The sequence below is a fragment of the Syntrophales bacterium genome, assembly GCA_035363115.1.
Classification (GTDB): Bacteria; Desulfobacterota; Syntrophia; order Syntrophales; family PHBD01; genus PHBD01.
The window spans coordinates 342,247-399,375 of the sequence record DAOSEM010000003.1 but is presented as its reverse complement, the minus strand read 5'-3'; the positions used below and the strand labels follow the sequence as shown (position 1 = coordinate 399,375).

The following is a 57,129-nucleotide window of genomic DNA, read 5'->3' as shown; positions in this document are numbered from 1 at the left end:
CGTCTGCGCGCCGACCCCACAGCCGGCCTCCAGTACGCGGCTTCCCGCCGGGTAGGCGGTGTCGGAATGGAGCAGGTGGACCAGCGTGGACGCCTGGTCCTGGAGCCGGGTGTTTTCCAGTGGATCGTAGCCGTGCACGTACCCGTGACTCATGGTTCCTCCGTCATCTCGGAATCGCGGCGGCAGCGGCAAAGACTATGCACCGGCCGCCGCGGGACTTGTATCAAAAGCTCCGGGAAACCGCCAGCCCTGCGACCCGGGCCGCGGGTTCAGCACTCCCGGCCCCGGTTCAGCAGCATCCCGGCCATCCAGACCAGCGCCCCGGTGGTGATGGCAACGTCGGCGAAATTGAAGAAGCCCGTGTGAAGGGAGCCGGCGCTGATGCGGACGAAGTCCACCACGGAGCCGTCGTACAGGACGCGGTCCAGGAGGTTGCCGGTGCCGCCGGCGAAAAAAAGCGAAACGGCCAGCAATTCTGTGAGACGCACGGATCTGGATGAAAGCGCAAAGACCAGGATTGCGAGGAGCAGCCCTCCAACCCCGATCAGGAAGAATCCCAGCCGCCAGGGCTCCGTGAGAGAGGCTCCCAGGCTCAGAAACCCGCCCGGATTGTAAACGAGCTGAACGCGGACCGCGTCACCAAGAAAGGACAGCGTTCCCGTCTCCGGGAGAATCCAGAGGGCGGCCTGCTTCGTGACTTGATCGCAGCCGATGCAGGGCAGCGAGACCAGGCAGATCACCATCAATCGTTTCCAGACACTCATTTTCAGAACCCCGAAGATGTTTTTCTACGAAGGCCCGGCTATGCCCTTCTCCGCATAAATCGGCCGGACAATGGAACGGAGCATGGGAAGCTTGCCGGCAAAGAAGACGGCACCGGCGATGCAGAAGACCCCTCCGATCGCCATGGTGGCGGTGATGCCGATTGCCTGGGCCACGGAACCCGCCATCAGGCTGCCCAGGGGCGCCATCCCCAGGAACGCGACGGCGAAAAAGCTCATCACCCGCCCGCGCTTGCCGTCCTCCACGAGTGTCTGCAGCATCGTGTTGCAGGATGCCACGTGGATCATGATGCCGATGCCGACGACGAGCATCAGAAGGAGAGAAATCCAGAGGGTGCGGGAAAAGGCGAAGGCGATCAGGCCCAGGCCGAAGATGCCCGACGACAGCGGAATGATCCGGCCCAGCCCGAGAACCGACGTCCTGGACGCCAGGTACATGGCTCCCATAAAAGCCCCCACGCCGGCCGCGGACATCAGGAAGCCCAGGGTATGGGGGCCACCGTGCAGGACATCCCGGGCAAAGGCGGGCATCAGGACCGCATAGGGAACCCCCATGAAGCTCGTCAGGGCCAGGAGCAGGAGAATGAACCGGATCGGCTTGAACTCATAGGCGTACCGGAGCCCTTCCGCGAGCTCCTGGAGGATGTTGGTGCTTTTTTTCGCCGGGGTCGCCGGGGACAGCTTCATGGCAAGAAGCGCCGCGATGACGGCGAGATAGCTCAGGCCGTTCAGGAGAAAACAGATCCCCTCTCCGACCAGGGCGATGAGGACGCCCGCCACGGAGGGTCCGAGAAATCTCGCCCCGTTGAACATGGCGGAGTTCAGGGCGATGGCATTGCCCAGGTCCCTCTTGTCGTCGATCATGTGAATGACAAAGGACTGCCGCGTCGGGATGTCCAGGGCATTGACGCAGCCCAGGAACAGGCTCAGCACGATGATGTGCCAGACCGCCACGGTACCCGTCAGGACGAGCACCGCCAGCGTCAGGGCCTGCGCCATGGACAGCGCCTGGGTCAGGATCAGGGTCCGGTGGCGGTTCCAGCGGTCCGACAGGACCCCCGCGAAGGGAGAGATGACAAACGTGGGAAACTGGCCCGCAAAACCGACCACCCCCAGCAGGAAGACCGAATCGGTCAGGCGGTAGACCAGCCAGCTCAGCGCGACCTGCTGCATCCAGGTGCCGATCAGGGAAACGCCCTGGCCCGCGAAGAACAGTCTGTAATTCCGGGACTTGAGCGTTCGAAAGATCACCCCGAAGGGTCCGGATTGTTCGGAAGCCATTCCTCTCGTCGCCATGGGCGGATCACCATCCTCCGGGCCGGCCGGCGATCCATCCGTGTTCATGACGGGGGTCGTCCCCTTTCGAAATCTCAGCTGATGTCGGTGATCCGATAGAACACGCCGTCCCGGAACTCGAACTCGGACCGACCGCTGAGGCAAAGCGTTTCGCCGGCCTTTGGACCGCCCGGCACGTCCACGGCCAGGATGCCCTTGAAATCGATGCTTGCCGACGCCCGGTCGCCCTCGATCGACAGGTTCACGATCTCCTGGCGGCGGGAGGCAAACAGCCCTTTCGACTGGACCGCCAACACGCGGAGCGCCCCGATTCCATCCGCCTCGGCGGTGACCTTCCCGCCGGCTATGTTTCTGAACAGCACCTCCGGATGCATCAGGGCCAGCATACCCTCCACGTCGAGGGCATTGTAGGCCCCTATGTACCGTTCGATGAGCACCTGAATGTCCTTTGCAGTCACCGGCAACGAGCCTCCTCGGGATACGAATGCGCCGTGAATCATCTACCCCCGGGCGCCCAGAATGGCCATTACTTCGTCTGCCGTCCGGACGTCTCCGAAGAACAGCATCGTGTTCCTGAGGGCGTTCTCCATGAGAGCGTCCGACGTGGCGGTCGTGCCGTCCGCAACCAGGATCACCTCGTAATCCATCTGCATGGCGTCCCGGACCGTCGATTCGACGCAGACGTTGGCGGCCACTCCGACCACGATCAGCTGCGTCCGCTTCAGGGCGTGGAGCTTTTCCTTCAACTCCGGCGGTCGCGACAGGAACGCGCTGTAGCGGTTCTTGAACACGACATGATCGCGGTCGGAATCGAAATGCATCTCCGGGAAGATCTCCGTTCCCGGGCCCATGTTGGCCTCGTTCTTCCAGTGCTTCTCGTCGTGGAAGGCCGGATACAGGCCCCCGTCGTGCCTGCCCGGCTTCTCCGTGATGTTCTGCCGCACCCAGATCACGGGTACACCCGCCTTGCGGCAGAAATCGGCGAGCCGGTTGATCCGCTCGATTACCAGGCCGATCCGCGGCATGGTTTCATGGGACACGGGGGCGCAGGAGAAGTTCTGCATGTCGATGACCACAAGGGCGGCCTTCGCGACGCTCGGGGAAAACAGGCATTCCGGTCGTCCCCACTGCCGGAACAGGGGGTACAGCTCGGTGCGAAGCCCGCGGAGCATCCCCTCGGCGGTCGCCGCGTCCCGTTCGATGTTTCCGTTCTTCATCGTCCACTCCGTCCTTATGGGAATTGCCGGCGGCGACGAATCATGCCCGGCAGCCGGCCCCGGCAAGGTGTCAGACTGCACCGGGGAATCCGTCGTGTCAAATTGAAAGTCACACGTTCAATCGGATGGAAGTACAGCAGGCGGGGTTATTTCGCTCTGTTTCGCGGCTTTCGCTTCACCGCCAGGAGTCGCTCCACGTCGGCCGCGATCTCGTCCGCATCGACGGTGAGAAGCAGCCATTTCCCGTCGTGGTAGGTCGCGGCCCCGTCGTAGCCTCTCCGGGTCCGCTCCGAAAGCTCCTGCCGGATCATTTCCACCTTCGCCCGCTCCTCTGCGCCGAAGACGATCAGCAGGGCGAAGCGGTTCCTCTCCGGTATCAGCGTGCAGAAGGACTTCCCCTTTTTATAGCGGCGCGACCAGCCGTGCTTCTTTCCTCCGAAGAGCCACTCCGGCGCGAAGACGCCCGGGTAGTTGCGCTCGATCATGGACTCGACGCGCAGCCAGTATTCCCAAGCCTCGCCGCCGATCCAGGCCTCGACTTCCCCTGGGGCGGGAGGCCCCGCCGGGTCCGTCATGCGAAGACTGTTTTGTGCCATGGAATCCTCTCCTGACGGGATTTGAAACCCGCGGCGCTCCATCGCTTCCCGCCGCGTACGTCACCCGCTTTCCGCAAGGTCAAGAGACAGGAAGGCCACACGAAACGGCAGGTGGGGATATTCATTCGTGTCCCCCTCGACGAAACCGAACCCCTTGTACCATGCCTTGAGCTCTTCCTGCTCCGCGATCATGGCGATGCCCACGCGGCGGAGTCCGAGACGTCGGGCCTCGGCAAAGACATGCTCCACCAGCACCTTTCCCAGGCCCTGCCGCCGGTGTCCCGGCAATACCGACAGGCGCTCCAGGTAGCAGCCCCCCTCGTCGGCCCGCTCGAGGGCGACGCACCCGGCGACACGACCCCCGATCTCCAGGGCGTAATACACGACGCCCCGTTCCATGTCTTTCCGGACCCAGTCCTCCTCGCAGTTGGAGGGATGCCGGGCCGCGTTCTCCTTCGTCAGGCCGAACCGTTCCGCCACCGTGCGGAAAGACGTCCGGATCGTTACGGCCAGCATGACGCAGTCTTCCATCGTGCAGGTGCGAATCAGAAAATTCATATCCTAATCCAGCCGCTTCCGGAACCGCACCGTCGCCCCGGCGAAGACGGCGGTTCCCAGGATGACGAGGGCGACATACTGGGGCCAGAGGACGCCCAGGCCCACGCCCTTCAGGAAGATCCCCCGGATGATGACGAGGAAATAGCGCAGCGGGTTCAGGAAGGTCAGCCACTGGACCGGCTCGGGCATGTTGGCGATGGGAAAGACGAACCCCGAGAGCAGGAAGATGGGCAGGATGACGAAGAAGGTCGCCATCATGGCCTGCTGCTGCGTCGAGGACACCGTGGAGATGAAGAGTCCCATGCCGAGGGTGGAGAGAAGAAAGAGGCAGGTGGCCACGGCCAGGAGGCCGATCGAGCCCTCCAGGGGGATCTCGAACCAGAAGACCGCCAGGACCGTCACCACGATCATCTGGACAAATGAAATGATGATGTAGGGGATGGTCTTGCCGATGATCAGCTCCACCGGCTTCAGCGGCGTGACGATGAGCTGCTCCATCGTACCGGCCTCCTTTTCCTTGATGATGGCGATGGAGGTGAGGAGCAGCGAGATCAGCATCACGATGAAGGCGACGATCCCCGGAACGAAGAAGTGGGGGCTGTCCAGGTTCGCGTTGTACCAGGTGCGAATCCGGGCGTCCACCCGGGCGTAGTCCATGTGCATCGGGTTGAGCTCCCGGATCAGGGTCCGGTTGTACCGGTCCAGGACGGTCATGGTGTAGGCGATCCGGACCGAGGCCATGTTGCTCATGGTGCCGTCGGCCAGGATCTGGACCTCCGACGTGTCGCCCCGGCGGATCTGCCGGCTCATGTCCGGGGCCACCTTGACCGCCAGGTCCACCTTCCCCTTGAGGAGAAGGTCTTCCAGCGCCCGGGAATCCCGGACGGGGTGGGTGATGTCGAAGATGCCGTTCCCCACGAAATGCTCCGCCAGGAGGCGGCTCTCCCGGGTCTGCGCCTGGTCCAGCCAGGCGACCCGGATGTGGCGGATGTCGTAGTTCACCACGTAGCCGAAGACGAGGATCTGGATGATGGGCGCAATGACGAGGATGCGCCGGTTCTTCGGGTCCCGGAAGAGGCTGAGGAACTCCTTGCGGACGAGTTCGCGGATGCGGAGCCGGTTCATCCTACAGGCCCTCCTTTTTCAGGAGCACGCCGCTGATCGCCGCCAGGACCAGGAACATGATCCCCAGGACCGCGAAGTTCGACCACATCTGGAGGAATCCGAGGTTTTTCAGATAGATGCCGCTCAGGATCTCGATGTAGTAGTTCGCCGGCACGATGTACGTCAGAAGCTGGAGCGCCTTCGGCATGTTGGCGATGGGGAAGACGAAGTTCGAAAGCAACAGCGACGGCAGGTAGGTGAGGAGAATCGCCCCCTGGTTGGCCACGAGCTGGTTCTTGGTGACCGTGGAGATGAGGAGTCCCAGGGCCAGGGCCACCGCCAGGTAGAGCGACGAGGCCAGGATCATGACCCAGAAGCCCGCTTTCATGACGATGCCGAAGAGGACCTGCCCCATGAAGACGGCGATCAGCACGTCGATCAGGCCGATGAAAAAGTAGGGCACCGCCTTGCCCACCAGGAGCTCCATCCCCGTGACGGGGAGGGATTTCAGCGTCTCCATGGTCCCGCTCTCGTACTCCCGGGCGATGACCAGGGAGGTCAGGATCGCCCCGACGATCATGATGATGAGGGCGATGATCCCCGGGACGATGAAATTCCGGCTTTCCAGGTCCTCGTTGAACCAGATCCGGATCCGACCCTCCACGGGGACCCGGATCGGCTCGACCCCCTGGCGGCTGAGGAAATCCGCCAGGAGCTTGCCGTTGTATCGCTCGACGAAGGCGTTGACGTAGCCCCGGGCGATGTTGGCGAAGTTCGGGTCGCTGCCGTCCAGGAGGATCTGCAGCGGCGCCTCCCGGTCGCTCCGGAGCTTCTCCGTCCAGTCCGGGGGAATAACAACCGCCACGGTCGCCCGGTCCCGGTCGAGCCAGTCGGCGACGAGGCGCGTGTCCCCCAAGTGGGCCTTCACGTGGAAATAGGGCGAGGCGTCGAGGCGCCGGATGAAGTCCCGGCTCAAGTCGGTCCGGTCCTGGTCCACCACCACCGTCTCAATGTTGTCCACGTCGAGGCTCAGAGCGTAGCCGAACAGGAGGATCAGAAGAAGCGGGATCGCGAAGGCCAGGTAGAGGCTCCGGTAATCCCGGATCAGGTGATAGGACTCCTTGCGGATGATGGCCTGGACGCGGACGAGGTTCATGCTTGTTCCTCAGGCAATTGCTTTGCCGAAAGCCGGGACGGTGCGGCGGCTGCGAGCTTTCCCCCGCTGTTTCCCGACGGATTGAACCGGGGAGCCGGCGGGCAACAGGGCAGCGCAACCTCGCGGCGCCCCGCTCAGCAGCTTCACTTCACGTTGACCTTGAAGACCGCCGTCCGGGCGGGCTCGACGCCCTTTTCCCAGGAACGGACGTACACCATCCGGATCTGCGCCGTTCCCGGCTTCACGGCCTGGAACCGCCAGACCTCCTGTCCGCCGGCCCCGGGACGATTCACCCTCGGCGCCCGGTAGCGGTTGTGGACCTTCTTCACCACGGCCTCGTCGGGCGTCTCCGCGAGCTGCCACCCGTAGCCCGTCGTCGGATTCGAGTCGAGAACGATACGGAAGGTGTCTCCAGCCACCACTTCAACGGGCAGGTTCGGATCGGTGAAGACCGGCCCGATTCCCCCGATCCGGCCCGCCCCCGCCCGGCCGTCCGCCGGCATCGGCTGGTTTGAATCGGTCAGGATCGGCCCGGCACTCCCGCGGCCCACCCCCACCCGGCCGTCTCCCGGCGCAGCCTGAAGGGCCGGAGCCAGAACCACCACAACAGCCAGGACCACAAACAGCAGCCATCCCTTCCTCATGCCTCGATCCTCCTTTCTTTCTTTCGCACTCATCAGCAGGGCTTCCGGGCCATCAGGCTGATGAAGGCGTCATTGAGGTCCGCATTCTCCCGGTCCGGGCAGGCCATGCCGACGATCTCCCCGGGGCTTCCCTGGGCCACGATGGCGCCCTGGTCGATGAGGACCAGGCGCTCGCAGTTCTTTGCCTCGTCCATGTAGTGGGTCGTGACGAACACCGTGATGCCCTCGTCCGCCAGTTGCCGGATGAAGTCCCAGAAGTGGCGGCGCGTCACCGGATCGACTCCGGACGTCGGCTCGTCCAGGAACAGGATCTCCGGCCGGTGCAGGAGGGCGCACCCCAGGGCCAGCCGCTGCTTCCAGCCCTGCGGCAGGTCCCCCGTGGGGCGGTCCTTCACCGCCTCCAGCCGCGCCATGGAGAGGACCCAGCGGGTCCGCTCCCTCCAGAGCTCCGGCGGGACGGCGTAGATCCCCAGGTAGAAGCGGAGGTTCTCCGCGGGCGTCAGGTCTTCGTAGAGAGAGAACTTCTGGGACATGTAGCCGATCACGCTTTTGACCCGCTCGGGCTCCCGGAAAATGTCGATCCCCGCCACCTCGCCGCGGCCGGAGGTCGGGCTCAGGATGCCGCAGAGCATGCGGATCGTCGTGGACTTGCCCGAGCCGTTGGAGCCGAGGAAGCCGAAGATCTCGCCCCGCTTCACCGAGAAGGTGATCCGGTCCACAGCGATGAAGTCGCCGAAGCGCTTCTCCAGCTCCCGGACGGTGATGGCGTCACCGCTGAAAGGCTTCATTTGCCAGCTCCTCGTCCACATCACGGATCCGGGCGATCATGGCATCCTCCAGGGAAGGGAAATCCGCCCGGATGTCCGCCGGGGCGGCCGTCTCGATCAGGCCCGCCTTGTGCATCAGGGCCAGGCGGTCGCACTTCTCCCCCTCGTCCAGGTAGGCCGTCGAGACCAGGATCGTCATGCCCTCCTGCCGCATCTGCTTCAGGATGTCCCAGAACTCCTGCCTCGAGACGGGATCGACGCCGTTGGTCGGCTCGTCGAGGATCAGGGCCCGGGGCTCATGGACCAGCACGCAGGCCAGCCCCAGCTTCTGCTTCATCCCGCCGGAGAGGTTTCCCGCCGGACGGTCGGCAAAGGGAAGAAGGTTGGAGAACCCGAGGTACTTCTCCCGGCGGCGGATCCGCTCTCCCCGGGGGATGTTGAAGACATCCATGAAGAAGCGCAGGTTCTCGTCCACCGTCAGGTCCGCGTAGAGGCCGAAGCGCTGGGGCATGTAGCCGATGAGGGGCTTCACCTTCTTCCGGTCCTTCACGACGTCGAACCCGCCGATGGCGATCCGCCCGGCCAGGGGCGCGATCATGGTGGCGGCCATGCGCAGCAGGGTCGATTTCCCCGCCCCGTCGGAGCCCACCAGGCCGAAGAGGGTCCCCTCCTCCACGGCGAGGGACACGTCCCGGACGGCCTCGACGGCTCCGAACCGCATGGACACATTCTCCACGGAGACGAAGGGCGCCACGTCTCTCCTCATTTCAGCCAGGCGTCCGCCGGCATGCCCGATTTCAGCTCCAGGTCCGGGTTCGGCACGCTCACCTTCACCAGGTAGACCAGCTTTACCCGCTCCTTCTTCGTCTGGATAATCTTGGGCGTGAACTCCCCCTCGGGGGAAATGAAGGTCACCCGCCCCTCGAAGGCCTTCTTCGGGAAGGTGTCCACCCTGACCTCCACCCTCTGTCCCGGCTTTACCTTGCCGATCTCCGTCTCGCCGACGAAGATCTTCAGGTCCACCGTGGAGAGGTCGGTAACCGTCAGGACCTCCCGCCCCGCCGTCACGACCTCGCCGGGCTCGACGTTCCGGCTGGTGACGATCCCCGCAAACGGGGCTGAGAGCTTCGCGTAGCCCGACTGGATCACGGCCTGCTCCAGGGTCGCCCGGGCGGCCTCCGCGGCGGAGCGGGCGCTCTCCAGATCCTTTTTGGATGCCTCGATCTTCCTCAGGTTCGACCTGGCTTGGACGAGGACCGCCTCGGCCTCGGCCAGCCGCTCCCGGTCGGTATCGGCCCGGAGACGGACGGTGTCCCGCTCTTTCTCCGTCACGACCCCTCGGGAGAAGAGCTGCTCGTACCGGGCGGCGTTCTTCCGGCTGTCCTCCGCGGTACTCCGGAGGGCCTTGAGGTTCGCCTCGGCCCGGAGCACGTCCGCCGGCAGGGTCTCCCGGTAGAGGCTCTGCATCGTTCCCGCCTGCTCCTGGACGCGCTGGGCCCGCTCCAGGTTCGCCTTCGCCTGGTCCTGCCGGGCCTTCAACTCCGAAGGATCCAGCTCCGCCAGGACCTGGTCCTTCGCCACGGCCTCCCCTTCCTTTACGGCGACCCGCACGATCCGCCCGGGTGCCTGGAAGGCCAGGTTGGCGTTCGTGGCCTCGATGGTTCCCGAATAGGATAGCTCCTGCCGCTGGTTTCTCCACTGGCCCCAGTAGACCAGGGCGCCCACACCTATCAGAAGGACCAGGAAAACCGCGATGACGATCCGTTTCTTCTTCATAATGCTGCTCCCCGCCTATCGGCGGCCCGTGGCCCGCTCCAGCCGGGCCAGGCTGATGTGGTAATCCGCCAGGGCGCCGGCATGGTCGGACCGGGCCCGGGTCAGGAGCGTCTGAGCATCCAGCACCTCCGTGGCCGTCCCGACCTGTTCGCGATAGCGCTCCTGGCTCATGCGGAAGTTCTCCTCCGCCTGCTCGATGGCCTTCTTCGTCACCCCCACCTGCTTCCGCGCCTCTTCGAGCTGGAGCCAGGCGTTCTTGACCTCCAGGGTGACCTGGTCTTTCAGGCCCTCCAGGGCGTTCTGCGCCTGGTTCCGGCGGCTCTTCACGGCATCCACCCGGTACTTCGTGCGGCCCCATTCCCAGAAGTTCCAGCTCAGCATTCCCCCGACATACCAGCTTTCGGCATCCTGGTAGGGGCTCCCGGACACCCCCGGGGTATCGCCGAAGCGCTCGTAGTGGCCGACGGCACTGATGGTGGGAAAGAATTCGCTCCGGGCCGCGTCCACGTACCGGTCTGCCTGCTCGGTCTTCATGGCGTAGGACTTGATTTCCGGACGCCCTTCCAGGGCCTGCTTCCGGACGTCCGCCAGGGATCCGTCGACGGGCCGGAGATCCGGAACATCCTCCAGGACGACCGGCTCATTGACGTCCCGGCGCAGGACGGTGTTGAAGTTCGCCCGGGTCATCTCGAGAGCGTTCTCCACCTTCGTCAGGTTGTACGTCCCGTTGGCCAGCTCCACCTCGGCCCGGAGGACGTCGTTCTTGGGAACCATGCCCACGTCGAAGAAGTCCTTTGCCATGTTCCGGTGGGCCTGCAGCAGCTCCACCGCCTGCCGGGCCGCCTCCACGAGGCGCTGCGCCTTGAGGACGTTGAAGTAGGCCGTCTTGACGTCCAGGACGAGGTCATTGACGGCGGCCTGCTCGTCCGAGCGGGCGATCTCCGCGCCGAGCCTGCCGGCGCGCCAGTTCGCCACGATCCCTCCGCCGGCGAAGAGGGGCTGCCGGACCTCCGTGGCCCAGGTGTAGTTGTCCCGGGTCCCCGTCGTGAAGGAGCCGAGGCCAGTGACGGTCATGCCGGGGTCCTCGTTGAGGCGGGTGTAGCCGTAAGACGTCGAGAACTTCGGCAGGAATCCCGTGAAGGCCTCCCGCTCCTGGGCCCGGGCACCGGCTACACCCTCCCGGGCCGAATGGACGATCAGGCTCTGCTTCAGGGCGATGTCGATGCTCTCCTGAAGCGTCATCTTCTCCGCCGCAAGGCAGGACGGGCCTCCCGAAAGCAGGAGCAGCCCGGACAGGATCGTGGACAAAAGGATTGATTCTCTTCTCATGGTACACCCTCCTTATTTCCTGATGGCCCTCAAAACCATTTCCTCGACGTCTCCGAGAACGGAGCCGGTAATCTCCGGCGGCATCCGGCGGACCTCCTCGGGGATGAATTCCGCCCGCTCCCGGACCGGCGCCGCCACCTTGTAGACAATAAAGGCCCCCGCCACCATCATGTGGACGAGAAAGGGGTTGATGGGCCGGAAGGCCCCCTTCGCGACCCCCTCGTCCAGGATGCCGCCGATGAGCGTTATCACCCGTGCCACGCCTTCCAGCGCCGACGGGGGCAGCGTATTCCCGCCCGACGCGAGCTCCCGCATCATGATGGGCGGCATGAGGGGATTCCGGTCCAGGGTGTCGGCGAACCGGCGCATGTAGATCCGCATCTTGTCTTCCGGGCTTTGGGCCTGCCGGATCTCCTCCTCGAGACGCGCCGCCGTTTCGACGATGATGCTCCGGATGACCGCCTCGTAGAGGTCCTTCTTGTCGCCCACGTGATAATACAACATGGCCTTGTTAACGCCGGCGCGCCGGGCGATCTCGTCGACCCGGGCCCCGGGGAATCCCGATTCAGCAAAGACCTCGGCGGCGGCGCGCAGGATCCGTTCCACCGTGTCTCCCGACTTGTCGCTGCGGGTCGCTTCCTCCATGGTTCACCTCCGTCAATCTTCCTGGGAACCCCGAGACAACCGAACGTTAAAACTAACCGGTTGGTTAAACTGTTTGGTTGGATACTCTTTCCCCTTTTCCCTGTCAAGAGATTTTTTCCGGCCGTTGCGCCACATCCGGAGGTAGGCTATAGAGAGCCTTCGTGAAATCCATGCAATTCGGGAGGCAGCCATGTCCGATCAAAACAGCAGTCCCGCGCCGGTCCTTGCAACGGGCGACATTCACGAAGGATTCCGCGTGCACCGCGTGGAGCCCGTCGAGGACATCCGCGTCACCGCCTACCTGATGGAGCACGAGAAGACGGGGGCCCGGGTCCTACACCTCCACAGCCGGGACCGGGAAAACCTCATCGCCGTCGCCTTCCCCACACCTCCGGCGGACTCGACGGGCCTCCCGCACATCCTGGAGCACTCCGTCCTGGCAGGCTCGCGGACCTATCCCGTGAAGGACGCCTTCAACGAGCTGATGAAGGGCTCGCTGCAGACCTTCATCAACGCCTTCACCTATCCCGACAAGACGGTCTATCCCGTGGCCAGCCAGACCCCGGCGGACTTTTACAACCTGGCCCGGGTTTACGCGGACCTGGTGTTCCATCCCCGCCTGCTCCCGGAGACCTTCCGGCAGGAGGGGCACCACCTGGAGCCGGCGGATCCGGACAACCCCGCCGGCGGCCTGACCGTCTCGGGCATCGTCTTCAACGAGATGAAGGGGGCCTATTCCTCCCCGGAGTCGCTGCTGTACAAGGCCATCCAGGAGAACCTGTACCCGGCGACACCCTACGTCCACGACTCCGGCGGCAGCCCCGATGTGATCCCCTCCCTGACCTATGAGCAGTTCCGGGCGTTCCATCGGGCCCGCTACGCCCCGTCGAACGCCTTCTTCTTCCTCTACGGCGACATCCCGCCGCAGGAGCACCTGGCCTTCCTGAAGACGATCCTCGAAGACGCGGAGCGGACGGAGGCCGCGGAGGAGATCCCCGGGCAGGAGCGCTGGACGGAGCCCCGGTCGGTCCGGGCCTTCTACCCCGTCGGCAAGGACGAGCCCCGGGAGCGGAAGACCACCGTCAACATCGCCTGGATGCTCTCCGACAGCCGGGATTCCGAGACGGCCGTGCTCCTGGAGATCGTGGCGGGAATCCTCGTGGGCAGCGCCGCGGGGCCGCTTAGGAAGGCCCTTGTCGATTCGGGCCTCGGCGAGGACCTGTCGCCCGTGACGGGCATGGAGCGGGACCTGAAACAGACCTTCTTCTCCACGGGCCTCCGGGGAACGGACCCGGAAAAGGCCGCCGGGATCGAAAAGCTCATCCTGGAAACCCTGGAGACCGAAACGGAGAAGGGGTTCGACCGGGAGCTGATCGAGGGAACCCTGCACCAGGTGGAGTTTCACGGACGGGAAATCAAAAGAAAAACGTACCCCTACGGAATCACGCTGATGGGACGGGCCTTCCACGGCTGGCTGTACGGGGGCGATCCCCTGGCGGGCCTGAATTTCCCGGCCATCATCAGCGGTATCCGCCGGAGATGGGAGGCGGATCCCCGCCTCTTCGAGAAGACCGCCCGGACGTGGCTGATCGAGAACCCCCATCGACTCCTGGCCGTCCTCGAACCGAGCGCGACCGTGCAGGAGGAGCGGGAGTCAGCCTTTCGGGAACGGATGGAGCGGCTGCGCGCGGCCCTGTCCGACGGCGACATGGAGCGGATCCGGCGGGAGGCGGAGGACCTGCGGCGCTACCAGTCGGAGCCGGACCCGCCCGAAGCGGCGGCGACCCTGCCCAGGCTCAAGGTCGCGGACATTCCCGCGGAACCGGAATTTATCCCGACGGAAGATTCCCTGCTGTCGGGCGTCCCGACCCTGCGGCACGATCTTTACACCAACGGGATCGCGTACTGGTCCCTGGCCTTCGACATCTCGGACGTACCGGAAGACCTCCAGCCCCTCCTGCCCCTCCTTGGGAAGCTGACCCTCAACATGGGCGCCGCGAGCCGATCCTACGAGGAGATGGCCAAACGGATCGCCCTGAAGACGGGCGGTCTCCGCTTCTCCCTCTCGGCAGGCTTCGGACGGAAGGGGGAAGGGACCTGGCAGAAACTGATCGTCGAGGGGAAATCCCTTTACCGGAATGTCCCGGACGCCCTGGCGATCCTGAAGGATCTCCTCCTGGCGGGCGACCTGGACGACCGGACCCGCATGCGGGACCTGATCCTGGAGAAGAAGAACCGCCTCCAGGCGGCGGTCATCCCCTCGGGACACTCCTTTGCCAAAATGGCGGCGGCGGCGTCTCTCAGCCTGCCGGCCTGGCGGGATGAGCAGTGGCACGGGCGCTCCCAGCTCCGTTTCGCCGCCCGGACGGCCGAATCCCTGGAGAAGGAGGCGGAACGCCTGCAGGGAACCCTGGCCGGACTGAAAACGGCGGTGTTCCGCCGGGCGGGCCTGACTGTCGACCTGGCCGCCGACCGGGAAGGGCTCGCTATCCTCTCGGCGGAACTGGGTGCCCTCATCACGGATCTCCCTGCAGGAAAGGCGTCGGCTCCCTTCGAGACAGCCCTGAAGCCGTCGCGGCCGGGCGTCGCCATCCCCGCCGACGTGAATTACGTGGCCCGGGTCCTGCCGGCGCCGGTCCACGGGGACCCGCAGGCGGCGGCCCTCCTGGTCCTGGCCCGTTACCTGTCGAGCGGCTATCTCTACAAGCGGATCCGCGTCCAGGGCGGGGCGTACGGGGGTATGTGCGGCTACGACTCGATGAATGGGCTGTTCTCCCTCCTGTCCTACCGGGATCCCCATCTCGTCGAAACCCTGGACGTCTACGACGGCGTGCCCGACGAAATCCGGCGGGGGATCGACCCGGAGGAACTGGAGAAGGCCGTCATCGGCACGATCGGCCTCCTGGACCGCCCGACGGATCCGTCGGGAAAGGCTCACACGGCGCTGATCCGCCGCATCGCAGGCGTGACCGACGACGACCGGCGCGCCCTCAGGCGGCGGATCCTGGACATGACGCCGGAGACGCTGCAGGCGGCGGCAGAGGAATTCCTGGCCGAATCGATGGACCGGTCGTCCGTCGCGGTGTTCGCCCCGGAGGAGAAGCTGCGAAAGGCCAATGAGAGCCTGCGGGAAGCCCTGGAAGTGGAGCCGCTGGTCCAGGCGAAGGCCTGACGCGGCGGAAGGCAAGATCCGGACGGGAAGGACATCCGGGATGCCCGGGACCCGCGGAGTTTCGGATTATGGCCGGGGCGTTTTCCCTCCCCCGGAGGAAAAGAGGGAGCAGCACGCGGAAAGGGCCGCCACGGCAGCACAGACGATAAATCCGCCTTGAAAGGCCGTGGTCAGCTCTGCCATCGGCAGGGCGCGCCACCGGGAGATCGATTCAACCGTCTCCGGGAGGCCGTCCCGGAGCACCGCCTCCGCCAGGGCCACCCCCAGCGGCTGCCCGAGGTAGAACAGCAGGCGCAGAACGCCGGACGCGCTTCCCTGCCCTTCCGGCGGCGCCAGGTTCAGGATCTGCCGGTTGTTCGGCGAGAGGTACGAGCCGTAGGCAACCCCCAGGAGAACCAGGAGGACGACGGGGGCCGCCATGGACGGGGCACCGGCCAGGCACGTGAAGACGAAGAGCCCGCCCGCCGCCAGGACCATGCCTCCCGTCGTCAGAAGCCGCACCCCGATCCGGTCCGACAGCCTGCCCGCCACCGGGCTCACCAGCACATAAACGCCGCTGAAGAAAATCAGGACCGCTCCCGTCGCCGCCTGGCCCAGGCCCTGCACGTAAATGAGATAAAAGGGGAACAGGAAGTTCACTCCCGCAACGAGCATGGACGTGAAGAAATTCGCCAGGTTGGCGGCCAGGAAGCGGCGATCGCGAAAGAGGCCCCAGTCCAGGAGCGGATCCGGGCTCCGGCGCTCCCGGAACAGAAAGGCAACGAAGAAAACGACACCGGAGAGAACGCTCCCCAGCACCGGCGGGGAGAGCCAGCCGTCTTCGGGCCCTCGGGAAATCCCGTAGAGCAGGCTTCCGAGGGCGATCACGCTGAGAAGGACGCTTGCCGGATCGATGCCGATCATCCTCCGGTTCCGGCCTGACACGGTTTTCGCATCCCGGGGGAACCGGAAGGAAACGATGTACCAGGCAAACAGACCGACGGGGAGATTCACCAGGAAGATCCACCGCCATCCCGCCGTTTCCGAAAGGATTCCCCCGAGCGGCGCTCCCAGCATGGCGCCGAGTGCCGACGCGGCGCTGACGATGCCGATGCCCCACCCCCGGCGCTCCGGGGGGAGGTAGCTGCCGACGGCGCCGAGCGACGTGGCGGAGAGCATCCCGCCGCCGATCCCCTGCAGGAGCCGCCCGGCCACGAGGACCGTCGCGGTGGGGGCAAGCCCACAGAGGAGAGAGCTGCCCGTGAACAGGAGATATCCCCAGGTCATGACGCGGCCCATCCCGAGCCGGTCGGCCAGCTTGCCGAACGCCAGGACCGTTCCCGCCAGCGTGACGGAATAGGCCAGGATAATCCAGACGCCGACGTCGGTGTCTACCCCCAGGTCGCGCACGACCGACGGCAGCGATACGTTGACGACGGTCCCGTCGAGGATGTTCATGAAGGCCGCGCAGCCCGCCGCGAGGATGACCAGGCGGCTCCGGTCGGCACTACGGGTAGACGGGGCTCTGCTCATGATTGGTGTCGCGGCAGCCCGAGGCAGCGGAGAATCATGGCCGTGTTTCGCATCTTTCCGGACCCGCCCGAAATATCGGGTCCTGCTTCCACTTTTTTTAAAATCACAAATCTTCGGATCGATTTATCTCATTTGACGGAGTCCGCACAATAACTGTGGTCCCGCTAATTTTCAACCGCATATTACCTATTGATATTTAAGCGATTTTCCCTGTTGATCCTTCAGAATTTTCCTTGAATACTGACCGTGAGCAGTCAGCCAAATCATTGCAGAAAAACAGGCTTCACGGCCCCCGGTGCCATGGCCGGAGAAAGGAAATCATGAAAAAAGCCTTTTACGCGCTATGCCTTGGAATCCTCATCCTCCTGTTTTCAGGCCCGGCCGCGTCGCAGGCAGAGGAGACGGTCCTTCGCAGTTACCCCCTGTCCGATTTCGGGGTCCTTCAGTTTCACGTGCCTGCGGACTGGAAAGCAGAGGTTTCCCAAACCAGGGATCGCCCGGAGCCGACGATCTCTTTCAAGCCGAAAAGCGGCATACCCTTCAACATCCTGGTGACGCCTCACTGGCCCCCCGGCAGGGGCATGTCGCCCCCCGGCGCTGACGCCCTGTACAGGCGGGTTCAGAAGCGCACCGAGGAGATCAAATCCGGGGCCATAGAAGACAGAATCGATATTCGCAAACTGGAGGGGACCTCCGCAACCGGTTACTACTTTTCCGCAACGGACCGGGCTCCGGAGGAGGGCGGATACAAATACATGACCCAGGGGATAGCCGGGACCGGGAACGTGCTCATGCATTTCACGATCCTGGCCAACGAAGATCGGGAGGCCATTGTCTCCGCCGGACTGGCCATGGTGGGCGGCGCCGTCTGCAAGGAAAACGAGGACCGCGGGGATGCGGGGGCATCACGGCAAGCCGTGCAGATCGGCAAGAAAGACAGCAGGTATGTGCTGACCGCTCCCTCCAGCCGGATCGTCCTGAGCTTTCCCCAAGACGGCCTGATGCCGGACAAGCCGGCCGGAGGGGGAGGCGGCCCCGATCACCCCGGGTATTTCTATTTCGACGGGGGCGGCAGCGGAATCATCCTTTCCGGCTGGTTCGAGCCGGACGGGGCATTCGAAGGCAGAGAAAAATACTTCGCCATGATCAGGGACAAACTCTCCCATCTCGGTCCTGTCCTCGTCGAAAACATTACCACCCGGAAAATCGGCCCCTGGGACGTCATGACCTATTCCATGTTCCCCAAAGCAAAGCCGGAATGGGTCCAGTTCAATCTGCGGGCCGGCTGCGTCCGGGAGGACACCTGGATTGACCTCCACATCTCCTCCGGCATCAGCGGCGACAAATTGATCGCTTTCCTGAAAAGCGTCGGAATCGAAACGAAACAGCAATAGAGGCCATGAAGACCCGGATTTGCGGGACAGCGGAAACTCGAGCTCAGGCAGCGGATGTTCAACCGGACAAATCAAAGAAAGGAGAAGGAGCGGCATGTGCAAAAAGAAGAGGGCGGCTTTGTTTGCGGTATGGATTTTTTCGGCACTGTTTGTTTTTCTGATGACGGAGCGGGCAGGTGCATTTTGTATCTATAACAACTCGGACAGGCAAATGCATGCAATGCAAAGCTACGGCTTCGAAATCGGCAGAGGCTTCGACAAGTTCATCAGTTCTGGCGACCATGCCTGCTGCAACTGGAAAAACAAGGACTGCAACAAGAAAGGAAAGAGGGACAGTACGGTAAAGTTTAATGTCGATTACGCAAGATTTGTATTTTATTTCACGCCCTGCGCAGACTTTCCAATCAAGGCGGGCGGCTGGCTATCGATAAGCGGTAACATTCACAAGGGTTATCAATGTGAAGCGTTCTTCGATGAGTCGTCTGAAAAGGACAATGCTGACGAGGAGCCATCCAAAGAACCATCTGAAAAGAAATGACACAAGGAGATCCGCCATACCGGGGTATGCCGGCGGCGTCACGCGCCGCCTCATCCCCGATCCCGGATACAGACTCCGGAGGAGCAGGCTGCATGAAAACAGGAACGAAGCAGCCATAGAGGCAATATTTAGGCAAAAGGGACCCGAACTTGCGGGACAGCGGAAAATCGATCTCACGCAGCGGATGTTCAACCGGTCAAATCAAAGAAAGGAGAGGGATCGTCATGTGTAAAAAGAGGCTGTCGGCCTTTTTTGCGGTATGGTTCGTTTCGGCAATTTTCCTATGCCTGACGGCAAAAGGCGCAGATGCCTTCTGCGTCTATAACAATACGGACTTGGAATTTCAGGTCCAGGAAACTCATGGTGGAAAGAAGTTCAAGGAATTTATAAAACGAATCAACCCGGGAGACCATGCCTGCTGCAACTGGAAAAACAAGGACTGCAACACGAAAGGGAAGAAAGACAGTACCGTCAAGTTCCTTGTCGCGTTCACGCAGGTGGACATGATTAACGTTTGTGTCGACTTTCCCGTTAAGGCGGGTGGATGGCTGTCGGTAACCGGTAATAAAAAGCATGGATATAAGTGTGAAGCGTACTTTGATGAATCCTGGGACAAAGACGGTGACGACCAATGAGTGTCCGGGCAACGAGGAAAAAACGACATGCTCGACAGGCCGGTTTCGTGCATCGAATGTTCATGCTGAAGAATCTATTCCAAGGAGAATCGTTTGCCATGAAGAAAAAGACGCGTCTCGTTTTAACGGTATTGCTTCTGTCCGTGTTCGGTTTTTGTCTGATGGCTGGGAGCGCGGGTGCATTTTGTGTCTATAACAATACGGACCGGCCGATCCACGTGAAGGAAACGGACGGCTGCAAAATGGAAAGGTGCGCAGAATGGTGGGGCGTCCAGCCCGGAGACCACGTCTGCTGCAACTGGAAGAACAAGGACTGCAACAGGGAAGGGAAGAGAGACAGCACCGTCAAGTTCATGATCCACGACATGAAACCGCAAAGCTTTGTGTGTCTGGGATTCCCGGCCAAGGCGGGCGGATGGGTGTCGGTCACCGGGACCGAAGGGAATCGCCACTGCGAAGCGTTTTTCGACGAATCGTCCGACAAGTGAAGTACCGGCCGGGGAATGCCGGCGGCCTACCGCGCCACCGGTGCCCCGGCTGCAGATCAACCCTTTGCAAGGAGCAGGAAGCATGAAGAAGGAAACCATCTGCGTTCACGGCGGCACATACCGCGACGCTGCGACACGAGGCGTCAACACGCCGATTTTCATGTCCTCCTCGTTCGAATACCTGGACCGGGACGACATCCCTTACCCCCGCTACTTCAACACACCGAACCAGGACGCCGTGGTCCGCAAGCTGTGCGCGCTGGAAGGCGCGGAAGACGGCGTCCTGTTCAGCTCCGGCATGGCCGCCGTCAGCTCGGCGATCCTCGCCTTCGCCGGAGCGGGGGACCATGTCATCATGATGGACGAGCTGTATGGTGGAACCCACACCTTCGCCACGGACATGTTCGACCGGCTGGGGATCCGCCATTCCTTCGCAGCCACGGACGCCGCGGCGGTCGCGGATGCCGTGACTCCGCAGACGAAGGTCATCGTGATCGAGTCGCCCACGAACCCCCTGCTGGGGATCATCGACATCCGGCGGGTGGCACAGATCGGCCGGGAATTGGGCATCGTCACGGTCCTCGACAACACCTTCGCCACGCCGGTGAACCAGTGCCCCCTGCCGCTCGGAATCGACGTGGTCGTCCACAGCGGGACCAAGTACCTGGGCGGCCACAGCGACCTGAGCTGCGGCGCCGCCCTCACCTCGCGACCCCATGCCTCGAAAATCCGCGCTGCTGCCCGCCACCTGGGAGGCAGCCTGAACGCCATGATGTGCTACCTCCTCGAACGGAGCCTGAAGACGCTGGCCCTCCGGGTCGAACGCCAGACGGCGAACGCCGCCCGCATCGCCGCGTATCTGTCCGCCCATGCATCCGTGTTCCGCGTGAACTATCCCGGCCTGCCGGACTCGCCGGGACATGAAATCGCCCGGTCCCAGATGACGGGATTCGGGGCCATGCTGTCCTTCGAACTGGACGAGCGGATCGTCTCCGCCTCCTCGGTCCTGCGCCGCCTCCAGATCATCCGCCCGGCCGTCAGCCTGGGTGGCGTGGAGACGCTGATCTGCGCCCCCGCCGAGACCTCCCATGCGAAGATCTCCCCGGAGGAGCGCCGGAGGATCGGCATATCCGACTCGCTCCTGCGGCTCTCCGTCGGGATTGAAGATGCGGACGACCTGATAGCGGATCTGGACCAGGCGATGAAAGAAGTGTAAAAAAGCCGGTCATGGAAACGAACCCGCATCCCCTCGCGCTCATGCCGGCCGGTCCCGAGCACGCCCAGGCCGCATCCCGGCTCATCTACAGCACAGATCCGCATCTCTGGGACTGCCTCTTCGAAAACGATTTCGACCGCTTCCTCCGCTTCTTCACCGCCATGTGGAAAGAGGAGGAGAGCCTGTACAGTCACTCCAACGCCACGGTCGCCGTCGCCAGCGGCAGGATCGCCGGCCTGGAAGTCGGATACGACCGGGAAAGGCAGGACCGGATGATCCCCAACATGATGAAGCGGACCCCGGAGATCCTGGCACCCGGGGAATTCCGGCATTACCTGGAAATCGTCGGGTACATCCGGTATCTCACGCCCCCGATCCCGAATCGCGCCTATTACGTACTTTTTCTGGCGACAGATCCCGCGGAGCAGGGAAAAGGCCTCGGCGAAAGGCTGCTGACCGGCGCGTTCGACCGCGCCCGCGAGCGAGGGTATGACGCCTGCCACCTCGACGTGGCCGGCGACAACCCGGCGGTCCGGTTTTACCGGCGGCTGGGGATGGAGATCCTCTCCGAGAGCCGCGTTCTTCCGCTGGAGGAGCGGGGCGTGAAAAGCCACTACCGGATGGTGAAGAGGCTGCGATAGCAGACACCGGTTCCGCAAATCTTCCATGATGCACGTCTCTTTCGGTGAACGCACCCGCCCATGAATGATCCGCCCTTCTTCCATCTTCGCGTGACTCCCTTCGGCCCCGTGGCCGTCCTCTGGTCCGCCGCGAGAGGCAGGCCCGAAGTCCGTCGCATCCTGATCTCCCGGCCGGCCAATCCGGCGGGGCAGGCGGTCAGTGTGATCTCCCCGAATGCCGTCCCCTCTTCCTGCCTGGAAGTTGACGGCCTCCTCGACCGCATCGAATCGCTTCTGAACGGCGAGGACATCCGGTTCTCTCTCGAGGCGGTCCGCCTCGATCTCTGCTCCCCCTTCCAGCGGAGCGTCCTGCTCGCCGAATATGCGATCCCCAGGGGAAGCGTCAGCACGTACAGCCTCATCGCCAGGCACCTGGGAAACCCGAAGGGTGCCCGCGCCGTCGGCACGGCCCTGGCAACGAATCCCTTTCCCTTGGTCATCCCATGCCATCGGGCGATCCGCTCCGACGGCTCTCTGGGGGGCTACCAGGGCGGCCTCGGCATGAAGCACACCCTGCTGGCAATGGAAGGGGTTGCCTTTTGTGATGAAAATCGTGTAGCCATACGAACATTTCATTACGGAGGACCCCCTTGACGCTCTATCCGCTCTTCCTGCTCGTGGCCGCGCTGACCGTGCTCAGCCCGGGGCCGGGCGTCGTCATGACCCTCACCAACTCCCTTCGCTACGGCATGAAGGGGACCTTCGGCGGAATTCTCGGCATCTCCGTGGGCGCCCTCGCGGTCGCCGCCATTTCGGCGACGAGCCTGGGGATCCTGCTGGCCGCCTCCGCCCTGGCCTTCACGATCCTCAAGTTTATCGGGGCCGCCTACCTTTTCTACCTGGGCATCCGGCTCTGGCGCGCTCCGGCGATGCGCTTCCAGGAGCAGGCGTCCCGCGGGGCCGGGTTCGGCAGGCGTTTCCTGGAGGGGCTGTCCCTGCAGCTCACGAATCCCAAGGTGATCTTCTTTTTCCTTTCCATCTTTCCCCAGTTCATCGACCTCTCGAAGAACTACTGGACCCAGTTCGCCGTCCAGGTCCTGACGTACAGCTCCCTGGTCGTCGTCATCCACTGCCTGTACGCGCTGTTTGCCGGCACGGCCCGGCGCTGGCTCACCTCCGAGCGGGGCGGACGGGCCATCAACCGGCTGGGCGGGGCCACGTTCATGTTTTTCGGGGCCGCCCTGATTGCCGCCAAAAAGTAAATATGCCGCCTCGGCCGCAGCACGTTGTTCCGGACAAGAAGCATCGGGAAAGGATTGTCCTTTGAAGGCTGCCGACATCCAAGGCCGGCTGCAGACGCTGGGCAACCCGGAAAGGGTCCGTATCCTGCAGCGGTTTTTCAAGACGGCCAAAGGGGAGTACGGCGAAGGGGACGTTTTCATCGGCCTCTACGTCCCGGAGATCCGGAAACTCGCCCGGGAGTACGGGGATCTCCCCCTGCCGGAGGCCGTCGATCTGCTCCATTCCCCCATCCACGAGGCGAGGCTCCTGGCGCTTCTCATCCTGGTCGGCGCCTATGACCGGGGAGACGCCGCAGCGCGGGAACGGATCTACCGCCTGTACCTGGAGCACACGCGGTTCATCAACAGCTGGGACCTGGTCGACGCCTCGGCCGGGCACATCGTAGGCCGTCACCTCCTGGAGCGCAGCCGCGCGCCGCTTCATGCCCTGTCGGCGTCCGGGCTGCTCTGGGACCGGAGGATCGCCGTCATGGCGACCTTCCACTTCATCAAGCGGGGGGAGTTCGCCGAGACGCTGCACATTGCCGAACGGCTCCTCCGGGACCGGGAGGATCTGATCCAAAAGGCCGTCGGCTGGATGCTCCGGGAGATCGGCAAGCGCGACCGGGCGGCGGAAGAGACGTTTCTGAAGGTTCATTGCCGGATCATGCCGCGGACAATGCTCCGGTACGCCATCGAGAAGTTTCCCGAAGAGCTGAGGCGGCGGTACCTGCGCGGGGAACCTCCGGGAAAGTCCTGAAGCGAATCCGGTTCTTGCGGAGCGCAGGACTGGGGCCGGCGGCGACTCCCGGACGGCAGCCGGGCAAGCAGCCGCGTCACCGGTCCATGTCATGACCGAGGACAAAGACCATGAACCTCAAAACGATCATCGATCGAACGATTCCTCCCCTTTCCTGGGCCGAGGGAGAGAACATCCCCTGGAACGACCCGGATTTCAGCCGGCGCATGCTGGCGGAGCATCTCTCCCAGGAGCACAACCTGGCCAGCCGCCGTTTCGACATCATCGACCGGCAGGTCGGCTGGATCCACAGCGTGCTGCTGGGCGGCAGGGAAACGCGGATCCTGGAGCTGGCCTGCGGGCCCGGGCTGTACACGAGCCGCCTGGCAAGGCTGGGGCATGCATGCGTCGGCATCGACTACGCCCCCGAGCCGATCCGCTATGCCCGGGACACTGCGGTGCGGGAGGGCCTGGATTGCCGCTACCGGCTGGAGGACGTGCGGACAGCGGATTACGGCGGCGGGTACGGCCTGGTCATGATGATCTTCGGCCAGCTCAACGTCTTCCGGAGAAGCGACGCGCGCCGGATCCTCGAAAAGGCCCTCTCGGCCCTTGCCCCGGACGGCTTGCTGCTGCTTGAACCGCAGAGGTTCGACACAGTCATGAAACAGGGCCAGGCGGGAAGCTCCTGGTACGCCTGCGGCGAAGGCGGCGGCCTGTTCTCGGACCGCCCGCATCTCTGCCTGACCGAAAGCTTCTGGAACGCCGACGGGCTGGCGGCAACGCAGCGCTTTTTCATCGTGGACGCCGAAACGGGAGCAGTGACCCGCCATGCGATGACCAGTGAAGCCTATACGGAGGAACAGTTCCGGGATGTGCTCGTCCGGACGGGATTCGAAGACGTCCGGTTTTACCCTTCCCTCACGGGCGTCGAGGTCGAAGAGGAAAGCCAGTCCGCCAATCTGGCCATTGCCGCTCGAAAAGGCCGGGGGTAATTGGGGGCAGCCGGTGCGGCTGCCCGCGGGAAGAGCGGCGGGGTCACACCAACGGCGGCCGGCGGGTTGCGGGAGGATCGAATGGAAACGAGAGAGCTCCGTGAAGGGGAACTGGACGACCTGCTCGCCCTCTATTCTCACATGCATGCATCCGACGATCCGCTGCCGGAAAGACGGGAGGTGGAGGCCGTCTGGAAGCAGATCCGGGACAGCCGGTCCTTCCGGTACCTGGGCGTCTTCGTGGACGGCAGGCTCGTCTCCTCCTGCACCCTGAGCATCATTCCGAATCTGAGCCGGGGCTGCCGGCCGTACGGCGTCATCGAAAACGTGGTCACCCACGCCGCACATCGCCGGAAAGGATACGGCACGGCCGTTCTGAAAGAAGCGCTGGTGCTGGCCCGGGAGAACCGCTGTTACAAGGTCATGCTGTGCACGGGACGAACAAGCGAGGAGATCGGATCGTTCTACGAATCCGCCGGGTTCGACGGCCGGATCAAGCGGGCGTTCCTGGCAAGACCATAACAGGACGTTCCGGGACGAACGGGAAGGCGGTCCCTACCCGCCTGACCCGGTCGATTGCCTCCCTGCTTCCCCCATTCCCGCCTTCACGTAATCGAAGAGCAGCCTGCCGAACTCGTCGAAGAACTGCAGACGGTCCGGATCAAAGGGGCAGTGGAGCCGCTGGAGCCGGAGGCTGTCGCCGTCCGAGGCCTCCCGGGGCCGGATCCCCGAGAAAAAGAATCCCGCCTCCTCCGCCCGCTTGCAGAGAAGAGCCGCCGCCGGCTGCGCAATGGGGAGATCGAGGTTCACCACCTCCGCTCCGGCATACTCCGCCAGGTCGTCCGCAGCCCGGAGAAGCTCCGGCCACTGGCGGTCGTCGGCCCGCGCCACCCGGATGATCCCCTTGAGCACGGCCTTATCGAAGTCGATCCGGTACTCCCCCGGCGCGGCGGCCGGGGCCGGATCGCCGAAGGTGCAGGGCTGGGCAAGGCCATCGTAGATGCGGGAGATAATCTCCCGGTGGCGGGGCGGGACATAGGCCTTCACCGGCGGAGGGGCGTCGAAATAGCGGAAGCAGTGGAGACAGGACTCCCGCTGTGGCGATGCCGCTTCGGGGTCGAGGGCCTTGAACAGCCGGGGGGGACTGGCGGCCAGGTCCAGGCCGCAGGGACGCCCCCCCAGCCGCATCACGTCCCGCTGGCTGATGGCATGGCTGGTGACGGGATCGATGGACATGCCGAGCAGCCCCATCTCCAGGGCCCTGGCCTCGTTGGCCCTGGAGAGCGCATCCATCAGCCCACGGCCCCGGTGGGCCGGGTTGATCACCAGCAGGGCCGCCTCGGCCATGGGCGCCGGTGTCGGCCGCAGGATGCCGACGTGCCCCACGACCTCGCCAATTTCAGTCACGGCGACGGTGCTGACCAGACGGCCGCTTCCCACCAGGTGGAGAAGTCCTTCCGGGCGGTAAAAATTTTCGTTTTTGTACGAATAGCCGTAAGCCAGCCAGAAGATCCGGGCCACCTGGATGGCCTCCTCTGGTTTCATGGATCGGATCTCGTACGGCTGCGGGGGGGCCGGCTCGATCCTCGGCGGCAGATGCTCCGGCTCCGGTTCCGCGGCTGCGGCAAGCCGCTTGACGAGACGCAGGGCCTTCCCCCGGCGGCCGAGGTTCTCGAAGCGGGCCTCGTCGACTTCGTGACGGATGATCCGCAGCCCCAGGCCCTGGGCCGAAAACTCGTCGGCGGCCGTCCCGGAAACACCGGCCGGCTCCAGATCCGGGTCGAAGGGCAGCCCCTCGTCCCGGATGGACAGAACCAGCTCCGTCCGACCGATCTCCGCCTTCAGGAAAATGTCTCCCGGCCGGCCGTCCGGATAGGCGTGCTCGACGGCATTGACGGAGGCCTCTTCGGCGGCCAGTTCCAGGCCCAGAATCTCCCGTTGGGAGAGTCCGGCGGCCGAGGCCAGTTCCCGCACAAAGCCCCGGATCGTCTCCAGGAAGCGCATGTCCGCCGGCACGGTAAGGCGCGCGATGGAAGAAGGGTTCACCGGATTCCTCCTCTGAAATGCCGGATGATGCCTCCCGTGCGGGATCGATCCCTGCTTCTGTGGAGGGATCTTGCATTTGACACGATCCGGCGGCACCGATATAGTTCGCGACGCAAGGAAAGCCGCATCCGGTTCCGCGCTTATACCCGCAAACCCGCCGAAAAGCAAAGCGCTGTCACGACCTGGAGGAACAACAGAGGCTCCTCCCGGAGGACTCGCACCCGGCATAACGTTTATGAACCGTTTTCAGCTCACATCGGAATTCCAGCCCGCCGGCGACCAGCCCCAGGCCATCGAGGCGCTGGCGGAGGGCGTCCTCAAGGGCGATCCCCACCAGGTCCTCCTGGGGGTCACCGGCTCGGGGAAAACCTTTACCGTGGCCCAGGTCATACAGGCGGTCCAGCGGCCCGCCCTGATCATGGCCCACAACAAGACCCTGGCGGCCCAGCTCTACGGCGAGTTCAAGGCCCTCTTCCCGGAGAACGCCGTTCACTACTTCGTCAGCTACTACGACTACTACCAGCCCGAGGCCTATCTCCCCAGCACAGACACCTACATCGAGAAGGACTCGTCCATCAACGAGGAGATCGACAAGCTTCGCCACGCCGCCACCCACGCCCTCTTCGAGCGGAGCGACGTGATCATCGTGGCCAGCGTCTCCTGCATCTACGGCCTGGGCTCCCCCGAGTCCTACTCGGGGATGCAGGTGAACGTGGCGGAGGGCCTGGAGATCCCCCGGGACGACCTGCTGCGCCATCTCGTGGCGATCCAGTACGAGCGGAACGACATCGACTTCCACCGGGGAACCTTCCGGGTCCGGGGGGATACGGTGGAGATCTTCCCGGCCTACGAGGAGGACCGGGCCGTCCGGATCGAGTTCTTCGGCGACATGATCGAGGCCATCTCCTGGGTGGATCCCCTGCGGGGGAAGAAGCTCATGAAGGTGGACAAGATGGCCGTCTACCCCGGGAGCCACTATGTCACGACGCGGGACAACCTGGAGCGGGCCGTGAAGGACATCCGGGTCGAGCTGAAGGAGCGCCTGTCCTGGCTCAAGGAACAGGGCAAGCTCCTCGAGGCCCAGCGGCTGGAGCAGCGCACCCTCTTCGACCTGGAGATGATGGAGGAGATGGGCTACTGCCAGGGGATCGAGAACTACTCGCGGCACCTGACGGGCCGCAGGCCCGGGGAGCCGCCGCCCACCCTCGTGGAGTACCTCCCGAAGGACGCCCTCATCATCGTGGACGAGAGCCACGCCACCATCCCCCAGCTGAACGGCATGTACCGGGGGGACCGGTCCCGGAAAGAGACCCTGGTGAACCACGGGTTCCGCCTGCCCTCGGCGCTGGACAACCGGCCGCTCCGCTTCGACGAATACGAAGAATTCCCCCAGCAGCGCCTCTACATCTCCGCCACGCCCGCCGAGTACGAGATCAGGAAGGCCCGGGGGCGCGTCGTCGAGCAGATCATCCGCCCCACGGGACTCATGGACCCGGAGCTCGCCGTCAAGCCCGTGGCGGGCCAGGTGGACGACCTCCTGGCGGAGATCCGCGAGCGGACGGACCGGGGGGAGCGGGTCCTCGTGACGACCCTGACGAAGCGGATGGCGGAGCACCTGACCCGCTACTACGAGGAGCTGGGCGTCCGGGTCCGCTATCTCCACTCGGACATCCAGACACTCGAGCGGGTGGCCATCATCCGCGACCTCCGCCTCGGCGAGTTCGACGTCCTGGTGGGGGTGAATCTCCTCCGGGAGGGGCTCGACATCCCGGAGGTCTCCCTGGTGGCGATCCTGGACGCCGACAAGGAGGGATTCCTCCGCTCCGAGCGGTCCCTCATCCAGACCAGCGGCCGGGCCGCCCGGAACGTCGCCGGCCGGGTGATCCTCTACGCCGATCGGGAGACCCAGGCCATCCGGGCCTGCCTGGAGGAGACGAAGCGCCGCCGGGAGCTCCAGCACCGCTTCAACGAGGAGCACGGCATCACCCCCGAGAGCATCCGGAAGGCCATCTCCGATGTTCTCTCGTCGGTCTACGAGGCGGACTACGTCACCGTCCCCGTCGTGAAGGAGCCCGGAGCAGCGTACGGCACAGAGGAGGAGATCACCGCCGTCATCGAGCGGCTGAAGAAGGAGATGAAGGCCGCGGCGAAGGACCTGGAGTTCGAGAAGGCCGCGGAGTTGCGGGACCGCATCCGGGAGATGACCGGCCTGATGCTGGCCATGGGGGAAATGGGCTGAGAGCGGGCGGCGGGCTTCGCCACCGGGGTTCCGGGGTTTGGACGGTCCGGCGGCATCCCGCCGAACCGTCCGCGCGGAAATCATGATCCGTCTCTGACGGCGATTCCTACTTCCACTCCCGCTCGTCGACGATCCGCTTGTCCTCGTCCGTGAGCGTCCCCGGCTTCAGGAACTCGATCCGGTCGATCCGGACGGTGCAGATCTCGCGGAAAACCTTTTCGAACGCCTGCTCCAGGGAAGAGGGGTCGCCCGGCGCCTCCAGCGGGTCGATACGGACGTCCAGTCTATCCTTGTCGCCGCTGCGGCCGACGACGACCTGGAACTTTCGGATCTCCGGGAATTTTGCACCCACCTGCTGAAGCTGGCTCGGGGCGACGAAGAGCCCCCGGACCTTCACGGCGTCCCCCACCCGGCCCAGGATCCCGGCGAGGCGGCAGGATGTCCGGCCGCAGGGGCAGGGCTCCTCGACAATCCGGGAGAGGTCGCCCGTGCCGAAGCGGAACAGGTAGAACACGTCGTTGAACCGCGTCACGACGATCTCTCCCGGGGTCCCCGGAGGAACGGCCTTCCCCGTCGCGGGGTCGACGATCTCGACGTAAACCTCCTCACAGAGGTGCCAGCCCTTCTTCTCCCGGCACTCGTAGGCGACGTCCCCCACCTCCGTCGCACCGTACATCTGGTAGGTGTCGATGCCGAACTCCGTCTCGAAGCGTGCACGCATGGCCGGGAAGAGGGGCTCAGCGGCGAAGCAGGCTTTCCGGACCCGGAAGTCCTTCCGGAAATCGTACTCCATCTCCTTTGCCTTCTCGATGATCGCCATCAGGAAGCTCGGCGTCCCCGTGTAGGCCGTTGCGCCGAGGTCGCGGATCAGTTGCACCTGGGCCTGGGCGCTCGAGGCCCCCGACGGGATGACCGTCGCGCCGACCTTGCGCAGCCCCCCGTGGAACGTCAGCCCCGCGGCGACCATGTGGTAGGAGAAGGCGTTCAGGACCACGTCTCCCTTCCCGAGGCCGGCGGCCTTGTAAGCCCGGGCCCAGAGGACATCCTCCTCGCCAAGGTGGGGCTCGTAGACGGGACCGGGGGAAATGAAGATCCGGTCGATGGGTGCGTCGGGGTTTTCCAGGCCCGCAAACGGCGGGTCTTTCAGCTCCATCTCCACGAGCCGTTCCCGCGAGACCACCGGCAGTCGCTCGAAATCCGCAGCCGTTTTGATCCCGGAAGGGCTGATCTTCAGGTCTTCGAACTGTCTCCGCAGGACCGGCGACCGTCGGCCGGCATTCTCCATCATCCGGGAAAGCGCATCCACCTGAATGCGGAGCCGTTCCTCCCGGCTCAAGGTTTCCCGCTCGTCGAAATAGGGTTCCATGGTGTCCTCCCCGGCATGTTGATCATCGGAAGGCATCCCCGTCTCGGATCGCTGTCCCCGGGTTTCTTCCTGCCCGGATATGTAGTGGAAAGCCTTTTGCTTGTCAAACACGCTTCCCGTTCTCTTCCGCCTCTGTCGCACGTTTCCCGTTTTCCGGCTCGCACCGCGCGCTTGTAACAAATCCGTGCAATCACTTTCAATCGGGACATTTCCGTTCCGTATTCGGACGGGTTGGTTCGCACAACCCGTTGACATTACTCATTTCACACTCTGGCCGGCAATTTGCACTTTGTGAATCCATTTAACGAAGGAGCGGAGATTATGAACACCCCCATCAATGCGGGCGACACTGCCTGGATCCTCGTGTGCTGTTCCCTGGTCCTCCTGATGACCCCGGCCCTGGCATTCTTTTACGGAGGGATGGTCCGGAGGAAAAACGTCCTCTCCACCCTGACCTTGAGCTATGTCTTCATGGCCCTGATCGGTGTCCAGTGGGTCCTCTTCGGCTACTCGCTCGCCTTCGGTTCGTCCATCAACGGGCTGATCGGAGGGCTCAACTTCCTGGGCTTCGAAGGGGTCGGCGCGGCCCCCAATCCGGACTACAGCAAAACCATCCCCCATAGCCTCTTCGCCGCCTTTCAAATGATGTTCGCGGTCATCACGCCGGCCCTCATCACCGGCGCCTTTGTCGAGCGGGTCAAGTTCAAGGGCTTTCTTCTCTTCAGCTTCCTCTGGGCGACCCTCGTCTACGATCCCCTTTGCCACTGGGTCTGGGGCCAGGGCGGCTGGCTGAAGAGCATGGGCGTCCTGGATTTCGCCGGCGGCACCGTGGTCCACATCGCCGCCGGGTTCTCGGCCCTGGCCTTCGCGCTGGTAATCGGCCCCCGGCGCGGGTTCGGAAAGTCCCCCATGGAGCCCAACAACATTCCCCTGACCGTTCTGGGAGCGGGGCTTCTCTGGGTGGGATGGTTCGGCTTCAACGCCGGCAGCGCCCTCGCCGCCAATGGAACGGCCGTGAATGCCCTGCTGACGACGAACACCTCGGCGGCGTCAGCCGGACTGGTGTGGATGCTGCTCTCCTGGCTGGACGGGCGGCCCAGCACCCTCGGCATCGCCACGGGCATGGTCGTGGGCCTCGCGGCGGTGACGCCCGCCTCGGGCTTCATCACCCCCCTGGCCGCCATGGTCGTCGGCGCCGTCGCGGCCCCCCTGTCCTATTACGCCATGCGCTTCCGGGACCGCCGCAAGCTCGACGAGTCCCTCGATGTCTGGGCCTGCCACGGCATCGCCAGCACCTGGGGCATGATCGCCGCGGGCCTGTTCGCCACGACGGCCGTCAACGGCGACGGCGCCAACGGCCTTTTCTTCGGCAACCCCGGTCAGGTCGGCATCCAGATCGTTGCGATCCTCGTCACCATCGCTTTCTCCTTCGGGATGACCTACGTGCTGGCCAAGCTCCTCCACTGGAGCATGGGGCTCCGCGTCTCCCCCATGGAGGAGGAAGTGGGGCTGGACATCAGCTCCCATGGAGAGAGGTCCTACTCGTAGCGTCCAGGAATCGAAACCCGAATTTCAAATAGATTTCAAAGACATTTTGGAGAGACAGCCATGCTGAAGAAGATCGAGGCAATCATTCGCGAAGACAAGGTCTGCGACGTGAAGGAGGCCCTGGCGGGGATCGGCATCGTGGGGATGAACATGTTCGAGGTCCGGGGGCACGGGCGCCAGGGCGGTGTCCAACTGGTCGGCCGCGCCGGGACTTACCAGGTCAACGTACTGCCCAAGATCCAGGTCAACATCGTCCTGTCGGACCGCAACCTGGAGGCCGCTCTGGATGCCATCCTCACATCCGCCTACACCGGCGAGCCCGGCGACGGGATCATCTTCGTCACTCCCGTGGAGGAGGTCATCCGCGTCCGGACCCGCGAGCGGGGCCAGGACGCGATGATGTACCCCGGCGACATCGACACGCGGAAGTCCGGCACACCGGGGTGAAACGAAATCGGGCCGGCGGGAGGATGAACCCCTTAGGGGGGCGTGCAGACCCGGTCCCGTCCCTCCTGCTTGGCCCGCTTCACCGCCAGGCGGACAGCCTGGAGAATGTCTCCCGCCGTCTCCCCGTTCTCCGGCGAGGAGGCCACGCCCATGGACAGGGTCACCCGCCGCATGTGCTGATGCCCGGCCACCCGTTCCTGCTCCTTGAGCATCGCCCGCAGGTTCTCCGCCCTTCTCCGTGTCGTGTCCAGATCGCTCCCCGGAAGAATCAGGACGAATTCGTCCGCCCCCCAGCGGCAGGCGATGTCCTCGTCCCGTACGTTGCCTCCCACGAACGCGCCCAGGTCGCGGATGATCCGCTCCCCCTCCTCGATGCCGTACGTCTGGTTGATGTGCCCCAGGTGATCGACATCCATGAACACAACGCCCAGGGGCTGTCCCTGCCGTTTTGCCTTCTTCAGTTCCCGCTCCAGCGTCGTCTCCAGGAATCGCCGGTTGAGGAGGCCCGTCAGGGCGTCCCGGGTCGAGAGGCTGCTAAGCTCCTCCCTGAGCTGGATGTTCCTCAGGGCAAGCCGGACCTGCTGGGCCGCCAGGACAGCCAGTTGTTCCGCCGCGTCGACGGCCCGCCGCGATTCCGCGGAGGGCAGGTCGAAGCGGATGTGGAGCAGGCCCAGAAACTCGCCGTACACCGTCATGGGCACGCAGACGGAGCCCCTGCCGTCGGTCTCCGTCTCGGCGTGGCGGCAGGGCAGGCCCTTGGCCGCTCCCGCCACCAGGTGGGGCCGGTTTCTCCGGATCCCGTGGCAGTCCGCGGGCGCGAAGACGCTCTCCCGGGGTGACATCCCCCAGGATACCTCGGCTTCCAGCAGGTCCCGTGCGGCATGATGCCGGTAAAAGACACCCGCGGGAAACAGCCGGGGCATTTCCCGGGCCAGAACCCCACAGGCCTCCTCCATGTTGAAGGAGGCAGAGAGGAAATCCGCCATCTTGATCAGCCGTTTCACCTTATCCCTTGCGATGGCCATGGAGCCCTCCTTCGATTTTTCTTCGATAGGCCTCGGGTGCGACGATTCCCAGCTCCTTGAGGCCGGAATCGAATTCTTTCATGGTCCCGACCGCAGCGGCGATATTGAGAAAGATCTCCATGTAGGTGCCGCCGGTCCCCTCGATCTCCCCGCGGAATGCCCGATCCGCATCGAGGCGTCCCTCCACGGCGGGTACGGCGACGGGTGCGAGCAGGCGTCCTACTGACCGGTAGGCGGCGAACCGCTGCAGCGCGTCGCATTCGTAGTCCTTTGCGCGGATGCTTCGATTCACCCGCTCCAGGTCGATACTGTCGACGACGACGGCGCCGGGAAAGGCCTCCAGGTCCGGCCGGAGCGCCTCCAGCGCCTCTTCGAACCAGGGGCTCTCCCCACCCCCGCCGGTCTCTCCTTCCGGAACCTCACCGCGGTGGAGATAGACGACCAGATCCAGATATGGCGCCGAACCAGCGGGACCGGGATCTCCGCCGCTCACGAGGTCCACCCCCGCGCTCACGCCAAGGCTTGCCCCGATCCGTCCGCAGGTCTCGACGACATGCCCCTGCAGGGGTCCCGAACCGGCCGTCCCGCCGGGACCGGGAAAGAACCGCGCGATGAGGGAGATCAGACGTGTCCGCGGTTCCCGGCTGTCCCCCCGACCCTCCCGGTCGATGGATTTTCCCAAGAGGAGCGCTCCATAACGGTCGCGGTCCAGCACGGTCCGGTTCCATCCATCTCCGCCGGGCTCGAAGGCGACGACATCATGGACTCCCTGCCGGGTCAGCTTGCGAAGGACGATCCGCTCCAACCGGCGATCCCCGGTTTCGATGGCGTAGAAAAACCCCCCTTCGGAGATCCTCCCGCCGGGTTCATGGACCTCTCCGAAGTTGGAGGGGTTGAGATAAACCGTCCCTTCGATCTCCTCGAATCCCCACTGGTCGTGCAGGTGGCCCGTCAGGCACAGGATCGCTCTGTTCTCCTCGCAGTAGCGCCGCAGCTCCGTCGATCCGCTCTCTCCCCGCGACTGGAGATGGTCGAGGACGCCGTGGGCCGGCTTGTGGGTCGCCACGATGTCCGGCCGCGCCTCGCCGAAGAACCGGGCCATCTCGCTGGCGCCCCGGTCGGCCAGATATTTCACCGCATACTGTTCGGGAATGCCGGGGGTCACGATGTCGGCCCCCCCGTAGCCGGCGATCCTCAACTCCCCGGCCTGAATCCAGTGCCGGTGCAGGTCCCGCTCATGGAGAGAGGTGTACTGGAGGTCCATGTCGTAGTTCCCCGGCAGGCAGAGGATCCGGGCGCCCGTCTTGATGCGCAGGATGCTCTCGAGGATCTTGTACTTCTGCTGCATGACCCGGCGGCCCCGGACGGTCTCCTCCCGGAATTCCACCGCCTGCCGCCGGACGTCGTCGGGCACGCCAGTCCGCTCCAGGAGCGCGGAGACGAAATCCTCCATGTTCATCTCCCCGTCTCCGAGCCGGTGGCGGAGCGCGGAGAAGGACGCTTGCCTTTTCCGGTAGCGGGCGGACATCTCCTTCGTATAGAAGGGCCGGTCGATGAGGTCGCCGGCGATGATGTAGACGTCGGCACTGGTTCGGGACAGGAGTTCCCTGACCCGGTCGAAGGCGTCGTGGACATCGGAGAGATAGACGATCTCCATGGCTCGATCCATATGGGGGATGTTCCCTTTATAGCACGATTCCGTATCCCGGTCAGTATCGGCATCAAGAGGCACCCGGTCGGACCGTCGCTCCAACCGACCGGCGGACTCCCATGGGACAGCCCCCGCCGCCCGCGTCATCACTCCGCCATATCCGCATTGAACAATCGGGGCGATTCTCCTATAATGAGCCGGCTTTTCAGGCACAACGGCGGAGGAGGCATGGATGAGGCATCCGGATAAACAACCAAACGGGAATAAAGTGGAAGACTCCATAGTCCTATCCGACCGGAATTCGCAGAAAGACGCTTCGATCATCCGCTCCGTTTGCTTCGATGAACGGGCCCCCATCCCGCGCAACCTCCTTGCAAACCTCAAGCACGAATACCTGCACCGCGAGGGCTGGGTTCCCCTGGAGCGGCGGGAGGGGCGAATTTCCGTCCTCGTGGACAACCCGGCCGACCTGCCGCGTCGGGACAGCATCGAAAGCCTGCTGAAAACGAAGCAGATCGAGTACTGCGTGGCCTCCCGCGATGACATCCTGAAGTTCATCGACCATTTCTACGGGACCTGCTACCTGAAGGAGGCCCGGGCCGAAGAGAGCGCGGCGGAAAACGGCGACCGGCGGGAGGAGTTCGCGGACGTCAGCGAGACGGACGGAACCATCGTCCGACTGGTGAACGAGATCATCAACGAGGCCTGCCTGCGCCGCGCCTCGGACATCCACATCGAGCCGGACGTTCGGGACAGGGAGGTCCTGGTACGGTTTCGGGTCGACGGAGAGTGCTTTCCGTACCGGACCCTGCCGTACGACTACCGGGCGGCGATCGTCTCCCGCATCAAGATCCTCTCCAGCCTGGACATCACCGAGCGGCGACTGCCCCAGGACGGAAAGATCCGGCACACAAGGCCCAACGGCGAAGACATCGAGCTGCGGGTGGCCACCATGCCGACCCACGGCTACGTGGAGGACGTGGTCCTGAGGATCCTGACGCGCGGAAAGATCATGACCCTGAACGAACTGGGGATGCCGAAGGAGACCCTGGATCAGTTCATCTCGCAGCTCGACAAGCCCTACGGGCTGATCCTGATCGTCGGCCCCACCGGCTCCGGCAAGACCACGACGGCCCATGCCGCCCTCCACCGCCTGAACCGTCCCAACACCAAGATCTGGACCGCCGAAGACCCCGTCGAGATCACCCAGAAGGGAATCCGCCAGGTCCAGATGCACCACAAGATCGGCCTGGACTTCAGCACCGCCATGCGGGCCTTCCTCAGGTCCGATCCGGACATCATCATGGTGGGAGAGATGCGGGACTACGAAACGGCCAAGATGGGCGTCGAGGCGTCCACGACAGGCCACCTCGTCCTCTCCACCCTGCACACGAACAACGCCCCGGAGACGATTGTCCGCCTCCTGGACATGGGCATCGATCCCTTCGGCTTCGCCGACTCTCTCCTGTGCGTCCTGGCCCAGCGCCTCGTCCGCCGCCTCTGCACCCATTGCCGGGAATCCGTTCCCGTCAGCCGCGAGGAATGGGACGAGATGGCACGCCAGTACGGAGAGAAGGCCTTCGAGGGACTGGGGATGGATTTTTCGGACAAGCGGAAAATCAGCAGGGCGAAAGGCTGTCCCGAATGCAACGAAACCGGTTACCGGGGAATGATGGGCATCTACGAGCTCCTGATAGCCAACGACAGCATCAAGCAGATGATCATCAGCAGGAAGTCCATCGCCGCCATCCGCAAGGCGGCCTCGTCGGAGGGCATGAGCACATTGCTGCAGAGTGGGATCCGGAAGGTCCTGGAGGGGGAAACCGACCTCGTCGAGATCCTGAGCGTCTGCCTGCGCTGATCAGACCTCCCGGCCCGCCCGGTCGCCCTCGTGAATGGCCTCCAGGAGGCGCCGCGGCCCCGCCGCGTCTCCGACGGTCCGCCAGGAGATGCCCAGTTCCCGCAGCACGTCTTCCAGCCCGTTCTCCATCCGGGCCCCCAGGGCCGTGATCACCGAGGCCGCGGGGACAATTTCTTCTTTCTCCCCCTGCCGGCAGGAAACACCTTGCTCCCCGATCCCCGTCACGGTCGCACCGAGGAGGATCCGGGCACCCCGCTCCTTCAGCCGCAGATGCAGCCAGTATCCGTGGGACGTGTGCTTGCCCACGGGATACGCGGCCTGCATCTCGAGGACCGTGACATCGATGCCCCGGGCCAGGAGATAATCCGCTGTCTCCATGCCGACGTATCCGGCGCCGAGGATGGCGGCGGGCGTCATCGGGGTCGCCTTGCCCGTCAGGACATCCCGGGCATCAAGAACATGACAGCGGTGGATGCCCGGGATCTTTGGCACCGAAGGGGAGGCCCCGGCGGCGAGGACAACCGCGTCGGGCCGTCCTGATTTTAAAAGCTCCGCATCGACCTCCCTTCCGCAATGAAGGATCACACCCCGCTCATTCGCCTGACGAACCGCCCAGTTCACCCAGTCCAGGAAAGCCTCCTTGTGGGGCGGTCGGCTGGCCGGCAGGATCTGGCCCCCCGGTGTCTCCTCCTTCTCGAAGACCTCCACCTTGAAACCCCGCTCCGCTGCGGCCAGGGCGGCGGAAAGTCCCGCCGGACCGGCGCCGATCACCCAGAGTCGCCGCCCCGGGGCGTCCGGGGCCGCCTGCTCGCGCTCATTCCCGCACTCGGGGTTGAATGTGCAGGTGACGGGCTGCATCTCGAACATCAGCCGCTCGATGCATCCCTGGTTGCAGGAGACGCACCAGCGGATGTCGTCCCACCGCCCTTCCCGGGCCTTGGCGAGGAAATCCGGATCCGCCAGGTGCTGGCGGCCGAAGCTCACCAGGTCGGCGTCGCCCGCCGCAATGGCCCGGTCGGCCAGCCGGGGGTCGTTGATCCGTCCCACGGCGATGACCGGCACCTCCACCTGCTCCCGGATTGCCCGGGCGCGGAAGAGGTTGAACCCGGCCTCCGTGTCCATGGACGCGATGCTCAGGTTGCCCGGCGTGGAATAGACGCCCACCGAGGCGTGGATTGCGTCGGCCCCGGCGGACACCAGGCGCGGCGCCAGCCGCTTCGCGAACTCCAGGTCGTAGCCGCCCTTGATCAGCTCATCCGCGGAGATCCGGACGAGGACCGGGAAACGGTCCCCCACGGCCCGCCTCACCGCCGCGACGACCTCCAGGACGAAGCGCATCCGGTTCTCCTCGGATCCTCCGTACCGGTCCGTCCGTGAATTGGAAAAGGGCGACAGGAACTGGGTCAGGAGATACCCGTGGGCGCCGTGGATCTCCACGGCATCCAGGCCCGCCTTCCGGGCCCGCACCGCCGCGGAGGCAAAGGCCTCGACCACCTCGGCGATCCGGTCGGCGCTCATCTCCTCGCAGGGCTGCCTCATGATGACGCTGGGAATGGGCGACGGCGCCTCGGGCGTTCCGCCGGCAGCGGCGGCAAAGGTCTCCCGGCCGGCATGGTGGATCTGGAGGGCGACCTTCACCCCTTCGCGGTGGACCGCCTCGGCCAGGCCCGCCAGGCCGGGGATGAAATCGTCGCTCCAGGCTCCGATCTCCCGGAGAAAGCCCTTTCCCCGGGGCGTAACCGCGCAGACCTCCGTGATGATGAGTCCCGCACCGCCCCTTGCCCTCCGGGCGAGATACCGGACCAGGCGGTCGCTGACGGTGCCGTCGGTGTTGCCGTAGCCGCTCCCCATGGCGGGCATGACGGCGCGGTTCCGAAGGATCATTCCGTTGATCGTGACGGGGGAAAAAAGGGTTTCCAGACTCATGGCTGCTCCATTTCCTCTTTGATGCGCCCCTCAACGAAGCCGGGCTTCGCGAAACTGGGCCCCGGGTAGGCATAGAAACCCCGCCCCGCTTTCTGGCCCAGTTCTCCCCTGTCCACTCGGCTTTTCAGGAAGGCGGCATTCTTCATCGCCTGCGGGTCCCGGGTCATGGATGCCCAGAAGTCCACGACCTTCCACACGGTGTCGAGTCCGACGCGGTCCATGAGGCCGAAGGGACCGATGGGCATGTTGAACACCCCCATCCAGGCGCGGTCGATTTCCTCCACGTCGGCGATCCCGCCGGCCGCCAGGGTCTGGGCCGCCCCCAGGAGGGCCATGAACATGGAATTGAAAAGGTAACCGGGATACTCCTTTTGCAGGACGATGGGGATCAGGTTCATCCGCTCGCAGAATTCCCGGACGACATGCACCGCCCCCTCATCCGTCCCGGGGTGAGGCATGACGTCCACGATCCGGTTGTAGGAAAGGTCGTGGAAGTGGAGGGCCAGGAACCGGTCCGGCCGGCCGGTCTCGGCGGCGAACATGGAGGGAACAAGCGAGGAGGTGTTGGTGGTGAAGAGGGTCCTATCCGGACAGAGGCCGTGGAAAAGGGAGAAGACCCTCCCCTTGAGGACCGGGTCTTCCGGGACGGACTCGCTGACCAGGTCGGCACCGTCTGCCGCCTTCGCGGCGTCGGTCGTCGCGAAGATCCGTCCGACGGCCTCACCGGCCTCCGTTTCCGTCACCCGTCCCTGACGGACGAGACCGGCGACGATTTTCCGGATGGACGCCACGGCCCGCTCCAGGACGGCGTCTTCCAGGTCATACAGGACGGAATCGCAGCCCCGGAGGGCGAAATACAGGGCGATCTGGCGCCCCATGGTGCCGGCGCCGAGAACCAGCACCCGGCGTATATCCGCTGCATTCATGGACCCGATTGTCTCCTTTCCGGCGCAATACCCGATCGCCTGCACCTGTGCGATCGGGGAAACGGTGGCCGTCGCCCCATCCGCACGCCTTTCCGATCCGCTTACAGGGACACGTCGTGCCCCATGCCGCGCAGATATTCCTTCACCTGCCGGATGCTGAACGTGCGGTAGTGGAACACCGAGGCCGCCAGGAGAACGCTCGCCCCGCCCTCGACGATCGCGGCGTGGAAGTCCTCAAGCTTGCCGGCACCACCGGAGGCGATGACGGGAACCCCGACCGCCGCCGATATGGCCCGGGTAAAGGCCAGGTCATACCCTTTCAGGGTGCCGTCGCCGTCCATGCTGGTCGGCAGGATCACACCGGCGCCGCGCTGCTCGCATTCCTTCGCCCAGGCCACGGCGTCCCTGCCGACGGGCTTCGTCCCGCCCGCCACGACCACCTCGAATCCCGAGGGCATGGCCGGGTTCCGGCACCCGTCCACGGCGACGGTGATGCATTCCGAACCGTATTCCTTCGCCGCCTCGCCGACCAGATCCGGGCGGCTCACCGCCGCACTGTTCATGGAGACCTTGGCGGCGCCGGCCTCCAGGAGAAGGCGGATATCCTCCAGCGAAGAGATTCCGCCTCCCACGGTGAGGGGAATCGCGATGACGGAGGCCACGCCCTTCACCCACTCCAGGCGGGTCTTGCGATTCTCCAGCGTTGCCGCGATGTCCAGCATGGCCAGCTCGTCGGCCCCTTCCCGGGAATAGAAAGCGGCGTTCTCCACGGGATTTCCCGCGTCCTTCAGGTCCACGAAGTGGATCCCCTTGACGACGCGGCCGTTCTTCATGTCCAGGCAGGGCATGATCTTGATCATGAAAATGTTCCTCCCGGTGTCATTCGCTTTCGATGATGGTGACCCGATCCATCCGGTCGCCCTGGCGGATCGCGTCGATGACGTCCAGTCCCGCCACGACTTTCCCGAATACCGTGTGCATTCCGTTCAGGTGGGGCTGCGGTGAGTGGGTGATGAAAAACTGGCTGCCGTTCGTGCCGGGGCCGGCATTGGCCATGGAGAGAACACCCCTCTCATGGATCAGTGGGTTTCCCTCACACTCGTCCTCGAAGCGGTATCCCGGTCCGCCCCGGCCGGTGCCGGTGGGATCGCCCCCCTGGATCACGAAATCGGGAATGACCCGGTGAAACACCACCCCGTCATAAAAGCCCTCGCGGGCCAGAAAGACGAAGTTGTTCACGGTGAGCGGGGCATGCTGCGGATAGAACTCAATCTCGATGACCCCCCGCGCGGTCTCGATCTTTCCACGGTATTTCCGGTCTGGGTCGATCAGCATCTCCGGCGGACGGTCCCATTGCTTCATGGCCATATTTTCCTCCTCTTCTGAAAATTCCGGCTACTCCTCCCGGATCGCCGGAGCGGGCTGGCGCCGTTTTCTTTGCGGCGCCCGCGGTTACGGCTGTATGCCCGAAACAGGCCCTCCTGTCACGATCATTTTCCGTCTGCCAGCATGCGCTGCATCCACACGGTGTCCACAAGGCGTCCCTTCTTCCGGAAGACCTCGCGAAACCGGCCGCACTCGGTGAACTCGTGGCTGCGGTGAAACCGGAGGCTCGGCTCGTTGACCGCCGCAACGGCCGCCAGGACGGTATGGATGCCCTTCAGCACGGCGGCATCCAGGAGATGGTTCAGCAGGATTCCACCGACGCCGCGGCCGCAGTGATCGGGATGCAGGAAATAGGAGATCTCCGCCGTCCCCGCCATGGTCGGGATCGGGCTGTGCGAACGCAGAAACCCGAATCCGATGACATCCCCCGTCTCCGTCTTCACGGCAGCGGAGGGATAGCCCTCCGCCGTCTTGAGCAGAACGTTGAAGAAGGCATAGGGAACCGGGTTTTCAAGGAACGCGGCAAAGGTGTGTTCGATGTAGTGATTGAAGATGTCGATGACCGGCCGGCCGTGATCCGGCGACAGGAGTTCCATTTCCAGCTTCATTTCAGGCACCTCACTCCTCCGTTGATTGAGGCAGGGATTCCTCCCGCCTTCGAGACACTCAGGACGCCGCCTTTCCGGCGGCCCGGACAAGCTCGTCCACAACCGACCGGAGCTCCCCCGCCAGCCTCGGGTATTTCCCGGTACGTTCGAAGGCCTCCACCAGGGCTTCATAATACCAGAGGGTCCCGTCCCGCCCGCCGCGGAACCGCTCCCACAGGTCCTCGCCAACGGACCGGTAGTCCCGCAGGATCGCCCGGGCATTGTGAAGCTTGTCCGCCAGGGAGACCAGGAGCACACCATCGGGAACGGCCGCCAGGTGCCCGATGTAGCGTTCTTTCCGCGCCCGCCACGGAGGCTTGGGCGTCTCGGTGGTATCCGAACAGGCCGCCACGACGGCCGCCACGGACTCTCCGTACAGGGAGCGGAGCCGCGCCAGAATCTCCTCACCGCCCTGGTCCTCCGCCGTGTCGTGAAGGAGCGCCGCGATGACGAGATCCTCGCTCCCCCCTTCCTCGATCACGGTGGCGGCCACAGTCAGCAGGTGCGCCACGTAGGGAATCCCCGATCCCTTGCGGACCTGGTCCGCGTGAAGAACGGCCGCCAGGCCGAGGGCGTCCCGGAAGCGGGCGGTCAGGACGGTCTTGTTGCGGTCGTACTTTCCCATTTCCATCACTTCCCCTTTCCCCTCTCCCGGAAAGACCTTGTCCTTCCTGTTCGGGATCGAAACGGTCCGGACGTTTCGATCGCCGGACCGGTGACATGTCTATATATCGTTCCCGGCCCTCAAGATCAACCGGCCTCGTCAAGACCGATGCACCCACGAAACAGCCGATTCCAGGACGGCATGATCATGAATAAATGCAGCCACATGCGATCCGTGATTGACTTCGGATCGGCAGTCGGCGTAAGAAAAACATGTTTATCGGGTTGAAACCGATAAACGGAAACAGGAGACAAGGGATTGTACGGGGGGGGAAATTACCCATCCATGCGAATGGAAATTCAGGAGGTATGACATGTCGGAAGAAACGAAAACCCCGAAAGCAATGACGAGAAGAACCTTTTTGAAAACGAGTGGCGCGGCTGCGGCTGCGGGCGTCGCAGCGGGCACACTCGCGATGAAGCCCTGGAATGCCGAGGCGGCTCCCATGCCGAAGAAGTGGCAGGAGACCTTCGACGTCGTCGTCATCGGCAGCGGTTTCGCCGGACTGGCGGCGGCCTATGAGGCCAAGAAGGCCGGCGCCTCCGTGGTGGTCCTCGAAAAAATGCCGACCCCGGGCGGCAACTCCATCATCAACGGCGGCGTCGTATCGGCGGCGGGTTCACCCATGGAGGAGAAGGAAGGAATCAAGGACTCCCCGGAGCTGCTCCTGAAGGACATGCTCGCGGCGGGACTGAACCTGAACCACGTGGAACTGGCCAAGATGGTGGCGGACCAGTCCGTCAGCACCGTGATGTGGACCATCAACGAGCTGGGTGTCAAGTACAAGGACAAGCTGACCCAGGAGGGCGGTCATTCCGTCCCGCGGATGTACAGCACCTACAACCAGAGCGGCTCAGCCATCGTGCAGCAGCAGCTCCTGAAGCTGAAAGAGCTGGGCGTCGTGCCCCGTACCCGGGCTTACCTGACGCAGATCTACCGGGACGCCGACGGTCGGGTGAAGGGCGTCCAGATCCGCGAAGGCTACACCTTCCCGAAGGCGGGAAGCGGCAAGGTGAAGGACATCAAGGCCCGCAAGGCCGTTGTCCTGGCCACGGGCGGTTTCGGCGCCGATGTGGCCTTCCGGACCCTTCAGGATCCCCGGCTGACGACGGAGATGCAGACGACCAACCAGCCCGGCGCCACCGCCGAGGCCCTGCGGGAGGCCTTCCGGATCGGCTGCACACCCATCCAGCTCTCCTGGATCCAGCTGGGTCCCTGGGGCAGCCCGGATGAAAAGGGAATGGGGCTCTCCCCCTTCTTCGCCCAGCTCTGCGCCGCCATGTACGGCCTCTGGATCGACACCAAGACGGGCAAGCGCTTCGTCAACGAGCTGGCAGACCGGAAAATCCGGGCCGACGCGATCATCAAGGCGGGGAACAAGTGCATCGCCATGACGGACGCGAACGGTTACGCCATCGGCAAGAAGCTCCTGGCGGAGTACATGCCGAAGCTGATGGAGCGGGGGGTCGTGAAGGAATACAAGACGCTGGAGGAGATGGCGGCGGCCTACAACGTCCCCATCGAGCCCTTGAAACAGTCGATCGACAAGTGGAACAAGAGCGTCCTGGCGGGCAAGGACGAGGAGTGGGGCCGCTACCTTCAGAAGAACCAGAAGCCCCTCGGCCCCGGCCCCTGGTATGCCCTGCGGCTCATGCCCAAGGTTCACCACACGATGGGCGGCATCAACATGAACACCAAGGCCCAGGCGACGGATGTCTCGACAGACAAGCCCATCGCTGGCCTTTACTGCGCCGGCGAGGTGACCGGCGGCGTCCACGGCGCTGTCCGTCTGGGCAGCTGCGCCACGCTGGACTGCCTCGTCTTCGGCCGGATCGCCGGCAAAAACGCGGCAGCGGAGAAAGCGTGGGGTTGATCGTTCCCAACCCGTGACAAGCGAGGGGGCGCCGATCCGGCGCCCCCTTTTCTAATCCGCTTCCATCCGGCCGATTCCCGAGACATCCTTGCATCGACCGCCACAATTTCGCCCCGATCTCCCGGAACGGGACAATATTGTCGAGTTCTTCTCCCCGCCGTCAACTCTTTCATGCGGACGTTTCTCCTGCGGAAACATAAGGTTACAGGACAAACAGCCCCGTGGCACAGTCCTTGAGAAATGCACTTCATTCTGTTCGCAAGGAGGAATGAATCATGTTCTACGGGAAAAGGATCTTCATCACCCTGTGCTGCGCCATCGCGGCGGTTTTCATGATCCAGACGGCAGCGACGGCGGAAGAAAAGCCGGCCGCAGCAGAAGCAGCGGCCCCTGCCGTGGAAGCGCCCACGGGCGACGTCTCGGTCTCCATCCTGAGCCAGTACATCTGGAGAGGCTATGAGCTGAGCCGGAACAGCATCGTCGTCCAGCCGTCCGCAACGGTCGGCTGGAAGGGATTTTCCGTCAACCTGTGGGGAAACATCGATACGAATCCCTACTACGGAGGCAGCGACGGGAAGAGCTACCACGGGACCTGGAACGAGACGGACCTGACGCTTTCGTACTCGAAGACAGTCGGTCCCGTGAACCTCGGCGTCGGCTACATCTATTACAGCCTGGCATCGCTGAACCGGGACGGGCTCGACCGGGCCGACGCCCAGGAGATCTTCGCCTCCGTCGGCCTCAACACGATCCTGTCGCCGACCCTCACGGTGTATAAGGAGATCGACCACTACCGGAACTGGTATTTCCTGCTCGGAATCTCCCACGTCTTTGAGCTGAACAAGATGGTGTCCCTGAAGCTCGCGGCATCGGCCAGCTATCTCCTGAGTACCTATGCGGATGCCACCCTGTTCAACGCGGGCGCCGGCTACGGCGGATACCCGAAGTTCGACGGCGACAGCCTGGCAACGGACGACAAGTTCAGCAATTTCCACGACGGCGTCGTCACCGCCAGCCTGCCCATCAAGGCCACGGACAGGATCACCGTCACGCCGACCCTGTCCTACGTGTTCCCCCTGTCCAACGACGCGCGGATGGAAATGAAGGGGCAGGGACTGAAGGGAACGGCGACACCGTCCGAACGAGACAGCTCCTACCTGTATGGCGGACTGACCATGAGCTTCTCCTTCTGAGGACATGCCTCCCTCTCCGGCGGTCCCGCTCCCCCCGCGGGGCGGGGCCGCCTCCCGTGCGGAAACAAGCCTGGACAGAGCCGCGAGGCGGAGGTGGATCCCGCTTGTTTCTCCCGCCCCTGCAACGTGCACGTCTGTCGGTTTTTCTTGAAAGTGTCGCTTTGTGCTGATATAGGGCGCGCCGGAACAGGCAAGGGGAACAATCATGGAGCTTGGAATCATTGGGCTTCCCCAGAGCGGGAAGAGCACATTGTTTGAAATCATGACCGGTACGAACAGCCGGGACGCCTTCGGGGAGACCTGCGTCCGCGGACAGGCCGTCGTGCCGGACGACCGGTTCGACCACCTCGTGTCCATCTTTCATCCGGCCAAGGTTTCCCCGGCCCGGGCTCCCTTCGTGGACGTTCACGCCGCCGGTGAAAAGGCCTGGCAGACGGTCCGCCAGAACCTGGCCGGCGTCGACGGGCTTCTGCACGTGGTGGATGGGTTTACCGCCGTGGACGTTCTCGAAATGGTTCAGCGGTGGCGTCAGTTGGAAGACGAACTGATCCTCTCCGATCTGATGGTCGTGGAAAACCGGGCAGAGCGGCTCCGGAAAATCCCCCGCAAGGCCCTGAATCCACAGGAACTGCTCCAGGCGGACCTGCTGCCCCGGCTCCAGGAGCATCTCGAGGGAAGCCAGCCGCTCCGCGAGTTGAACCTCGCTCCCGAGGAAATGGTCGCCCTCCGCAGTTTTTCCTTCTGGACCCTGCGACCGGAGCTGGTTGTCTTGAACACGGCCGAAGGAGACACACCTCCGGTCGAAGAATTCCGAACGGCGTCCGGGTTGAAGGATCCTGTCATCGGCATCTGCGGTAGGCTGGAAGCGGAAATGCTGGAGCTTCCTCCGGATGAGCAGTCGGATTTTCTCGATGCGCTCGGCCTGACGGAGCCGGCGTTCACCCGTGTCATCCGGGCCGCTTTCGAGATGCTCGGCCGGATCCAGTACTTCACCGTCGGCGAGGACGAGGTGAAGTCTTGGGTGATTCCCGCGGAATCGAGGGCTCCCAAGGCGGCCGCCGCCATCCACAAGGACTTCGAGCGGGGCTTCATCAAGGCGGAGGTCGTCGGATACGAGGACTTCATCGCCTGCGGCGGGGGCCTTGCCGCCGCGAAGGCCGCCGGACGCCTGCGCCTGGAGGGAAAGGAATACATCGTCCGGGACGGGGATATCGTGACCTTCCGCTTCAACGTATAATCAGGCAGTTGAAAAAGGATCGCCTGCCGCTTCCCCCTCGTCCTTCGCTGCTCGGCGTGCGAGGGAACGAACGGACAGGCCATCGAACAAGAAAATCAAAAGCAAACGGATTTCAAATCCGTTCCTCTTTCCTTTTTCTTAACTCCCTCTCCAAGCAGGATCGCCATTTCTTCTCTTTCAAGCATCGGGGCGCGGGGGCTGCCACGGGGGCTTCCGCTGTCGCGGCCGTTTTTCCCGCGACCCGTCGTCGACGGTTTGTCAGGCAAGAGGGATGGGAAAAACGTCCTGATTGCTCCTCTGGAAACCCCCGGTCGCGCCCCCGCGAACATCCGTCGGGGAGAGGGGGCTTCCCGGAGCGCGAATAGCGGCTTTTTCGGGGTACCCTGCCGTCGCAGCGAAGCGCCCGCAAAGTCATCTGTCTGAGCGCCCCTGGGCGCGAGTTATGACTTTGCAGCGGAGCGAGACGTTGCAGGGTCGAAAAAACGCTTCTGAGCGCGAGGGAAGCCCCTCTCCCACATGCTGGCGTTTCATCCGCGTCATGGTTTCTTGGAAAAAGAAAAAAATAAGGAAAGAGGAACGGATTTGAAATCCGTTTCCCTTGTGCTTTTCCGGATCGCCCGCCGTGCTACCGGTTCTTCCAGACCCGCCGGAGGCGCAGGGAGTTGGTGACCACGGAGACGGAGCTGAAGGCCATGGCCGCGGCGGCGAACTCCGGGTTCAGGAGGACTCCGAAAAAGGGATAGAGAACGCCTGCCGCCACGGGGATGCCGATGACGTTGTAAATGAAGGCCCAGAAGAGGTTCTGGCGGATGACTCGCATTGTCGCCAGGGAAAGGCCGATGGACCGGGCTACAAGGGTCAGGTCGCTCCGCATGAGGGTCAGGTCGCTCGCCTCGACGGCCACGTCCGTTCCCGTACCGATGGCGATGCCGATGTCCGCCGCGGCCAGAGCCGGGGCGTCGTTTATCCCGTCTCCCACCATGGCCACCACCTCTCCCGCCTCCTGGAGTCGCCGGATCTCCTGTGCCTTGTCTCCCGGCAGGACTTCCGCCAGGACACGGTCGATCCCGAGGGCGCGTCCCGCCGCCTCCCCGGCCGCCCGGTTGTCCCCCGTGATCAGGGCGACCCGGAGTCCCATTTTCTTCAGGGCGACAACGGCGGCCCCTGACGTCTCCCGGGGGGTGTCCGCCAGGGCGATGATTCCGGCGGCGCGGCCTCCGGCGGCCAGGAAGACGGAGGTCTTCCCCTCCCCGGACAGCCGTTCCCCGACCTCCCGAAGCCCCGAGAGATCGATCCCCTCCTGCTCCATCAGGCGGAGGTTCCCGATGAGATGCCGGTCGCCTGCCAGCACGGCCCGCGCGCCCAGTCCGGGAAGGGCCTCAAATTCCTCCAGCGGCTGTGGAGCCAGTCCTTCCTCTTTTCCCCTGGCCAGGATCGCCGCCGCCAGGGGATGCTCCGATCCGACCTCCAGGGACATGGCCGCCTGCAGAACGTCCTCCCGGACAAAGCCGGGAGCGGGAATGATGTCCGTCACCTCCGGCTCCCCCTTCGTCAGGGTGCCCGTCTTGTCGAAGACGACCGTCGTCAGCCGGCCCGCCCGCTCCAGGCTCTCGCCGCCCTTGATGAGAATGCCGTTCTCCGCACCGAGGCCGGTGCCGACCATGACCGCCGTGGGGGTGGCCAGGCCGAGGGCGCAGGGGCAGGCAATGACGAGCACGGATACGAAGTTCAGAAGGGCCAGGCTGAAGAGCGGGTCCGGAACGAAAAACATCCACACGGCGAAGGTGACGAGGGCGATGGCGAACACGACGGGAACGAAAATCGATGCCACCCGATCGGCCAGGCGCTGGACCGGCGCCTTCGATCCCTGGGCAGCCTCCACAAGCCGGATGATCTGGGCCAGGACTGTCTCCCTCCCCACCCGGGTCGCCCGGAAGGTAAAGGTTCCCGTCCGGTTCAGCGTGGCGGCAAAGACCTCCGCCCCCTCCTCCTTGGATACGGGAAGGCTTTCACCGGTGAGCATCGATTCGTCCACGGCGGAGGCGCCCGAAAGCACGACACCGTCGACGGGGATCTTCTCGCCCGGCCGCACCCGGATTCGGTCTCCGGGAACGACGGCCTCCACGGGAAGGTCCGTTTCCTCCTCTCCCCGGAGGACCCGGGCCGTCTTCGGCTTCAGGCCCACGAGGCGCTGAATCGCCCGGGAAGTCCTTCCCTTGGCTCTTGCCTCCAGGAGCCGTCCCAGGAGGATGAGGGTCACGATAAATGCGGCGCCGTCGAAGTAGACGTGCGGCGCCACGCCGGCCGCGGCGAAAAAGCCGGGGAAGAACGTGGCTCCGGTGGAATAGAGGAACGCCGAAAGGGCCCCCACGGCCACCAGGGTGTTCATGTCGCTGGTCTTCTGGAGGGCGGCCTTCCAGGCGCCAACCAGAAACCGCTCCCCGACCCAGAAGATCACCGGAACGGTCAGGAAGAACAGGACCACCCGAAGAGGAGTATGGGGGATTTCCCTGAGAAAGGGGAACCAGTGCTGCATGGACCCCAGAAAAATCACAACGCTCAGGACGATCCCGACGGAGAAGCGGACCGTCAGGTCCCGGATCTCCCGCTCCCGGGCCTCCGTGATGGGGTCCTCCCGGTCTTCGTCGGGAACGCCCAGGTACTCGTAGCCGCTGTCGGTGACGACCTCCCGGACGGCCTCCACGCCTGCCCAGGCCCCCTCGTGAACAAGGGTGGCCCGGGCGGTGGCCAGGTTCACCGAGACGTCCGTCACGCCGGGGATCTCCTTCAGGGCGTTTTCCACCCGGCGGACGCAGGCGGCGCAGGTCATCCCGCCGACCGAGACGGTCGTCGATTCCATAATCCCTTACCCCGCTTTATAACCCGCTTTCCGGACGGCCTCGCGGATCGCCTCCGGATCGACAGCTCCCTTTTCCTCGTAGGTCGCCTCTCCCCGCGCCAGATCGACCTTCACGTTCCCGACGCCCGCAACGGCGCTCAAGGCCTTCGTGACGGCCATGACACAGTGCTGGCAGCTCATCCCTTCAATGCGAATCGTCTTCATGGCTTTTCGCCTCCTTTCACAAACGTCTGGAATCAAAAATAGGCCGCCACAGTCTCGTTGTAAAGGAAGAGATCCGCATTTGCCCTTTTCAGCGGTACTCCGGTCTGCTACAGGGATGGCACTTTACAGGGAGGTTTCTCATGAAGACCCATGAAGAGCTGGCTCCGGTATTCCGGGACGCCCTGCTCGTGAAAATGCGGACCGCCTCGCCGTACTGGGAACTCCTGGGCCTGGAACTGACGGACGTAAAAAAAGGATGGGCCCGGGTTCGACTCGCTTTCGACCGGAAGCTTGTCCACCCCCTGGGCATCGCCCACGGCGGGGCCGTCTTTTCTGCCGCGGACTCCGCGGTGGCCATGGCCCTCATCGGGCTGGTGGACCGCTCGGAGACATTCACCACCATTGAAATGAAACTGAACTACCTGAAGCCTTTCGAGCGGGGCGCCATCACGGCGGAGGCCGTCATCACCCACAAGGGCAGTCGGACGGCCCTGGGTGAGGTGGACGTCCGGGACGATGAGGGAAACCTCGTGGCGAAAGGCCTCGCCACGTACATGATTCTCGACGCCTCCTGGCGGACCGGGATGCCCGAACGGTAAAAGACTTCGGGAGCCGCGGGACCGGTTTTCGCTCCGGACCGGGGCGCCTGCGAGGGGCCGTTTCCGGTCCGCTCCATCTCCGCGTCCGCCTGGTATGAACCTGCCTTCCGGTTTCTCAAATGTAAGGAAACACGTTCCGGATCACGATCTCGAAGTTCCGCTTGACCGCCTCCGCCCCGTCCACGATGCCCATGTGCCCGGGCAGGAGGGCATCCAGATCCAGTCCCGCCAGGGAGCGAATGCTCTTTTTCAGGAGAGCCCCGTCGCCGCCGGGGAAATCGGTGCGTCCGACGTTCTGCTCGAAAATCACGTCGCCACAGAAGACGATCCTGCGCTCCGGGCTGTAGAGGCCGATGGATCCGGGCGAGTGCCCCGGCAGGAGGAGTACCTGGAACGTTTCCCCGCCCAGGACCAACTCCTCGCCGTCCAGCGGCAGATCGATCTGAGTCCGGGGCCGCGGCATCCCGAAGAGGGAATAGAGCTGCACGCCGGGGCCGTTCAGGAATTCGATCTCCTTCTGGTGCAGGGCGATCTTCACCTTCGATCCGGCAAAGAACGACGAACCCTCGAAATGGTCCGGGTGGGAGTGGGTGTTGACGATGTACCGGATGTCGTCCGGATCGATCCCGTCCAGGCGCATCTGCTCCAGGAGCTGGGGAACGTAGCGGGACAGGCCGGGATCGATGAGGGCCCCGACCTCGCCGCCGATGTAGAAACTGTTGCAATTATTGTCGAAATAGTCGGTCCACTCGTACGTGTAAACATCCTCGGAAAATCGCATCGTACCTCCTTCTATCGTTGATCGTCTCTATTCCGCGGCTCTGTGATGCGGGGGCGCGGCCGGATGTATCAAAAGGGGCAGGAAAAGCCTGCTCAGTCCACCATCCGAATGCTGTTCAAAAAGGGTTGAATGCAAGGCGCCCGAAATCCCGTACCGCGAGTCGTACTCTTTTGTACGTCGAGCGGGACGGGATGAGGGCAACGCAGCAGACGCCCTTTTTCAACAGCCTTCCGTCTTTACGGCTTTTCAGCCCACACCCAGGCCCTGAATCCCCCTCCCCGCTCGATGGCCGCCGTCATGCCATGGGACTCGATGCGCTCCCGGATCCTCTCCGGTGTCTCGAAGCGGCTCCTCATCAGGAACATCTTTTCCAGAACCGCCACGGCCTTCACGACGGGCAGCCTCAGGTCCGGCTCCTCGATGAGAATCCGGCCGCCGGGTCCGAGAACCCGGAGCAGGTCGGCAACCGCCTCCCCGGCATCACAGAAATGGTGCAGGGCATCAACCACCATGACGCGGTCGAAAGATCCGTCCCGGAAGGGGAGGCGTTCGGCATGGGCCCTCACGGGATGGATCGCCTTTTTCATGCCGGCCCGCTTCAGCATTCCCCAGGACAGGTCGCTGACCACGACCCCTCCTGTCCAGGGCCGCAGGTGAAATGCCACGCGCCCCGTCCCTCCCCCGGCATCCAGCAGCCATCCCGGCGCGGGCAGCCGAAGCAGCCGTTTCAGCCGATTGATGTCCGGCTTTCCCAGAAGCCGGTCGTAGGCGAAGGCGATCCAGTCGAAATGGTTGAGCATGCGCTTCCATCGAAACGGACTTCCGCCGGGAAGAACGACTTAGTCCGCCTGCAGCATCTCCGAGAGGATCCGGCGCTTTGCCTCACACCTCTTCCCGGCCCAGCAGGAACGGAATACCATCCGTTCCACCCCGTCCTTTAATATCCGAATCTCGTAAGGCTTCCTCATCATGACGCCATGAACGTAGGTGGCGAACGCCTCGGCAAAGTCGTCGTAGGGACTGGTCGCTCCGTAGAGAGTCGCGAAGTTCGTCGCCGCAAGTGCCCGGTAGACCTCCTGGGCGGCCGCCCCATCCAGCCTCGGTGTCCCATAGAAAACCACGTCTTTCCGGTATGGAAACTCTTTTTCATACCGGGACGCAAACTCCTTTCGCCCGGGGGCGACCGTCCAGGAGACGTCCAGGAAGGGATATTCCCCCTCTCTATGGACGGCCTGCGGACCCGCAAACCAGAAGGGATGGAAACGCTCCCCCACGGACAGGAGATGGCCGATCTCGTGGAGCAGGATGAACTGGATGGCGTTCTTGCGGTTGTCGCCGGCCCTGGTTTCGATCCTTCCTTCCAGGCGGTACTCTGGATCGGGCCGAAACGGCGTGTTTTCCCGCCAGATGAACCAGGCATTGGCCGTTTTTGTCAGGACGCTTTCATCCAGGACGATGAAACCCGCCGCCGGGGTGTCGCGCTCATCGAGAACGGCCTCCAGGTAGCCGGTGCCGCCGAGATTTCGTACGACGAAGATGCCGACAAGCTTCGGTTCCATGAGCCTGTGAACGACGGCCGGCAACTCCTCGAGGGCCGCCTTCAGATCGGCTTCGAATCCGGGAGAAACATCGACCGGTTCGGGGGTTTCCGCAAACCCGTTCAACCGGTTGTCCAGAACCAGGTAATCGATGAGCTCCGCCGGCGCCCTGCGGACCCGGTCCGCCGGCACACCCTTCATGAAGGGCCTCCAGAAAGCGATCCGGCGGACGGCATGCCCCTCCACCACCCGTCGCAGACAGGCTTGATCGGAATCCGCGCAGGGCAGCGCGAAGGACGAGGATGAAGCCAGGAGGGCCAGGAAGACGGCCAGCGGCCCGAAACGGGAAAGGATGATCCGGTTCATGCCAGGGCGCTCCCGGGTCGCCGGAGGATGGAGGGTCATTTCCGGGGATATCCGACGGACTGGGCAAGCAGGATCTTCTGTTCTGGTCGCAACCCCATGGCCGCGGCCAGGGTGGAGCGATCGATGGAGGCCCGGACGACCGTGGCCAGTCCCTCGGAAGCGCAATACAGATAGACGTTCTCGGCCATGGCGCCGGCTGTTACGGAAGAGAGCAGATCGCGTTCCTCCGGTGCCACGCCTTCCATTCTCCGGCCGTCGGACACAAAGACGAGGTTTAGGGCGGCATCCCTGACATACGGCTGCGTACCCGTGAGAGCCCGGATGTCCCGTTCCGACACGAGGTTCAGGATATGGTTCTTCCCGTCATACAGGTAAACCCCCTTGGGAAGCGCCACGTAGACGTCCACTTCCTGCATGTTTCTGGCCGACGGGACCGTTCTGCCGTCCGTACCCGGACGGTTGACGCCGTTGGCGGCCCACAGGAGTCCGGAAAGAACGCGGATGGGAAGTTTTGCCTTGCTGAAAGACCGGGAAGATTTGCGCTCCTTCAGGACGTGCATGAGGAGCCGTCCGCTGTCCATCTGGGGCTTGAGCAGGGATATCGACTTTTTCTCCTCGGCCCCGGCTGCACCGGCCAGGAACATGACGATCGCGGCGGCAAGGACCCATCGCCCGGAACCCTTCATCAGGTCTTTTCCTCCCCTCTGCAGGCTTCGGCCCCACCTCGGTCTGCATGGCGCGCGGCCGGCAGAATCAGCCTACTTGCTCGGGCCACGACGGTCAAGAAGAAACCGGAATCCGTAGTTACAGGAAATCCATCGGATCCACGTCTATTTTCAATTCCACACCCTTGAACCGACGGGCCAGCAGCGCCTCCGCGACGGCATGGACGGCCCGGCTGTCCTTCCCCTTCAGCAGGATCTGCCAACGGTGCCGGTTCCTGACCCGGGCTACGGGAGCCTCCGCGGGTCCCAGGATTTCAACCCTTCCCGACAGGCCCTGTCCGGCCGTGAAACGGTATGCAAAGGAGGCCGCCGCCCCGGCTTCCGCCCGGGTCCTCTGCGGATCCAGTCCCGAGAGCCTCACCTGGGCCAGCCGGGAAAAAGGCGGATAGGACAGGGATTGCCGCTGGGGGATCTCCTCGCGGTAAAAGGCTTCAAAATCGTGACTGCGGGCATGCCGGACCGCGTAATGTCCCGGGTTGTAGGTCTGAATGACCACCCGGCCCGGCTTTTCTCCGCGGCCGCTGCGCCCGGACACCTGCGTGAGGAGCTGAAAGGTCCGCTCGGCGGCCCGGAAATCGGCCGTGTGCAGACTCGTATCGGCGGAGACAACCCCCACGAGGGTAATGCCCGGGATGTCATGGCCCTTGGTGATCATCTGGGTTCCCACGAGAATGTCGATCTCTCCTCGCAGGAGCCGCCGCAGGATATCGGCGGAAGCGCCCTTCCGTGACGTTGTGTCGCTGTCCATGCGCCCCACCCGCGCCTGCGGGAACAGGGTCCGGACGGCCCCCTCGACCCGCTCCGTTCCAAGACCGTGGCGAACGAGGCCGGGACTGCCGCAGGCGGGACAGGCGGCGGGCGAAGGCATGGTGAAATCGCAGGCATGACAGCGGAGAACATTTGCCCGAGCATGCGAGATCAGTGAAAGGCTGCAGTTCCTGCAGGCAAAGACGTGGCCGCAGGAGGCACAAAACAGGTGCGTGTGGAAACCCCGCCTGTTCAGGAAGAGGAGGGTCTGTCCCCGGGTGGTGAGGTTGTCCCGCAATGCTTCCTGAAGTGTATAGGAGAGAATCGGCAATTCGCCGGCCCTCAATCCTTCCACCCTCATGTCCACAATCTCCACGGTTGGCAGATCCCGGTCCTCCACCCGGAGGGGCAGGGTCCGGCGCAGGTATCGTCCCGATTCGGCATTGAAATACGTCTGGATGGAAGGAGTCGCAGATCCCAGGATCACCGTGGCGGCGGCCACCTTCCCCCGGACGACGGCCATGTCCCGGGCGGAGTAGCACAACCGCTCGTCCTGCTTATAAGAGGGATCGTGCTCCTCGTCCACGATGATGAGCTTCAGGTTTTTCAGGGGTGCAAAGAGGGCCGAGCGGGCACCCACGACGACGTCCACGTCTCCCCGCTGGATGCGCCGCCATTGGGAATAACGGTCGGCCCGCGAGACTCCGCTGTGGAGAACGGCGATCCGGCCCGCATCGAAGAAGGATGCCACCCGGTTCAAAAGCTGTGGAGTCAGGGCGATCTCCGGCACCAGGAAAAGGACGCTCCCCCCCCTCTCAAGCACCTCGGCGGCGGCCCGGAGATACACTTCCGTCTTTCCGCTGCCGGTCACCCCGTGAAGCAGGACAACGGATGCTGAGTTCCCGGCAAGGTCCGAGCGCACGGTCTCCAGGGCGGAGGCCTGATCCGGGCTGAGCGAGAGATCGATCCGAGGCCCCTCGATAAGGGGAATCAGACCAGGCAGGTGGACAAGCGGCCTCTCCTCGACAAGGACGATCCCCTTCTTTTTCAGGCCGGCGAGGACGGTCCCGCTTCCCGGGAGAATCCGGGAGAATTCGGCGGCAGGCACGGCGCCGAGCCCCCGGAGAATCCGGACGGCCTCCTCCTGTCGCGGCGACAGCCCTTCCAGGCTTCCCGACGCCAGGGACAACACCCGTTCCGTGCGATGTCGGATGGCCGGCCCGCGGGCACCCTCGGAGAGACGGATCCACCCTTGATCTTCCATCTCTTCCAGGAGCTTCGCAATCTCCCGGATCTTCACCATCTCCTTCAGCCGCTGTACGCTCAGCCCACGGGGAGATTCCCGGAGGATCTGCAGGATTTGCTCTTCCTGGGGGGAGATGGTTCCGGTATCTGCCGGGGAAAATCCGCGGGTGAGGGTCACCCGGGTGCGGTCCCGCGCGGGAATGCTGCCGGGAAGAATCTCTCCCAGTGCTCTTCCGACGGGATACAAGTAATAATCGGCAACCCAGGCATAGAACAGGAAATCCTCCCGGGAGAAGAGAGGGTCCTCATCAAGGATCTCAAGGACATCCCGGACGGAGTCGCAATCAGGTGCCGTCAGGATCCCGACGATGTATCCCGTCAGCCTTCTGCGGCCCAGGGGGACCAGAACGCGCTTGCCCACGGCGGCGAAGGGGTCCATTCCCTCCGGCACCCGGTACGTAAACGTCTGCCGTGCCGGAACGTTGAGTGCCACCTGAACAAAGGACATGATTCATTCCCGGAGATGAAATCCCAGAAGGATTTCAAGGACAGGATCGGAGGGAGGGAAACGGCTCGAAGGCTCCGTTCTGAAGCCGCCGCATCACAATACCGGATCGTCCAGGCCGTTCCGCCGCCCGGCTATCGATCGAGCCTGAAGACGGACGCTACTCGCCCTTGAGCTTTTCGAGACGTTCCTGCTTCGTCTTGCAGTCGATGCAGGAGGTCGTGACCGGCCTGGCCTGGAGGCGTTTTTCGGAGATGGGATTGCCACACATCTCGCAGATGCCGTACGTGCCATCATCGATCCGCTTGATGGCTTCCTGCATCTTGGCGATGAGCTTCCGCTCCCGGTCCCGGATTCGCAACTCAAAATTCCGGTCCGCTTCCAGGGAAGCCCGGTCTGTGGGATCTGGATAGTTTTCCTTGCCGTCGGTCATTTCAGAAACGGTTTTTTCCGCTTCATTGAGAAGCTCGTTGATTTTCGATATCAACAAGTTCCTGAAATATAACAGTTTATCCGGCTTCAGGGAAGACATTGGCAACACCTCACGCTAATGGAACCCAAAAGGGGAATTCGTCATACATAAACGGTGATTCTTTGTAAAGAAAAAACTGGATGACGGGGTCGTGCATCTCTGCCTTCCTGTCGATATCCAATGAATAAAAAAATGCTTGCCGAACGGAAACGATTCGATTAGGTGTAAATACTTTATTGAAACATGCTCCCGGATGGCTTGGAGGTCCCTGGTGACGGAACCTGATTTTGACAAAGGGCAAGGATTGGTCCCGGCGGTGGTCCAGGATGCGTCCACCGGTGAAGTCCTGATGATGGCCTACATGAATCGCCTGGCCTGGCAGAAAACCCTGGAGACGGGCATTGCCACCTACTGGAGCCGGTCGCGGAACTCCCTGTGGGTGAAAGGCGAAACGTCCGGCAACACGCAGAAAGTGCATGCCGTCTATATCGACTGCGACAGCGACACGGTCCTCCTGAAGGTCGACCAGGTGGGAGGAGCGGCCTGCCACACGGGATACCGCTCCTGTTTCTACCGCCGCGTCTTCCCCGACG

The 57,129-nt window shown here is 63.9% G+C and carries 55 protein-coding genes (2 of these 55 cut by a window edge); 21 read left to right on the top strand and 34 right to left on the bottom strand.

What is annotated here, in order from left to right:
* The 15 genes from PLO63_09760 to PLO63_09690 all read right to left on the bottom strand — a co-directional run.
* Positions 1-153 carry the 5' end (the start) of a methyltransferase domain-containing protein gene (locus PLO63_09760; protein HOI74419.1) on the bottom strand. The gene continues 654 nt to the left of window position 1, outside the view, so only the first 153 of its 807 coding nucleotides appear in the window; it begins with the start codon at positions 151-153; its stop codon lies off the left edge, out of view.
* Between the two features lie 116 nt (positions 154-269).
* Positions 270-764, bottom strand: a complete 495-nt coding sequence (locus PLO63_09755) for a signal peptidase II (GenBank protein HOI74418.1) — start codon at positions 762-764, stop codon at positions 270-272.
* Positions 765-788: 24 nt separating this feature from the next.
* Positions 789-2,078: an MFS transporter gene (locus PLO63_09750; protein ID HOI74417.1), complete on the bottom strand. Its 1,290-nt coding sequence runs from the start codon at positions 2,076-2,078 to the stop codon at positions 789-791.
* 74 nt (positions 2,079-2,152) lie between these two features.
* Positions 2,153-2,536: a nuclear transport factor 2 family protein gene (locus PLO63_09745; protein ID HOI74416.1), complete on the bottom strand. Its 384-nt coding sequence runs from the start codon at positions 2,534-2,536 to the stop codon at positions 2,153-2,155.
* A 42-nt stretch (positions 2,537-2,578) separates the two neighbouring features.
* Entirely contained in the window at positions 2,579-3,295 is a 717-nt protein-coding gene (locus PLO63_09740) for a cysteine hydrolase (GenBank protein HOI74415.1), read from the bottom strand.
* A 146-nt stretch (positions 3,296-3,441) separates the two neighbouring features.
* A complete protein-coding gene (locus PLO63_09735) occupies positions 3,442-3,891 on the bottom strand; it encodes a DUF3788 domain-containing protein (GenBank protein HOI74414.1) in 450 nt (149 codons plus the stop codon).
* A 60-nt stretch (positions 3,892-3,951) separates the two neighbouring features.
* Positions 3,952-4,449, bottom strand: a complete 498-nt coding sequence (locus PLO63_09730; protein HOI74413.1) for a GNAT family N-acetyltransferase — start codon at positions 4,447-4,449, stop codon at positions 3,952-3,954.
* Between the two features lie 3 nt (positions 4,450-4,452).
* On the bottom strand, positions 4,453-5,574 hold the full coding sequence (locus tag PLO63_09725) for an ABC transporter permease (GenBank protein ID HOI74412.1): 1,122 nt from the start codon (positions 5,572-5,574) through the stop codon (positions 4,453-4,455).
* Position 5,575: 1 nt separating this feature from the next.
* On the bottom strand, positions 5,576-6,709 hold the full coding sequence (locus PLO63_09720; GenBank protein ID HOI74411.1) for an ABC transporter permease: 1,134 nt from the start codon (positions 6,707-6,709) through the stop codon (positions 5,576-5,578).
* Positions 6,710-6,852: 143 nt separating this feature from the next.
* Positions 6,853-7,353 carry a protease inhibitor I42 family protein gene (locus PLO63_09715; GenBank protein HOI74410.1) on the bottom strand — a complete coding sequence of 167 codons (501 nt, stop codon included), beginning with the start codon at positions 7,351-7,353 and terminating at the stop codon, positions 6,853-6,855.
* Positions 7,354-7,385: 32 nt separating this feature from the next.
* Entirely contained in the window at positions 7,386-8,141 is a 756-nt protein-coding gene (locus PLO63_09710) for an ABC transporter ATP-binding protein (protein HOI74409.1), read from the bottom strand.
* The gene (locus tag PLO63_09705; GenBank protein HOI74408.1) at positions 8,122-8,874 is read right to left on the bottom strand and encodes an ABC transporter ATP-binding protein; all 753 of its coding nucleotides are present in this window, start codon (positions 8,872-8,874) and stop codon (positions 8,122-8,124) included. The genes PLO63_09710 and PLO63_09705 overlap by 20 nt, the downstream gene beginning before the upstream one ends.
* 8 nt (positions 8,875-8,882) lie before the next feature.
* Positions 8,883-9,896, bottom strand: a complete 1,014-nt coding sequence (locus tag PLO63_09700) for an efflux RND transporter periplasmic adaptor subunit (GenBank protein ID HOI74407.1) — start codon at positions 9,894-9,896, stop codon at positions 8,883-8,885.
* Between the two features lie 15 nt (positions 9,897-9,911).
* Complete coding sequence (locus tag PLO63_09695) at positions 9,912-11,225, bottom strand: TolC family protein (protein ID HOI74406.1); 1,314 nt, start codon at positions 11,223-11,225, stop codon at positions 9,912-9,914.
* Between the two features lie 12 nt (positions 11,226-11,237).
* A complete protein-coding gene (locus PLO63_09690; protein HOI74405.1) occupies positions 11,238-11,870 on the bottom strand; it encodes a TetR/AcrR family transcriptional regulator in 633 nt (210 codons plus the stop codon).
* Positions 11,871-12,060: 190 nt separating this feature from the next.
* Between PLO63_09690 and PLO63_09685 the strand changes: the two genes are divergently transcribed.
* Positions 12,061-15,042, top strand: a complete 2,982-nt coding sequence (locus PLO63_09685; GenBank protein ID HOI74404.1) for an insulinase family protein — start codon at positions 12,061-12,063, stop codon at positions 15,040-15,042.
* 66 nt (positions 15,043-15,108) lie between these two features.
* On the opposite strand, the gene PLO63_09680 is transcribed toward PLO63_09685, so the two are convergent.
* Positions 15,109-16,554, bottom strand: coding sequence for a DHA2 family efflux MFS transporter permease subunit (locus PLO63_09680; GenBank protein HOI74403.1), 1,446 nt, complete (start codon positions 16,552-16,554; stop codon positions 15,109-15,111).
* 320 nt (positions 16,555-16,874) lie between these two features.
* Here PLO63_09680 and PLO63_09675 point away from each other — a divergent pair, with 320 nt between their 5' ends.
* From PLO63_09675 to PLO63_09625, 11 genes are all read left to right on the top strand, one after another.
* Positions 16,875-17,948 carry a hypothetical protein gene (locus PLO63_09675; protein ID HOI74402.1) on the top strand — a complete coding sequence of 358 codons (1,074 nt, stop codon included), beginning with the start codon at positions 16,875-16,877 and terminating at the stop codon, positions 17,946-17,948.
* A gap of 94 nt (positions 17,949-18,042) precedes the next feature.
* The gene (locus PLO63_09670) at positions 18,043-18,486 is read left to right on the top strand and encodes a hypothetical protein (GenBank protein HOI74401.1); all 444 of its coding nucleotides are present in this window, start codon (positions 18,043-18,045) and stop codon (positions 18,484-18,486) included.
* Positions 18,487-18,710: 224 nt separating this feature from the next.
* Entirely contained in the window at positions 18,711-19,121 is a 411-nt protein-coding gene (locus PLO63_09665) for a hypothetical protein (protein HOI74400.1), read from the top strand.
* A gap of 98 nt (positions 19,122-19,219) precedes the next feature.
* Complete coding sequence (locus PLO63_09660) at positions 19,220-19,609, top strand: hypothetical protein (protein ID HOI74399.1); 390 nt, start codon at positions 19,220-19,222, stop codon at positions 19,607-19,609.
* Positions 19,610-19,691: 82 nt separating this feature from the next.
* Positions 19,692-20,825 carry a PLP-dependent aspartate aminotransferase family protein gene (locus PLO63_09655; GenBank protein ID HOI74398.1) on the top strand — a complete coding sequence of 378 codons (1,134 nt, stop codon included), beginning with the start codon at positions 19,692-19,694 and terminating at the stop codon, positions 20,823-20,825.
* A gap of 11 nt (positions 20,826-20,836) precedes the next feature.
* A complete protein-coding gene (locus PLO63_09650) occupies positions 20,837-21,466 on the top strand; it encodes a GNAT family N-acetyltransferase (GenBank protein HOI74397.1) in 630 nt (209 codons plus the stop codon).
* 60 nt (positions 21,467-21,526) lie between these two features.
* Entirely contained in the window at positions 21,527-22,099 is a 573-nt protein-coding gene (locus PLO63_09645; GenBank protein ID HOI74396.1) for a methylated-DNA--[protein]-cysteine S-methyltransferase, read from the top strand.
* Positions 22,096-22,707, top strand: coding sequence for a LysE family translocator (locus PLO63_09640; GenBank protein ID HOI74395.1), 612 nt, complete (start codon positions 22,096-22,098; stop codon positions 22,705-22,707). The genes PLO63_09645 and PLO63_09640 overlap by 4 nt, the downstream gene beginning before the upstream one ends.
* A gap of 61 nt (positions 22,708-22,768) precedes the next feature.
* Entirely contained in the window at positions 22,769-23,485 is a 717-nt protein-coding gene (locus PLO63_09635) for a DNA alkylation repair protein (protein HOI74394.1), read from the top strand.
* 110 nt (positions 23,486-23,595) lie between these two features.
* Positions 23,596-24,459: a class I SAM-dependent methyltransferase gene (locus PLO63_09630; GenBank protein HOI74393.1), complete on the top strand. Its 864-nt coding sequence runs from the start codon at positions 23,596-23,598 to the stop codon at positions 24,457-24,459.
* An 81-nt stretch (positions 24,460-24,540) separates the two neighbouring features.
* On the top strand, positions 24,541-24,981 hold the full coding sequence (locus PLO63_09625) for a GNAT family N-acetyltransferase (GenBank protein HOI74392.1): 441 nt from the start codon (positions 24,541-24,543) through the stop codon (positions 24,979-24,981).
* 33 nt (positions 24,982-25,014) lie between these two features.
* On the opposite strand, the gene PLO63_09620 is transcribed toward PLO63_09625, so the two are convergent.
* A complete protein-coding gene (locus PLO63_09620; GenBank protein HOI74391.1) occupies positions 25,015-26,505 on the bottom strand; it encodes a GNAT family N-acetyltransferase in 1,491 nt (496 codons plus the stop codon).
* A gap of 235 nt (positions 26,506-26,740) precedes the next feature.
* On the opposite strand from PLO63_09620, the gene uvrB reads away from it, so the two are divergent.
* On the top strand, positions 26,741-28,744 hold the full coding sequence (gene uvrB, locus PLO63_09615) for an excinuclease ABC subunit UvrB (protein HOI74390.1): 2,004 nt from the start codon (positions 26,741-26,743) through the stop codon (positions 28,742-28,744).
* 106 nt (positions 28,745-28,850) lie between these two features.
* Here the strand turns inward: uvrB and PLO63_09610 are convergent, their stop codons facing one another.
* Positions 28,851-30,110 carry an AMP-binding protein gene (locus tag PLO63_09610; GenBank protein ID HOI74389.1) on the bottom strand — a complete coding sequence of 420 codons (1,260 nt, stop codon included), beginning with the start codon at positions 30,108-30,110 and terminating at the stop codon, positions 28,851-28,853.
* Positions 30,111-30,431: 321 nt separating this feature from the next.
* Here PLO63_09610 and PLO63_09605 point away from each other — a divergent pair, with 321 nt between their 5' ends.
* Positions 30,432-31,658 (top strand): ammonium transporter, encoded by a 1,227-nt coding sequence (locus PLO63_09605; protein ID HOI74388.1) that lies wholly within the window; start codon positions 30,432-30,434, stop codon positions 31,656-31,658.
* A 60-nt stretch (positions 31,659-31,718) separates the two neighbouring features.
* On the top strand, positions 31,719-32,105 hold the full coding sequence (locus PLO63_09600) for a P-II family nitrogen regulator (protein ID HOI74387.1): 387 nt from the start codon (positions 31,719-31,721) through the stop codon (positions 32,103-32,105).
* Positions 32,106-32,137: 32 nt separating this feature from the next.
* Here PLO63_09600 and PLO63_09595 read toward each other — a convergent pair whose 3' ends face one another.
* A complete protein-coding gene (locus PLO63_09595; GenBank protein HOI74386.1) occupies positions 32,138-33,130 on the bottom strand; it encodes a sensor domain-containing diguanylate cyclase in 993 nt (330 codons plus the stop codon).
* Positions 33,111-34,799, bottom strand: a complete 1,689-nt coding sequence (locus tag PLO63_09590; protein ID HOI74385.1) for a metallophosphoesterase — start codon at positions 34,797-34,799, stop codon at positions 33,111-33,113. The genes PLO63_09595 and PLO63_09590 overlap by 20 nt, the downstream gene beginning before the upstream one ends.
* 214 nt (positions 34,800-35,013) lie before the next feature.
* Here PLO63_09590 and PLO63_09585 point away from each other — a divergent pair, with 214 nt between their 5' ends.
* A complete protein-coding gene (locus PLO63_09585) occupies positions 35,014-36,642 on the top strand; it encodes a GspE/PulE family protein (protein ID HOI74384.1) in 1,629 nt (542 codons plus the stop codon).
* On the opposite strand, the gene PLO63_09580 is transcribed toward PLO63_09585, so the two are convergent.
* The 6 genes from PLO63_09580 to PLO63_09555 all read right to left on the bottom strand — a co-directional run bounded on the left by PLO63_09580 (position 36,643) and on the right by PLO63_09555 (position 42,152).
* Positions 36,643-38,568, bottom strand: a complete 1,926-nt coding sequence (locus PLO63_09580) for an FAD-dependent oxidoreductase (protein HOI74383.1) — start codon at positions 38,566-38,568, stop codon at positions 36,643-36,645.
* A complete protein-coding gene (locus PLO63_09575) occupies positions 38,565-39,494 on the bottom strand; it encodes a 3-hydroxyacyl-CoA dehydrogenase (protein ID HOI74382.1) in 930 nt (309 codons plus the stop codon). The genes PLO63_09580 and PLO63_09575 overlap by 4 nt, the downstream gene beginning before the upstream one ends.
* Before the next feature lie 101 nt (positions 39,495-39,595).
* Positions 39,596-40,354, bottom strand: a complete 759-nt coding sequence (hisF, locus tag PLO63_09570; GenBank protein ID HOI74381.1) for an imidazole glycerol phosphate synthase subunit HisF — start codon at positions 40,352-40,354, stop codon at positions 39,596-39,598.
* A 19-nt stretch (positions 40,355-40,373) separates the two neighbouring features.
* The gene (locus PLO63_09565; GenBank protein ID HOI74380.1) at positions 40,374-40,862 is read right to left on the bottom strand and encodes a peptidylprolyl isomerase; all 489 of its coding nucleotides are present in this window, start codon (positions 40,860-40,862) and stop codon (positions 40,374-40,376) included.
* A gap of 122 nt (positions 40,863-40,984) precedes the next feature.
* Positions 40,985-41,488 (bottom strand): N-acetyltransferase family protein, encoded by a 504-nt coding sequence (locus PLO63_09560; GenBank protein HOI74379.1) that lies wholly within the window; start codon positions 41,486-41,488, stop codon positions 40,985-40,987.
* Positions 41,489-41,546: 58 nt separating this feature from the next.
* A complete protein-coding gene (locus tag PLO63_09555) occupies positions 41,547-42,152 on the bottom strand; it encodes an HD domain-containing protein (GenBank protein HOI74378.1) in 606 nt (201 codons plus the stop codon).
* Between the two features lie 352 nt (positions 42,153-42,504).
* Here PLO63_09555 and PLO63_09550 point away from each other — a divergent pair, with 352 nt between their 5' ends.
* From PLO63_09550 to PLO63_09540, 3 genes are all read left to right on the top strand, one after another.
* Positions 42,505-44,064 carry a flavocytochrome c gene (locus PLO63_09550; GenBank protein HOI74377.1) on the top strand — a complete coding sequence of 520 codons (1,560 nt, stop codon included), beginning with the start codon at positions 42,505-42,507 and terminating at the stop codon, positions 44,062-44,064.
* A gap of 275 nt (positions 44,065-44,339) precedes the next feature.
* Positions 44,340-45,257, top strand: coding sequence for a hypothetical protein (locus tag PLO63_09545; protein HOI74376.1), 918 nt, complete (start codon positions 44,340-44,342; stop codon positions 45,255-45,257).
* 205 nt (positions 45,258-45,462) lie between these two features.
* Positions 45,463-46,494, top strand: coding sequence for a DUF933 domain-containing protein (locus PLO63_09540; protein HOI74375.1), 1,032 nt, complete (start codon positions 45,463-45,465; stop codon positions 46,492-46,494).
* A 625-nt stretch (positions 46,495-47,119) separates the two neighbouring features.
* Here PLO63_09540 and PLO63_09535 read toward each other — a convergent pair.
* Positions 47,120-49,354, bottom strand: a complete 2,235-nt coding sequence (locus PLO63_09535) for a heavy metal translocating P-type ATPase (GenBank protein HOI74374.1) — start codon at positions 49,352-49,354, stop codon at positions 47,120-47,122.
* 6 nt (positions 49,355-49,360) lie between these two features.
* A complete protein-coding gene (locus tag PLO63_09530; GenBank protein HOI74373.1) occupies positions 49,361-49,558 on the bottom strand; it encodes a heavy-metal-associated domain-containing protein in 198 nt (65 codons plus the stop codon).
* Between the two features lie 140 nt (positions 49,559-49,698).
* Between PLO63_09530 and PLO63_09525 the strand changes: the two genes are divergently transcribed.
* Complete coding sequence (locus PLO63_09525) at positions 49,699-50,157, top strand: PaaI family thioesterase (protein HOI74372.1); 459 nt, start codon at positions 49,699-49,701, stop codon at positions 50,155-50,157.
* Between the two features lie 115 nt (positions 50,158-50,272).
* Here PLO63_09525 and PLO63_09520 read toward each other — a convergent pair whose 3' ends face one another.
* The 6 genes from PLO63_09520 to dksA all read right to left on the bottom strand — a co-directional run bounded on the left by PLO63_09520 (position 50,273) and on the right by dksA (position 56,596).
* Positions 50,273-50,938, bottom strand: a complete 666-nt coding sequence (locus PLO63_09520) for an MBL fold metallo-hydrolase (protein ID HOI74371.1) — start codon at positions 50,936-50,938, stop codon at positions 50,273-50,275.
* A 236-nt stretch (positions 50,939-51,174) separates the two neighbouring features.
* Positions 51,175-51,738: a class I SAM-dependent methyltransferase gene (locus PLO63_09515; GenBank protein HOI74370.1), complete on the bottom strand. Its 564-nt coding sequence runs from the start codon at positions 51,736-51,738 to the stop codon at positions 51,175-51,177.
* A 39-nt stretch (positions 51,739-51,777) separates the two neighbouring features.
* Positions 51,778-52,842 (bottom strand): hypothetical protein, encoded by a 1,065-nt coding sequence (locus PLO63_09510; GenBank protein ID HOI74369.1) that lies wholly within the window; start codon positions 52,840-52,842, stop codon positions 51,778-51,780.
* A 35-nt stretch (positions 52,843-52,877) separates the two neighbouring features.
* Entirely contained in the window at positions 52,878-53,528 is a 651-nt protein-coding gene (locus tag PLO63_09505; protein HOI74368.1) for a SagB/ThcOx family dehydrogenase, read from the bottom strand.
* Between the two features lie 118 nt (positions 53,529-53,646).
* Entirely contained in the window at positions 53,647-56,067 is a 2,421-nt protein-coding gene (priA, locus tag PLO63_09500) for a primosomal protein N' (GenBank protein ID HOI74367.1), read from the bottom strand.
* Positions 56,068-56,224: 157 nt separating this feature from the next.
* Entirely contained in the window at positions 56,225-56,596 is a 372-nt protein-coding gene (gene dksA / locus PLO63_09495) for an RNA polymerase-binding protein DksA (GenBank protein HOI74366.1), read from the bottom strand.
* Positions 56,597-56,807: 211 nt separating this feature from the next.
* On the opposite strand from dksA, the gene hisI reads away from it, so the two are divergent.
* Positions 56,808-57,129 carry the 5' portion of a phosphoribosyl-AMP cyclohydrolase gene (gene hisI / locus PLO63_09490; GenBank protein ID HOI74365.1) on the top strand. Its footprint extends 53 nt past the window's final position, so only the first 322 of its 375 coding nucleotides appear in the window; its start codon is at positions 56,808-56,810; its stop codon lies off the right edge, out of view.

Coding starts and splice junctions, on each gene's coding strand:
- PLO63_09650 (HOI74397.1), top strand. CDS start 20,837: ATGGAAACGAACCCGCATCCCCTCGCGCTCATGCCGGCCGGTCCCGAG.
- PLO63_09665 (HOI74400.1), top strand. CDS start 18,711: ATGTGTAAAAAGAGGCTGTCGGCCTTTTTTGCGGTATGGTTCGTTTCG.
- hisF (HOI74381.1), bottom strand. CDS start 40,354: ATGATCAAGATCATGCCCTGCCTGGACATGAAGAACGGCCGCGTCGTC.
- PLO63_09520 (HOI74371.1), bottom strand. CDS start 50,938: ATGCGATTTTCCGAGGATGTTTACACGTACGAGTGGACCGACTATTTC.
- PLO63_09675 (HOI74402.1), top strand. CDS start 16,875: ATGAAAAAAGCCTTTTACGCGCTATGCCTTGGAATCCTCATCCTCCTG.
- PLO63_09630 (HOI74393.1), top strand. CDS start 23,596: ATGAACCTCAAAACGATCATCGATCGAACGATTCCTCCCCTTTCCTGG.
- PLO63_09555 (HOI74378.1), bottom strand. CDS start 42,152: ATGGGAAAGTACGACCGCAACAAGACCGTCCTGACCGCCCGCTTCCGG.
- PLO63_09595 (HOI74386.1), bottom strand. CDS start 33,130: ATGGCCATCGCAAGGGATAAGGTGAAACGGCTGATCAAGATGGCGGAT.
- PLO63_09725 (HOI74412.1), bottom strand. CDS start 5,574: ATGAACCGGCTCCGCATCCGCGAACTCGTCCGCAAGGAGTTCCTCAGC.
- PLO63_09535 (HOI74374.1), bottom strand. CDS start 49,354: ATGGAATCGACGACCGTCTCGGTCGGCGGGATGACCTGCGCCGCCTGC.
- PLO63_09690 (HOI74405.1), bottom strand. CDS start 11,870: ATGGAGGAAGCGACCCGCAGCGACAAGTCGGGAGACACGGTGGAACGG.
- PLO63_09660 (HOI74399.1), top strand. CDS start 19,220: ATGAAGAAAAAGACGCGTCTCGTTTTAACGGTATTGCTTCTGTCCGTG.
- PLO63_09610 (HOI74389.1), bottom strand. CDS start 30,110: ATGGAACCCTATTTCGACGAGCGGGAAACCTTGAGCCGGGAGGAACGG.
- dksA (HOI74366.1), bottom strand. CDS start 56,596: ATGTCTTCCCTGAAGCCGGATAAACTGTTATATTTCAGGAACTTGTTG.
- PLO63_09755 (HOI74418.1), bottom strand. CDS start 764: ATGAGTGTCTGGAAACGATTGATGGTGATCTGCCTGGTCTCGCTGCCC.
- PLO63_09525 (HOI74372.1), top strand. CDS start 49,699: ATGAAGACCCATGAAGAGCTGGCTCCGGTATTCCGGGACGCCCTGCTC.
- PLO63_09565 (HOI74380.1), bottom strand. CDS start 40,862: ATGGCCATGAAGCAATGGGACCGTCCGCCGGAGATGCTGATCGACCCA.
- PLO63_09715 (HOI74410.1), bottom strand. CDS start 7,353: ATGAGGAAGGGATGGCTGCTGTTTGTGGTCCTGGCTGTTGTGGTGGTT.
- PLO63_09685 (HOI74404.1), top strand. CDS start 12,061: ATGTCCGATCAAAACAGCAGTCCCGCGCCGGTCCTTGCAACGGGCGAC.
- priA (HOI74367.1), bottom strand. CDS start 56,067: ATGTCCTTTGTTCAGGTGGCACTCAACGTTCCGGCACGGCAGACGTTT.
- PLO63_09560 (HOI74379.1), bottom strand. CDS start 41,488: ATGAAGCTGGAAATGGAACTCCTGTCGCCGGATCACGGCCGGCCGGTC.
- PLO63_09585 (HOI74384.1), top strand. CDS start 35,014: ATGAGGCATCCGGATAAACAACCAAACGGGAATAAAGTGGAAGACTCC.
- PLO63_09530 (HOI74373.1), bottom strand. CDS start 49,558: ATGAAGACGATTCGCATTGAAGGGATGAGCTGCCAGCACTGTGTCATG.
- PLO63_09645 (HOI74396.1), top strand. CDS start 21,527: ATGAATGATCCGCCCTTCTTCCATCTTCGCGTGACTCCCTTCGGCCCC.
- PLO63_09700 (HOI74407.1), bottom strand. CDS start 9,896: ATGAAGAAGAAACGGATCGTCATCGCGGTTTTCCTGGTCCTTCTGATA.
- PLO63_09600 (HOI74387.1), top strand. CDS start 31,719: ATGCTGAAGAAGATCGAGGCAATCATTCGCGAAGACAAGGTCTGCGAC.
- PLO63_09670 (HOI74401.1), top strand. CDS start 18,043: ATGTGCAAAAAGAAGAGGGCGGCTTTGTTTGCGGTATGGATTTTTTCG.
- PLO63_09730 (HOI74413.1), bottom strand. CDS start 4,449: ATGAATTTTCTGATTCGCACCTGCACGATGGAAGACTGCGTCATGCTG.
- PLO63_09625 (HOI74392.1), top strand. CDS start 24,541: ATGGAAACGAGAGAGCTCCGTGAAGGGGAACTGGACGACCTGCTCGCC.
- PLO63_09710 (HOI74409.1), bottom strand. CDS start 8,141: ATGAAGCCTTTCAGCGGTGACGCCATCACCGTCCGGGAGCTGGAGAAG.
- PLO63_09505 (HOI74368.1), bottom strand. CDS start 53,528: ATGAAGGGTTCCGGGCGATGGGTCCTTGCCGCCGCGATCGTCATGTTC.
- PLO63_09750 (HOI74417.1), bottom strand. CDS start 2,078: ATGGCGACGAGAGGAATGGCTTCCGAACAATCCGGACCCTTCGGGGTG.
- PLO63_09695 (HOI74406.1), bottom strand. CDS start 11,225: ATGAGAAGAGAATCAATCCTTTTGTCCACGATCCTGTCCGGGCTGCTC.
- PLO63_09540 (HOI74375.1), top strand. CDS start 45,463: ATGGAGCTTGGAATCATTGGGCTTCCCCAGAGCGGGAAGAGCACATTG.
- PLO63_09515 (HOI74370.1), bottom strand. CDS start 51,738: ATGCTCAACCATTTCGACTGGATCGCCTTCGCCTACGACCGGCTTCTG.
- PLO63_09590 (HOI74385.1), bottom strand. CDS start 34,799: ATGGATCGAGCCATGGAGATCGTCTATCTCTCCGATGTCCACGACGCC.
- PLO63_09720 (HOI74411.1), bottom strand. CDS start 6,709: ATGAACCTCGTCCGCGTCCAGGCCATCATCCGCAAGGAGTCCTATCAC.
- uvrB (HOI74390.1), top strand. CDS start 26,741: ATGAACCGTTTTCAGCTCACATCGGAATTCCAGCCCGCCGGCGACCAG.
- PLO63_09655 (HOI74398.1), top strand. CDS start 19,692: ATGAAGAAGGAAACCATCTGCGTTCACGGCGGCACATACCGCGACGCT.
- PLO63_09605 (HOI74388.1), top strand. CDS start 30,432: ATGAACACCCCCATCAATGCGGGCGACACTGCCTGGATCCTCGTGTGC.
- PLO63_09510 (HOI74369.1), bottom strand. CDS start 52,842: ATGAACCGGATCATCCTTTCCCGTTTCGGGCCGCTGGCCGTCTTCCTG.
- PLO63_09575 (HOI74382.1), bottom strand. CDS start 39,494: ATGAATGCAGCGGATATACGCCGGGTGCTGGTTCTCGGCGCCGGCACC.
- PLO63_09680 (HOI74403.1), bottom strand. CDS start 16,554: ATGAGCAGAGCCCCGTCTACCCGTAGTGCCGACCGGAGCCGCCTGGTC.
- PLO63_09580 (HOI74383.1), bottom strand. CDS start 38,568: ATGAGTCTGGAAACCCTTTTTTCCCCCGTCACGATCAACGGAATGATC.
- PLO63_09545 (HOI74376.1), top strand. CDS start 44,340: ATGTTCTACGGGAAAAGGATCTTCATCACCCTGTGCTGCGCCATCGCG.
- PLO63_09550 (HOI74377.1), top strand. CDS start 42,505: ATGTCGGAAGAAACGAAAACCCCGAAAGCAATGACGAGAAGAACCTTT.
- PLO63_09735 (HOI74414.1), bottom strand. CDS start 3,891: ATGGCACAAAACAGTCTTCGCATGACGGACCCGGCGGGGCCTCCCGCC.
- PLO63_09740 (HOI74415.1), bottom strand. CDS start 3,295: ATGAAGAACGGAAACATCGAACGGGACGCGGCGACCGCCGAGGGGATG.